This is a genomic window from Streptococcus sp. 2154 (assembly GCF_013277255.1).
In the GTDB taxonomy this organism is placed as follows: domain Bacteria; phylum Bacillota; class Bacilli; order Lactobacillales; family Streptococcaceae; genus Streptococcus; species Streptococcus pseudopneumoniae.
Window position 1 is genome coordinate 2,940 of the sequence record NZ_VMMK01000021.1, and the last position, 56,913, is coordinate 59,852.

General features: G+C 40.4%; 63 protein-coding genes, 4 pseudogenes and 2 riboswitches. Of the genes and pseudogenes, 58 read left to right on the top strand and 9 right to left on the bottom strand.

The window, feature by feature from the left end; translation table 11 throughout:
• Positions 1-151: 151 nt before the first annotated feature.
• The 9 genes from thiM to thiE (HT693_RS03165) all read left to right on the top strand — a co-directional run bounded on the left by thiM (position 152) and on the right by thiE (HT693_RS03165) (position 7,183).
• The gene (thiM, locus tag HT693_RS03125; protein WP_172924809.1) at positions 152-934 is read left to right on the top strand and encodes a hydroxyethylthiazole kinase; all 783 of its coding nucleotides are present in this window, start codon (positions 152-154) and stop codon (positions 932-934) included.
• Between the two features lies 1 nt (position 935).
• Positions 936-1,565, top strand: a complete 630-nt coding sequence (thiE, locus tag HT693_RS03130; RefSeq protein WP_055386815.1) for a thiamine phosphate synthase — start codon at positions 936-938, stop codon at positions 1,563-1,565.
• A gap of 115 nt (positions 1,566-1,680) precedes the next feature.
• Positions 1,681-1,769: riboswitch (TPP riboswitch) on the top strand.
• Positions 1,770-1,926: 157 nt separating this feature from the next.
• A complete protein-coding gene (locus HT693_RS03135; RefSeq protein ID WP_000915290.1) occupies positions 1,927-2,487 on the top strand; it encodes an ECF transporter S component in 561 nt (186 codons plus the stop codon).
• Complete coding sequence (locus HT693_RS03140) at positions 2,488-3,873, top strand: ABC transporter ATP-binding protein (protein WP_172924811.1); 1,386 nt, start codon at positions 2,488-2,490, stop codon at positions 3,871-3,873.
• Between the two features lies 1 nt (position 3,874).
• The gene (locus tag HT693_RS03145; protein ID WP_054386264.1) at positions 3,875-4,525 is read left to right on the top strand and encodes an energy-coupling factor transporter transmembrane component T; all 651 of its coding nucleotides are present in this window, start codon (positions 3,875-3,877) and stop codon (positions 4,523-4,525) included.
• A 10-nt stretch (positions 4,526-4,535) separates the two neighbouring features.
• Positions 4,536-5,225, top strand: a complete 690-nt coding sequence (gene tenA / locus HT693_RS03150; protein WP_054386265.1) for a thiaminase II — start codon at positions 4,536-4,538, stop codon at positions 5,223-5,225.
• A gap of 5 nt (positions 5,226-5,230) precedes the next feature.
• On the top strand, positions 5,231-5,755 hold the full coding sequence (thiW, locus tag HT693_RS03155; protein WP_054386266.1) for an energy coupling factor transporter S component ThiW: 525 nt from the start codon (positions 5,231-5,233) through the stop codon (positions 5,753-5,755).
• Entirely contained in the window at positions 5,755-6,558 is an 804-nt protein-coding gene (locus tag HT693_RS03160; RefSeq protein WP_138705137.1) for a hydroxyethylthiazole kinase, read from the top strand. Before thiW ends, HT693_RS03160 begins: the two co-directional genes overlap by 1 nt.
• Positions 6,551-7,183 carry a thiamine phosphate synthase gene (gene thiE / locus HT693_RS03165; RefSeq protein ID WP_054388068.1) on the top strand — a complete coding sequence of 211 codons (633 nt, stop codon included), beginning with the start codon at positions 6,551-6,553 and terminating at the stop codon, positions 7,181-7,183. Before HT693_RS03160 ends, thiE (HT693_RS03165) begins: the two co-directional genes overlap by 8 nt.
• A 205-nt stretch (positions 7,184-7,388) precedes the next feature.
• On the opposite strand, the gene thiD is transcribed toward thiE (HT693_RS03165), so the two are convergent.
• Positions 7,389-8,180, bottom strand: a complete 792-nt coding sequence (thiD, locus tag HT693_RS03170; RefSeq protein WP_050262174.1) for a bifunctional hydroxymethylpyrimidine kinase/phosphomethylpyrimidine kinase — start codon at positions 8,178-8,180, stop codon at positions 7,389-7,391.
• Positions 8,181-8,263: 83 nt separating this feature from the next.
• Positions 8,264-8,361: riboswitch (TPP riboswitch) on the bottom strand.
• Positions 8,362-8,544: 183 nt separating this feature from the next.
• Here thiD and HT693_RS03175 point away from each other — a divergent pair.
• The 4 genes from HT693_RS03175 (at position 8,545) to spxB (ending at position 13,556) form a co-directional block, all read left to right on the top strand.
• Entirely contained in the window at positions 8,545-8,940 is a 396-nt protein-coding gene (locus tag HT693_RS03175) for a CopY/TcrY family copper transport repressor (RefSeq protein WP_050223498.1), read from the top strand.
• A gap of 10 nt (positions 8,941-8,950) precedes the next feature.
• Positions 8,951-9,322, top strand: a complete 372-nt coding sequence (locus HT693_RS03180; protein WP_000935054.1) for a cupredoxin domain-containing protein — start codon at positions 8,951-8,953, stop codon at positions 9,320-9,322.
• A gap of 9 nt (positions 9,323-9,331) precedes the next feature.
• Positions 9,332-11,575, top strand: a complete 2,244-nt coding sequence (locus tag HT693_RS03185; protein WP_138705136.1) for a heavy metal translocating P-type ATPase — start codon at positions 9,332-9,334, stop codon at positions 11,573-11,575.
• Between the two features lie 205 nt (positions 11,576-11,780).
• Positions 11,781-13,556: a pyruvate oxidase gene (spxB, locus tag HT693_RS03190; RefSeq protein ID WP_023941447.1), complete on the top strand. Its 1,776-nt coding sequence runs from the start codon at positions 11,781-11,783 to the stop codon at positions 13,554-13,556.
• A gap of 121 nt (positions 13,557-13,677) precedes the next feature.
• Here spxB and HT693_RS03195 read toward each other — a convergent pair.
• Positions 13,678-14,463, bottom strand: a pseudogene (locus HT693_RS03195) (IS630 family transposase).
• 40 nt (positions 14,464-14,503) lie between these two features.
• Between HT693_RS03195 and HT693_RS03200 the strand changes: the two are divergent.
• Both HT693_RS03200 and manA read left to right on the top strand, forming a co-directional pair.
• A pseudogene (locus HT693_RS03200) lies at positions 14,504-14,824 on the top strand (family 1 glycosylhydrolase); the annotation flags it as partial.
• A gap of 120 nt (positions 14,825-14,944) precedes the next feature.
• A complete protein-coding gene (gene manA / locus HT693_RS03205; RefSeq protein WP_172924814.1) occupies positions 14,945-15,889 on the top strand; it encodes a mannose-6-phosphate isomerase, class I in 945 nt (314 codons plus the stop codon).
• 40 nt (positions 15,890-15,929) lie between these two features.
• Here manA and HT693_RS03210 read toward each other — a convergent pair whose 3' ends face one another.
• Complete coding sequence (locus HT693_RS03210; protein WP_345890520.1) at positions 15,930-17,258, bottom strand: sodium-dependent transporter; 1,329 nt, start codon at positions 17,256-17,258, stop codon at positions 15,930-15,932.
• A gap of 339 nt (positions 17,259-17,597) precedes the next feature.
• Here HT693_RS03210 and HT693_RS03220 point away from each other — a divergent pair.
• A pseudogene (locus HT693_RS03220) lies at positions 17,598-18,337 on the top strand (MerR family transcriptional regulator).
• Between the two features lie 42 nt (positions 18,338-18,379).
• Here HT693_RS03220 and HT693_RS03225 read toward each other — a convergent pair.
• Positions 18,380-19,555, bottom strand: a complete 1,176-nt coding sequence (locus HT693_RS03225) for an NAD(P)/FAD-dependent oxidoreductase (RefSeq protein WP_172924818.1) — start codon at positions 19,553-19,555, stop codon at positions 18,380-18,382.
• Between the two features lie 58 nt (positions 19,556-19,613).
• Positions 19,614-20,459 carry a DegV family protein gene (locus tag HT693_RS03230; RefSeq protein WP_172924820.1) on the bottom strand — a complete coding sequence of 282 codons (846 nt, stop codon included), beginning with the start codon at positions 20,457-20,459 and terminating at the stop codon, positions 19,614-19,616.
• Between the two features lie 124 nt (positions 20,460-20,583).
• Between HT693_RS03230 and HT693_RS03235 the strand changes: the two genes are divergently transcribed.
• From HT693_RS03235 to sodA, 22 genes are all read left to right on the top strand, one after another.
• A complete protein-coding gene (locus HT693_RS03235) occupies positions 20,584-21,141 on the top strand; it encodes a TetR/AcrR family transcriptional regulator (RefSeq protein ID WP_000004139.1) in 558 nt (185 codons plus the stop codon).
• Between the two features lie 18 nt (positions 21,142-21,159).
• Complete coding sequence (locus HT693_RS03240; protein ID WP_000136976.1) at positions 21,160-21,627, top strand: cytidine/deoxycytidylate deaminase family protein; 468 nt, start codon at positions 21,160-21,162, stop codon at positions 21,625-21,627.
• A gap of 88 nt (positions 21,628-21,715) precedes the next feature.
• A complete protein-coding gene (gene upp / locus HT693_RS03245) occupies positions 21,716-22,345 on the top strand; it encodes a uracil phosphoribosyltransferase (protein ID WP_000515974.1) in 630 nt (209 codons plus the stop codon).
• Between the two features lie 173 nt (positions 22,346-22,518).
• The gene (gene clpP, locus HT693_RS03250) at positions 22,519-23,109 is read left to right on the top strand and encodes an ATP-dependent Clp protease proteolytic subunit ClpP (protein ID WP_000613477.1); all 591 of its coding nucleotides are present in this window, start codon (positions 22,519-22,521) and stop codon (positions 23,107-23,109) included.
• 78 nt (positions 23,110-23,187) lie between these two features.
• Positions 23,188-23,475, top strand: coding sequence for a YlbG family protein (locus HT693_RS03255; RefSeq protein ID WP_000462127.1), 288 nt, complete (start codon positions 23,188-23,190; stop codon positions 23,473-23,475).
• Between the two features lie 66 nt (positions 23,476-23,541).
• A complete protein-coding gene (locus HT693_RS03260; protein ID WP_172924822.1) occupies positions 23,542-24,702 on the top strand; it encodes an ABC transporter substrate-binding protein in 1,161 nt (386 codons plus the stop codon).
• Positions 24,703-24,817: 115 nt separating this feature from the next.
• Positions 24,818-25,687, top strand: coding sequence for a branched-chain amino acid ABC transporter permease (locus HT693_RS03265; RefSeq protein WP_000941421.1), 870 nt, complete (start codon positions 24,818-24,820; stop codon positions 25,685-25,687).
• A 3-nt stretch (positions 25,688-25,690) separates the two neighbouring features.
• A complete protein-coding gene (locus HT693_RS03270) occupies positions 25,691-26,647 on the top strand; it encodes a branched-chain amino acid ABC transporter permease (RefSeq protein ID WP_000662286.1) in 957 nt (318 codons plus the stop codon).
• Positions 26,647-27,411 (top strand): ABC transporter ATP-binding protein, encoded by a 765-nt coding sequence (locus HT693_RS03275; RefSeq protein ID WP_172924824.1) that lies wholly within the window; start codon positions 26,647-26,649, stop codon positions 27,409-27,411. The genes HT693_RS03270 and HT693_RS03275 overlap by 1 nt, the downstream gene beginning before the upstream one ends.
• Positions 27,411-28,121, top strand: coding sequence for an ABC transporter ATP-binding protein (locus HT693_RS03280; protein WP_000062200.1), 711 nt, complete (start codon positions 27,411-27,413; stop codon positions 28,119-28,121). The genes HT693_RS03275 and HT693_RS03280 overlap by 1 nt, the downstream gene beginning before the upstream one ends.
• A 411-nt stretch (positions 28,122-28,532) precedes the next feature.
• Positions 28,533-29,189 (top strand): CBS domain-containing protein, encoded by a 657-nt coding sequence (locus HT693_RS03285; protein ID WP_000268659.1) that lies wholly within the window; start codon positions 28,533-28,535, stop codon positions 29,187-29,189.
• A 107-nt stretch (positions 29,190-29,296) separates the two neighbouring features.
• A protein-coding gene (gene prfB, locus HT693_RS03290; protein WP_100127798.1) for a peptide chain release factor 2 occupies positions 29,297-30,392 on the top strand; the annotation gives its coding sequence in 2 pieces (ribosomal slippage) (positions 29,297-29,368 and positions 29,370-30,392; 1,095 coding nt in all).
• 17 nt (positions 30,393-30,409) lie between these two features.
• Positions 30,410-31,102 carry a cell division ATP-binding protein FtsE gene (ftsE, locus tag HT693_RS03295; RefSeq protein WP_000022265.1) on the top strand — a complete coding sequence of 231 codons (693 nt, stop codon included), beginning with the start codon at positions 30,410-30,412 and terminating at the stop codon, positions 31,100-31,102.
• Entirely contained in the window at positions 31,095-32,021 is a 927-nt protein-coding gene (ftsX, locus tag HT693_RS03300; RefSeq protein WP_000625541.1) for a permease-like cell division protein FtsX, read from the top strand. Before ftsE ends, ftsX begins: the two co-directional genes overlap by 8 nt.
• A gap of 405 nt (positions 32,022-32,426) precedes the next feature.
• Positions 32,427-34,607: a PTS transporter subunit IIBC gene (locus tag HT693_RS03305; RefSeq protein WP_172924826.1), complete on the top strand. Its 2,181-nt coding sequence runs from the start codon at positions 32,427-32,429 to the stop codon at positions 34,605-34,607.
• Between the two features lie 51 nt (positions 34,608-34,658).
• On the top strand, positions 34,659-35,474 hold the full coding sequence (locus tag HT693_RS03310; protein ID WP_000670821.1) for an endonuclease/exonuclease/phosphatase family protein: 816 nt from the start codon (positions 34,659-34,661) through the stop codon (positions 35,472-35,474).
• Positions 35,475-35,719: 245 nt separating this feature from the next.
• Positions 35,720-37,063 (top strand): DEAD/DEAH box helicase, encoded by a 1,344-nt coding sequence (locus HT693_RS03315; protein ID WP_138705130.1) that lies wholly within the window; start codon positions 35,720-35,722, stop codon positions 37,061-37,063.
• A gap of 361 nt (positions 37,064-37,424) precedes the next feature.
• Entirely contained in the window at positions 37,425-38,615 is a 1,191-nt protein-coding gene (metK, locus tag HT693_RS03320) for a methionine adenosyltransferase (RefSeq protein WP_138700168.1), read from the top strand.
• A gap of 452 nt (positions 38,616-39,067) precedes the next feature.
• Positions 39,068-40,003 (top strand): dihydroorotate oxidase, encoded by a 936-nt coding sequence (locus tag HT693_RS03325; RefSeq protein ID WP_138700169.1) that lies wholly within the window; start codon positions 39,068-39,070, stop codon positions 40,001-40,003.
• A 33-nt stretch (positions 40,004-40,036) separates the two neighbouring features.
• The gene (gene holA / locus HT693_RS03330; RefSeq protein WP_172924828.1) at positions 40,037-41,074 is read left to right on the top strand and encodes a DNA polymerase III subunit delta; all 1,038 of its coding nucleotides are present in this window, start codon (positions 40,037-40,039) and stop codon (positions 41,072-41,074) included.
• Between the two features lie 7 nt (positions 41,075-41,081).
• Positions 41,082-41,366: a hypothetical protein gene (locus HT693_RS11855; RefSeq protein WP_240152688.1), complete on the top strand. Its 285-nt coding sequence runs from the start codon at positions 41,082-41,084 to the stop codon at positions 41,364-41,366.
• A 124-nt stretch (positions 41,367-41,490) separates the two neighbouring features.
• Positions 41,491-42,096 (top strand): superoxide dismutase SodA, encoded by a 606-nt coding sequence (gene sodA, locus HT693_RS03340; protein WP_125453430.1) that lies wholly within the window; start codon positions 41,491-41,493, stop codon positions 42,094-42,096.
• A gap of 184 nt (positions 42,097-42,280) precedes the next feature.
• Here sodA and HT693_RS03345 read toward each other — a convergent pair whose 3' ends face one another.
• From HT693_RS03345 to HT693_RS03360, 4 genes are all read right to left on the bottom strand, one after another.
• Positions 42,281-43,447 (bottom strand): site-specific integrase, encoded by a 1,167-nt coding sequence (locus HT693_RS03345; RefSeq protein ID WP_138705128.1) that lies wholly within the window; start codon positions 43,445-43,447, stop codon positions 42,281-42,283.
• A 785-nt stretch (positions 43,448-44,232) separates the two neighbouring features.
• Complete coding sequence (locus HT693_RS03350; RefSeq protein ID WP_050261811.1) at positions 44,233-44,901, bottom strand: Fic family protein; 669 nt, start codon at positions 44,899-44,901, stop codon at positions 44,233-44,235.
• 539 nt (positions 44,902-45,440) lie between these two features.
• Positions 45,441-46,109, bottom strand: a complete 669-nt coding sequence (locus HT693_RS03355; RefSeq protein ID WP_050241227.1) for a zinc ribbon domain-containing protein — start codon at positions 46,107-46,109, stop codon at positions 45,441-45,443.
• An 18-nt stretch (positions 46,110-46,127) separates the two neighbouring features.
• Positions 46,128-46,868, bottom strand: a complete 741-nt coding sequence (locus HT693_RS03360) for a S24 family peptidase (protein WP_240152708.1) — start codon at positions 46,866-46,868, stop codon at positions 46,128-46,130.
• Positions 46,869-47,046: 178 nt separating this feature from the next.
• Between HT693_RS03360 and HT693_RS03365 the strand changes: the two genes are divergently transcribed.
• The 20 genes and pseudogenes from HT693_RS03365 to HT693_RS12235 all read left to right on the top strand — a co-directional run bounded on the left by HT693_RS03365 (position 47,047) and on the right by HT693_RS12235 (position 56,806).
• Entirely contained in the window at positions 47,047-47,238 is a 192-nt protein-coding gene (locus HT693_RS03365) for a helix-turn-helix transcriptional regulator (RefSeq protein WP_001241280.1), read from the top strand.
• A gap of 159 nt (positions 47,239-47,397) precedes the next feature.
• Positions 47,398-47,784: pseudogene (locus tag HT693_RS03370) on the top strand (BRO family protein); the annotation flags it as partial.
• Positions 47,775-48,401 carry a Rha family transcriptional regulator gene (locus HT693_RS03375; protein ID WP_138705127.1) on the top strand — a complete coding sequence of 209 codons (627 nt, stop codon included), beginning with the start codon at positions 47,775-47,777 and terminating at the stop codon, positions 48,399-48,401. The pseudogene HT693_RS03370 and the gene HT693_RS03375, both read left to right, overlap by 10 nt.
• 270 nt (positions 48,402-48,671) lie before the next feature.
• Positions 48,672-48,845, top strand: coding sequence for a hypothetical protein (locus tag HT693_RS03380; protein WP_000130088.1), 174 nt, complete (start codon positions 48,672-48,674; stop codon positions 48,843-48,845).
• 154 nt (positions 48,846-48,999) lie between these two features.
• Entirely contained in the window at positions 49,000-49,428 is a 429-nt protein-coding gene (locus HT693_RS03385; RefSeq protein ID WP_050207491.1) for a hypothetical protein, read from the top strand.
• Positions 49,429-49,431: 3 nt separating this feature from the next.
• Positions 49,432-49,578 (top strand): hypothetical protein, encoded by a 147-nt coding sequence (locus HT693_RS03390; protein ID WP_000438875.1) that lies wholly within the window; start codon positions 49,432-49,434, stop codon positions 49,576-49,578.
• A complete protein-coding gene (locus tag HT693_RS03395) occupies positions 49,565-49,714 on the top strand; it encodes a hypothetical protein (RefSeq protein WP_172924839.1) in 150 nt (49 codons plus the stop codon). Before HT693_RS03390 ends, HT693_RS03395 begins: the two co-directional genes overlap by 14 nt.
• Positions 49,715-50,098: 384 nt before the next feature.
• Positions 50,099-50,599, top strand: coding sequence for a hypothetical protein (locus tag HT693_RS03400; protein ID WP_138705126.1), 501 nt, complete (start codon positions 50,099-50,101; stop codon positions 50,597-50,599).
• A gap of 11 nt (positions 50,600-50,610) precedes the next feature.
• Entirely contained in the window at positions 50,611-50,811 is a 201-nt protein-coding gene (locus HT693_RS03405; protein WP_138705125.1) for a hypothetical protein, read from the top strand.
• Between the two features lies 1 nt (position 50,812).
• The gene (locus HT693_RS03410; RefSeq protein WP_172924841.1) at positions 50,813-51,028 is read left to right on the top strand and encodes a hypothetical protein; all 216 of its coding nucleotides are present in this window, start codon (positions 50,813-50,815) and stop codon (positions 51,026-51,028) included.
• Positions 51,025-51,321, top strand: a complete 297-nt coding sequence (locus tag HT693_RS03415; RefSeq protein WP_138705124.1) for a hypothetical protein — start codon at positions 51,025-51,027, stop codon at positions 51,319-51,321. The genes HT693_RS03410 and HT693_RS03415 overlap by 4 nt, the downstream gene beginning before the upstream one ends.
• On the top strand, positions 51,299-51,640 hold the full coding sequence (locus tag HT693_RS03420) for a hypothetical protein (protein WP_000058847.1): 342 nt from the start codon (positions 51,299-51,301) through the stop codon (positions 51,638-51,640). Before HT693_RS03415 ends, HT693_RS03420 begins: the two co-directional genes overlap by 23 nt.
• A complete protein-coding gene (locus HT693_RS03425) occupies positions 51,633-51,905 on the top strand; it encodes a hypothetical protein (RefSeq protein ID WP_138705123.1) in 273 nt (90 codons plus the stop codon). Before HT693_RS03420 ends, HT693_RS03425 begins: the two co-directional genes overlap by 8 nt.
• A complete protein-coding gene (locus HT693_RS03430) occupies positions 51,902-52,762 on the top strand; it encodes a primase alpha helix C-terminal domain-containing protein (RefSeq protein ID WP_138705122.1) in 861 nt (286 codons plus the stop codon). Before HT693_RS03425 ends, HT693_RS03430 begins: the two co-directional genes overlap by 4 nt.
• Positions 52,763-52,805: 43 nt before the next feature.
• The gene (locus HT693_RS03435) at positions 52,806-54,284 is read left to right on the top strand and encodes a DNA primase family protein (RefSeq protein ID WP_138705121.1); all 1,479 of its coding nucleotides are present in this window, start codon (positions 52,806-52,808) and stop codon (positions 54,282-54,284) included.
• A 364-nt stretch (positions 54,285-54,648) separates the two neighbouring features.
• Positions 54,649-55,173 carry a hypothetical protein gene (locus HT693_RS03440; RefSeq protein ID WP_050220066.1) on the top strand — a complete coding sequence of 175 codons (525 nt, stop codon included), beginning with the start codon at positions 54,649-54,651 and terminating at the stop codon, positions 55,171-55,173.
• Between the two features lie 68 nt (positions 55,174-55,241).
• Positions 55,242-55,745 (top strand): hypothetical protein, encoded by a 504-nt coding sequence (locus HT693_RS03445; RefSeq protein ID WP_138705120.1) that lies wholly within the window; start codon positions 55,242-55,244, stop codon positions 55,743-55,745.
• A 54-nt stretch (positions 55,746-55,799) separates the two neighbouring features.
• Positions 55,800-56,114 carry a hypothetical protein gene (locus tag HT693_RS03450; RefSeq protein ID WP_049523637.1) on the top strand — a complete coding sequence of 105 codons (315 nt, stop codon included), beginning with the start codon at positions 55,800-55,802 and terminating at the stop codon, positions 56,112-56,114.
• A 111-nt stretch (positions 56,115-56,225) separates the two neighbouring features.
• A complete protein-coding gene (locus HT693_RS03455; protein ID WP_138700093.1) occupies positions 56,226-56,618 on the top strand; it encodes a transcriptional regulator in 393 nt (130 codons plus the stop codon).
• Positions 56,619-56,671: 53 nt separating this feature from the next.
• Entirely contained in the window at positions 56,672-56,806 is a 135-nt protein-coding gene (locus HT693_RS12235) for a hypothetical protein (RefSeq protein WP_275690479.1), read from the top strand.
• The last annotated feature ends 107 nt before the right edge of the window (positions 56,807-56,913 follow it).

Genomic DNA, 56,913 nt, shown 5'->3' on the forward strand with positions numbered 1-56,913 from the left:
GTGCTTTGAGCAACCTGCGGTTAGCTTCCTAGTTTGTTCTTTGATTTTTATTGAGTATAAATCATTCAATGTAACTGAAAAATTTCTTAACGAAAGATAGAGATAAACCGAAATCAGTAGATCGTATAAAGTGAAAAGGAAGGAATTCAATATGACAAGTTTAAAATTATTAAAAGAAAAAGCACCATTGGTCATTTGCATCACCAATGATGTGGTAAAAAATTTCACAGCAAATGGATTAGTAGCACTAGGTGCATCACCAGCTATGAGCGAGTACCCAGCAGACTTAGAAGATCTATTAAAATATGCTGGAGGATTATTGATTAACATTGGGACTTTAACGGATGATAATTGGAAATTATACCAAGCTGCTCTGAAAATTGCAGAGAAATATAATGTCCCAGCAGTTTTAGATCCTGTAGCCTGTGGAGCAGGAGAATATAGAAAAAAAGTAGCAGATGATTTAATCAACAATTACAAACTAGCTGCGATTAGGGGGAATGCTGGAGAGATTGCTTCTTTAGTAGGTATAAATGTGGCATCTAAAGGAGTAGATAGTGCTGGTGTGGATAATATTGATGAGATTGCTCTAGCAGCCAACGCTAAGTTTCATATTCCAATAGTAGTGACTGGAGAAGTTGATGCGATTGCTGTTAATGGAGAAGTGGTAACGATTCATAATGGTAGTGCCATGATGCCAAAAGTCATTGGGACAGGATGTTTATTAGGGGCAGTGGCAGCAAGCTTTATCGGACTAGAAAAAGGTCAAGAATTGAAATCATTAGAAACAGCAATGTTGGTTTACAATATCGCTGGAGAAATGGCAGAAAAACGTCCAAATGGACATCTTCCTGGAACATTTAAAGTTGAATTTATGAATGCCTTATACGAGATTTCAGATGAAGATGTAAAGGAATTCAAAAGAGTGAAGTAAAATGTTTCATAAAGAATTACTAAAACTATATTTTATTTGTGGAACGGCTACTTGCCAAGGAAAAGATCTATATAGAGTCGTTGAGGAAGCCTTAAAAGGTGGTATAACCTTATTTCAATTTCGTGAAAAAGGTGAGGGAGCCTTAGAAGGTAAAGAAAAAGTCGAAGTAGCAATTAAACTACAGGATCTTTGTAAAAAATACAATGTTCCGTTTATTGTTAATGATGATATTGATTTGGCGATGGAAATTGACGCTGATGGCGTACATGTAGGACAAGATGACCTTGGAGTTGATGAAATTAGAAAATTGATGCCAGATAAAATAATTGGTCTTTCTATAAAAAACGAGAAAGAATTTCAACAGTCAAAAGTTGAATATGTAGATTATGTTGGTGTTGGTCCTGTATTTGATACCCAGTCAAAGGATGATGCTGGAGGTGCTATAGGTTATGAAGGTCTTAAATTGATGAGAAAACTATTGCCACAAATGCCCTTAGTTGCAATTGGTGGGATACAGACGCAACATATTAAAGACATTATGAAGACTAATATGGATGGTGTTTCAATCATTTCAGCAATATCGTATGCAAAAAATATAGAAAAAACTGTTCGGGAAATGAGTGAACAATAGGTATCTATCTAACCCAAGAAAGATCTGCTGTCTTTGTGAGTGCAAGGCTGTATTTCCAGTTCAATTTCTTGAATTGTAATAAATCATTTGTTATAATAGTTATATAATTAAATAATAAAGACATTTGGGGTGCTTTAGGCTGAGATGATACCCATTGAACCTGATACAGTTAAGACTGGCGAAGGGAAATGTGAAATGTTTTTTTCGTATGTCGAAAAGAACGGTCTAATCTTGTAAGCTAAACTCTAATTCCTATCTGTAATTAGAGTTTTTTCTTTTACGAAACTGGATGAAGGTGATATAAACCTTTTGGTAGCTCACCTTGAGTGCCCCACTTTTCTTTAAAAAAAAGGAGTTTTTTATGTTGAAAAAATGGCAGTTAAAAGATGTTATCTTGCTTGCTTTCTTGTCTATCTTTTTTGGTGGCGTTTTTGTGGGTTCAGGATATGTGTATAATATTCTCAGCCTACTCTTAACACCTCTTGGTTTACAGGCTTTTGCCAATGAAATCCTCTTTGGACTCTGGTGTATGGCTGCGCCCATTGCGGCCATCTTTGTTCCGAGAGTCGGAAGTGCAACGATTGGAGAAGTGCTAGCTGCGCTTGCTGAAGTTCTTTATGGTAGCCAATTCGGTCTAGGTGCCCTTTTGTCTGGCTTGGTTCAAGGTTTGGGAAGTGAACTTGGTTTTATCGTAACCAAGAATCGCTATGAAAGTTGGCTCTCTCTAACTGCCAATAGTATTGGGATTACGCTTGTTAGCTTTGTCTATGAATACATTAAGTTAGGTTACTATGCCTTCTCCCTTCCTTTTGTCCTTTCCTTGCTAGTGGTACGTTTTATTTCTGTTTATTTCTTCTGTACCATTTTGGTTCGTGCCATTGTCAAACTCTATCATCAGTTTGCAACTGGAGGAAAGGCATAGATGGGTCTGGAATTACGGGAGATTCAGTCCCCAATTTTTTCGGAACCGATTGATTTTACTTTTCATGATCAAGCCTTTACCTTGTTAGTTGGGAGCAGTGGTTCTGGAAAATCGAGTCTCTTTCAAATGATTGCCCAAGTCAGTTCTCTTCCCTATAGAGGTCAAGTACTGATAGATGGGAGCGAGGTCAGTCAGCTTTCTATCATCGAACGTGTCCAGACGGTTGGTATTCTCTTTCAAAATCCCAATCATCAATTTACCATGGAGAACTTGTTTGAGGAGCTGGTTTTTACCTTGGAAAATATCGGTCATCCTGTTCAAGAGATTGATTCTAAAATAGCAGGGGTGGTCCAGCAATGTCGCTGCAAGGCAATCTTGCACCGTCCCATTCATCACTTATCAGGTGGGGAAAAGCAAAAGGCTGCCTTGGCTGTTCTCTTTGCCATGAATCCTAGGGTCTATCTCTTGGATGAGCCCTTTGCTTCCATTGATCGCAAGAGTAGGATAGAAATCTTGGAGATTCTAAAAGAGTTGGTCTCTAATGGGAAGACAGTCATCCTGTGCGACCATGATTTAACGGACTATGAAGCCTATATCGACCATATGGTGGGGCTAAGAGATGGCCAACTAAGGGAAGTGTTTCAAATCCCCACCTCTGAGATGACACAGGTTGCTTCAAAGAAAGTTGGTTCTAGCTCAGAACTATTCCATATGGATCGAATGACTTGTGAGCTGGATAAGCGCTCCCTCTTTTCGATTGCGGATTTTACATTTTACCAAGGAATTTCCTGTATTTTGGGTGATAATGGTGTTGGGAAATCAACCCTCTTTCGCTCCATTCTTCAATTTCAAAAGTATAAGGGACGCATTACCTGGAAGGGGACAGTCCTGAAAAAGAAAAAGAGTTTGTACCGTGACCTGACGGGTGTTGTTCAGGAAGCTGAGAAACAGTTTATCAGAGCCAGTCTGCGAGAGGAACTTCAATTAGATGGACCTGATTCTGAAAGAAATCAGCGTATTCTTCAAGCCTTACGATATTTTGATCTGGAGCAGTCACTCGATAAGAGTCCCTATCAATTAAGTGGTGGCCAGCAAAAGATTCTTCAGCTCTTGACCGTCTTGACTAGTAAGGCTTCCGTGATTTTGCTAGATGAACCTTTTGCAGGTTTGGATGATAGAGCCTGCCATTATTTCTGTCAGTGGATTGTGGAGGAGAGGAATCAAGGAAGAAGTTTTTTGATCATTAGCCATCGTTTAGATCCTTTGATCTCTGTGGTTGATTATTGGATTGAGATGACTAGTCAGGGTCTCAGTCATGTGAAAGAAGTGACCATTGCCAAACCACTCACATCTCAGAGTAGCAATACTCAAGGGGAGGTGAGATAGTGTGGTCAAAGTAGCAACCCAGACACCAATTATCAGTCTCTTCTTGCTGATCTTATCCTTGGAAACATCTTTCATTCCTTCGATTGCTCTGAATCTTTCGGTAGTCGCATTTTGTATTCTCTTTATGCTCTATTACCGTCGATTTAAAATGTTAGCTTGGATGATCATACTTGCCATTTTACCATCTTTTGCCAACTACTGGGCAGTTCAGTTACACGGAGATGCTTCACAGGCAGTCATGCTTGGAACGAGGGCCTTTGTGACCGTTTGTATTGGCCTTGTCTTTATTTCTTCTATTTCCCTAAAAGAGCTTCTCTTGTACTTGGCTCAAAAGGGGCTATCACGGTCATGGGCCTATGCCTTGATTGTGGTATTCAATTCCTTTCCCCTTATCCAGAAAGAAATCAAATCCCTCAAAGAAGCTTGCCTATTACGCGGTCAAGAACTACATTTTTGGTCGCCCTTGATTTACAGTAAGGTTTTGATGACGGTCTTTAGGTGGCGCCATCTTTACCTGAGAGCTCTATCGGCGCATGGATATGACGAACATGCACAGGTGGAGAATAGCTATCGGACTTTTTATATTCCTCAAAGGACAATATTTATCTACCTGTTTTTCTTTTTATTACTTCAAACCAGTCTATTTTTATAAAGGAGTTATTATGGAATTTACAGATATTGCGATGAAATTATCCAAGGAAGCTTGGCAGGCTTCCTTTCATCATCCCTTTATTTTACAATTACAAGAGGGAAATTTAGACCTTGCCATTTTCCGCTATTACCTGATTCAGGATGCCTACTATCTGAAGGCATTCTCAGAAATCTATCACCTTTTGGCTGATAAGACTTCAAACCAAGAGATGAAAAGACTCTTGAAACAAAATGCTCAGGGTTTAGTGGAGGGTGAGTTATTTATCCGCCAACAATTTTTCAAGGAATTGGAAATCAGCGATCAGGAAATGGAGCAACATCCAATCGCTCCCACCTGCTATCATTACATTTCTCACATTTATCGGCAATTTGCAGAGCCAAACTTGGGCATTGCCTTTGCAAGTTTGCTGCCTTGTCCTTGGTTATACCATGATATAGGCAAATCACTTAATCTTAAACCATCACCAAATCCTCTCTACCAACAATGGATTGAAACTTATATTACGGATGAGTTAGAGCAGCAGATCAGAGAGGAGGGAGCGCTGGTCAATCAACTCTATCGAGAAAGTGACGAGACAGACAGGAAAAAAATGCTAGATGCCTTCCACATCAGTGTTCATATGGAAGCCAAGTTTTGGGAAATGGCCTACCAACACCAGACATGGAAGAGCGATTTACAGTCTTTAGAAAAAGGAGAATAATAAACATGAGAAAGCACCAATTACAAGTTCACAAATTAACCATTTTATCTATGATGATTGCCCTTGATGTAGTCCTTACACCTATCTTTCGGATTGAGGGAATGGCACCGATGTCCAGTGTAGTCAATATTCTAGCAGGAATCATGATGGGACCTGTTTATGCCTTGGCTATGGCTACAGTGACAGCTTTTATCCGTATGACAACTCAAGGGATTCCACCTTTAGCTCTTACAGGAGCAACTTTTGGAGCCCTCCTGGCAGGTCTCTTTTATAAGTATGGTCGAAAATTTTACTTTTCTGCCTTGGGAGAAATTGTGGGAACAGGTATTATTGGTTCTATTGTTTCCTATCCTGTTATGGTACTCTTTACAGGATCGGCTGCTAAGCTTAGCTGGTTTATCTACACTCCTCGATTTTTCGGAGCAACCTTGATTGGTACAGCGATTTCCTTTATTGCTTTTCGATTTTTAATCAAGCAGGAATTCTTTAAAAAAGTGCAGGGATATTTCTTTGGTGAAAGGATAGAATGATGCAGGAATTGATAAATCCTTTTCCTCTGGGAACGAGTTCTCTTATTCACTGTATGACCAATGAGATTTCTTGTGAGATGCTGGCAAATGGGATTTTGGCTCTGGGATGCAAACCTGTCATGGCAGATGATCCCCGTGAGGTTCTTGATTTTACTAAGCAAAGTCAGGCTCTCTTCATCAATTTGGGGCATTTGTCAGCTGAGAAGGAAAAAGCAATCCGTTTGGCAGCTTCTTATGCAGCTCAAGTTTCTCTCCCAATGGTAGTAGATGCGGTTGGCGTAACAGCTTCATCCATTCGTAAGAGCTTAATTAAAGACCTTTTAGATTATAGACCTACGGTCCTTAAAGGAAATATGTCGGAAATCCGAAGTCTTGTTGGCTTAAAACATCACGGCGTTGGGGTCGATGCGAGTGCTAAAGATCAAGAAACGGAGGATTTGCTTCAAGTCTTGAAAGACTGGTGTCAGACCTATCCTGGTATGTCATTCTTAGTCACAGGTCCCAAGGACCTCATCGTTTCGAAGAATCAGGTCGCTGTACTGGGAAATGGCTGTGCAGAATTAGACTGGATAACAGGGACAGGAGACTTGGTTGGAGCCTTGACAGCCGTTTTTCTCAGCCAAGGAAAAACTGGTTTTGAAGCTTCTTGCCTAGCAGTCTCTTATCTCAATATCGCTGCTGAGAGAATAGTTGTTCAAGGAATGGGATTGGAAGAATTTCGTTACCGAGTACTCAATCAGCTTTCGCTTCTAAGGAGAGATAAAAACTGGTTAGATGCCATCAAAGGAGAGGTTTATGAATAGAGAAGCACTTAGACTATATCTGGTAACCAATCGCTATCAAGATTCCGTGGAAAGCTTTCTTGCAAAAGTTGAGACTGCCTGCCGTTCAGGGGTTACCATAGTCCAATTGCGAGAAAAAAATCTCACAACCAATCAATATTATCAGCTGGCAAAACAAGTCAAGGAAATAACAGATGCTTATCAGGTACCCTTGATAATCGATGATCGGTTGGATGTTTGTCTTGCGGTTGATGCAGCAGGTCTGCATATCGGAGATGATGAATTACCCGTTTCGGTTGCCCGACAAGTCTTGGGACCTGATAAAATCCTAGGTGTCACCGCTAAAACGGTTAAAAGAGCTCTGGAAGCAGAAACATCAGGTGCAGATTACTTGGGGACAGGAGCCATTTTCCCAACTACCACCAAGGAAAATGCACCTATCACCCTGATTTCAACCTTGAAAACAATTTGTCAAACGGTCGCCATTCCAGTAGTTGCTATTGGCGGCTTGACATCAGAGAATATTGATCAGCTTATGGGCACGGGTATAGCTGGTGTAGCTGTAGTGCGTGATTTGATGCAAGCAGAAGATATTGAGGCAAAAACGCAAGCCTTTTTAACAAAGTTGCATGACATTATTTCCTAACTAATACTCAATGAAAATCAAAGAGCAAACTAGAAAGCTAGCCGCAGCTTGCCCCAAGCCCTGCCTTGAGGTTTTAGATAAGACTGACGAAGTCAGCTCAAAACAGTGTTTTGAGGTTGCAGATGGAAGCTGACGTAGTTTGAAGAGATTTTCGAAGAGTATAAAAACTCTCTAATTCCCTTAAAGTGGGAACTAGAGAGTTTTTTTAATCTTTAAAGCTTGTATGGTTGACTGGGCCAGAACCATGACCGAGTTGAGGGGCGTCTTGGATGGCTTTTGTGATAAAGGCCTTGGCCTTATCAACTGCCTGGTAAAGGCTCTTGCCCTTGGCTAGTTCAGCCGTAATCACTGCAGCAAAGGTACATCCAGTACCATGGGTGTGACAGGTTTGAATTCGTGGGCTTTCCCAGACAAATTGATCATCCTTGGTAAAGAGGAAATCCTTGGCACCGCCTTCGAGATGCCCGCCTTTAATAACAACGGACTGAGGACCAAATTCTTTTAAAATCAGGCGACCAGCACGCTGCATGTCTTCGGGGTCATGGATTGAAAAACCAACAATCTCTTCTGTCTCAGGAAGATTTGGCGTAATAATAGTTGCTAGAGGTAGTAAGTTTGTTTTGAGATAGTCTCTAGCAACTGAGTCGATCAAGGCATCTCCGCTAGTCGCTACCATAACTGGATCTAAAACATAGGGACAATCCAGCTTTTTAAGATAGGGCTGGATGATTTCCATGATTTCGGTAGTTGCCAACATCCCAGTTTTTACAGCCTGAGGTGGAATATCAGAAAAGACACTGTCCAATTGGGCTTTCAACATTTGAGGAGAAACGTGCTCGATCAATTGAACACCTCTGGTATTTTGAGCGACAAGACTGGTTACAACAGCCATTCCATAGACATCTCTAGCTTGGAACGACTTTAAGTCAGCCATAATGCCAGCACCACCACTAGGGTCAGTACCTGCAATGGTCAAAGCAACGGGTAAATAAGTCATCTAAAACCTCCCAACCAACTGAAGTTTGTATTCTTAAGAACAAGCTAATCTGTTTCAGGAAGGCAATAGAAGACTGCTAGTCCCCATTATCATTTCCACTTCCATCAGCTAGCATTACCTAGATTGAGTCAAAGGGTCTAACAGTCGTTAATCTCAGCTTTACGCACCCCTAGTGGTTGTTTTCTTTTTTCTTTAGTATAGCATATTTTTATTGTTTATATAGTAATATTTGACTGCAAATCGTTTTTCAAATGATTAAAATCCTATTTTTCGAAGAAAATATTATTTCTATAATTGACAAATGTAGATTTTAAGAGTATACTGATGAGTGTAATTGACAAATGTAGATTTTGGAGGTATGGTAATGCAGATTTCAGATGCAGAATGGCAGGTCATGAAGATTATTTGGATGCAGGGGGAGCAGACCAGTACGGATTTGATTAGGGTTTTGGCAGAGCGGTTTGACTGGTCCAAGTCCACGGTTCAGACACTTTTGGCTCGTCTAGTTGAGAAAGAGTGTTTGACTCGGAAAAAAGAAGGCAAGTCCTTTGTTTATTCAGCGCTTTTAACTCTAGACCAAAGTCGGGATTTACTTGTCCAAGATATCAAAGACAAGGTTTGTTCCCGTAGGATTAAGAACTTGTTGGCTGATTTGATTACTGAATGTGATTTTACTCAGGCTGACTTGGAAGACTTGGAAGCTGTGATTTCTGAGAAGAAATCAAACGCTATGACAGAAGTAAAATGTAATTGTATGTAAAGGAGACGTCATGTTAAATAGTATTGTAACCATTATTTGTATTGCCCTTATCGCGTTTATCTTGTTTTGGTTTTTCAAAAAGCCTGAAAAATCTGGACAAAAGGCCCAGCAAAAAAAGGGCTACCAAGAGATTCGAGTGGAAGTCATGGGAGGCTATACGCCTGAGTTGATTATTCTCAAGAAATCAGTGCCAGCCCGCATTGTCTTTGATCGTAAGGATCCTTCACCTTGTTTGGATCAGATTGTCTTTCCAGACTTTGGTGTACATGCGGACCTGCCTATGGGGGAAGAGTATATAGTGGAAATCACGCCTGAGCAGGCTGGAGAGTATGGTTTCTCTTGTGGCATGAATATGATGCACGGTAAGATGATTGTAGAATAGGAGAATGATATGACTGAAATTGTAAAAGCAAGTCTTGAAAATGGTGTTCAAAAAATCCGTATCACAGCAGACAAAGGCTACCATCCAGCCCACATTCAACTGCAAAAAGGAGTTCCTGCTGAGATCACCTTTCACCGTGTGACACCTTCAAACTGTTATAAGGAAATTCTGTTTGAAGAAGAAGGCCTCTTGGAACCAATCGGCGTGGATGAAGAGAAGACAATTCGTTTTACCCCTCAAGAATTAGGTCAACATGAATTTTCTTGTGGTATGAAGATGCAAAAGGGAAGTTATACAGTTGTTGAGAAGACTCGAAAATCTTTATCACTTATCCAGCGTTTTTGGATTACTAGTATCTTTACTGTGCCTCTTGTGATCCTCATGATTGGGATGTCGACAGGAGGAATTAGTCACCAAGTCATGCGTTGGGGCACCTTTTTAGCCACAACACCGATTATGCTAGTAGCAGGTGGTCCTTATATCCAAAGTGCTTGGGCTAGTTTTAAAAAGCACAATGCCAACATGGATACCTTGGTTGCGTTAGGAACCCTAGTGGCCTATGGTTATAGCCTAGTTGCCCTCTTCGCTGGTCTCCCTGTTTACTTTGAAAGTGCTGCATTTATCTTCTTCTTCGTTCTTTTGGGAGCCGTTTTTGAGGAGAAAATGCGGAAAAATACTTCCCAAGCTGTAGAGAAATTACTAGATTTGCAAGCTAAAACTGCAGAAGTCTTGCGTGAGGGTAACTATGTTCAAGTCCCCTTGGACCAAGTCAAGGTAGGCGATCTGATTCGGGTGCGACCTGGTGAGAAGATTGCTGTTGATGGTGTCGTAGTAGAAGGTGTCTCTAGTATTGACGAATCCATGGTGACAGGTGAGAGTCTGCCTGTGGACAAGACAGTTAGAGATACTGTCATTGGCTCAACCATCAATCATAGTGGAACGCTTGTCTTTAGAGCAGAAAAAGTTGGCTCAGAGACTGTTTTGGCTCAGATTGTGAATTTTGTGAAGAAAGCTCAGACAAGTCGTGCGCCGATTCAGGACTTGACGGATAACATTTCAGGGATTTTTGTCCCAGCAGTTGTCATTTTAGGGATTGTGACCTTTTGGGTTTGGTTTGTCTTGCTCAGGGATAGTGTGGTCGTGCTTGGAGCGAGTTTTGTCTCTTCTCTTCTCTATGGGGTGGCGGTTTTGATTATCGCCTGCCCTTGTTCCCTAGGACTTGCAACACCGACAGCTCTTATGGTGGGAACAGGACGCAGTGCCAAGATGGGAGTTCTCCTCAAAAATGGAACGGTTCTACAGGAAATCCAGAAAGTTCAAACTCTTGTCTTTGATAAAACAGGGACCTTGACGGAAGGGAAACCTGTGGTCACAGATATCATTGGCGACGAGACAGAAGTGCTTGGATTGGCAGCTTCCTTGGAAGAAGCTTCTCAACACCCACTGGCTGAAGCCATTGTGAAACGAGCGAGTGAAGCTGGACTTGAGTTTCACACTGTGGAAAATTTCCAAGCCTTGCACGGAAAAGGTGTCTCAGGGCAAATAGCTGGAAAACAAGTTCTGCTTGGAAATGCTAAAATGCTGGATGGCATGGATATTTCAAGTAATTATCAAGATAAACTCGAAGAACTGGAAAAAGAAGCTAAGACAGTTGTGTTTTTGGCTGTTGACAATGAAATCAAAGGCTTGCTTGCTTTGCAAGATATTTCCAAGGAAAATGCCAAGCTAGCCATCAGTCAGCTAAAAAAACGTGGCCTTAAAACAGTCATGTTGACAGGAGACAATGCAGGTGTGGCGCGTGCTATTGCAGATCAAATCGGAATCGAAGAGGTCATTGCAGGTGTCTTGCCAGAAGAAAAAGCCCATGAAATCCATAAACTACAAGCGGCTGGCAAAGTAGCCTTTGTTGGGGATGGTATCAATGACGCTCCTGCCCTTAGTGTAGCAGATGTGGGGATTGCTATGGGAGCTGGAACAGATATCGCCATCGAGTCGGCAGATTTAGTGTTGACAACCAATAACCTCCTAGGAGTGGTTCGTGCCTTTGACATGAGTAAGAAAACTTTTAATAGAATTCTGCTCAATCTTTTCTGGGCCTTTATCTACAATGTCGTTGGAATTCCGATAGCAGCAGGAGTCTTTTCAGGTGTTGGACTGGCCCTCAACCCAGAACTGGCAGGTCTAGCCATGGCCTTTAGTTCAGTATCTGTTCTGACCAGTTCCCTTCTGCTAAATTTTAGTAAAATAGACTAAAAGTAATGACTAGTTTCCTTTGTTATAAAACAGGAATGATAGCATTTTCAAAACTGTGTTAGAATAGAAAGTAGAGAGTTTTGAGCAGATTTTTAGAAAAGTCAACATAAATATGATATAGTGGAATAGTAAAAATTTGGAGAACGTTTCCAATTCTATGTAATCGTATTCTCCAAGTCTAAAAAATTGAAGGAGAGTTATCACTATGACTCAAGGAAAAATTACTGCATCTGCAGCAATGCTTAACGTATTGAAAACATGGGGCGTAGATACAATCTACGGTATCCCATCAGGAACACTCAGCTCATTGATGGACGCTTTGGCTGAAGACAAAGATATCCGCTTCTTGCAAGTTCGCCATGAAGAGACAGGTTCTCTTGCAGCGGTTATGCAAGCTAAATTCGGTGGCTCAATCGGGGTTGCAGTTGGTTCAGGTGGTCCAGGTGCGACTCACTTGATTAACGGTGTTTACGATGCAGCTATGGATAACACTCCATTCCTAGCGATCCTTGGATCACGTCCAGTTAATGAATTGAACATGGATGCTTTCCAAGAATTGAACCAAAACCCAATGTACAACGGTATCGCTGTATACAACAAACGCGTAGCTTACGCTGAGCAATTACCAAAAGTAATCGACGAAGCTTGCCGTGCTGCAGTCTCTAAAAAAGGTCCAGCTGTTGTTGAAATCCCAGTAAACTTTGGTTTCCAAGAAATCGACGAAAACTCATACTATGGATCAGGTTCATACGAGCGTTCATTTATCGCTCCTGCTTTGAACGAAGTTGAAATCGACAAAGCTGTTGAAATCTTGAACAATGCTGAACGTCCAGTTATCTATGCTGGTTACGGTGGTGTTAAAGCTGGTGAAGTGATCACTGAATTGTCACGTAAAATCAAAGCACCAATTATCACAACTGGTAAAAACTTTGAAGCTTTCGAATGGAACTATGAAGGTTTGACAGGTTCTGCTTACCGTGTTGGTTGGAAGCCAGCCAACGAAGTGGTCTTTGAAGCAGACACAGTTCTTTTCCTTGGTTCAAACTTCCCATTTGCTGAAGTTTACGAAGCATTCAAGAACACTGAAAAATTCATTCAAGTTGATATTGACCCTTACAAACTTGGTAAACGTCACGCCCTTGACGCTTCAATCCTTGGTGATGCAGGTCAAGCAGCCAAAGCAATCCTTGACAAAGTGAATCCAGTTGAATCTACTCCATGGTGGCGTGCAAACGTGAAGAACAACCAAAACTGGCGTGATTACATGAACAAACTCGAAGGTAAAACTGAGGGTGAATTGCAATTGTATCAAGTTTACAATGCAATCAACAAACATGCTGATCAAGACGCTATCTACTCAATCGACGTAGGTGACACTACTCAAACATCTACTCGTCACCTTCACATGACACCTAAGAACATGTGGCGTACATCTCCACTCTTTGCGACAATGGGTATTGCCCTTCCTGGTGGTATCGCTGCTAAGAAAGACAATCCAGATCGCCAAGTATGGAACATCATGGGTGACGGTGCATTCAACATGTGCTACCCAGACGTTATCACAAACGTTCAATACGACCTTCCAGTTATCAACGTTGTCTTCTCAAATGGTAAATATGCCTTCATCAAGGACAAATACGAAGACACAAACAAACACTTGTTTGGTTGTGACTTCTCTAATGCTGACTATGCGAAAATCGCTGAAGCGCAAGGTGCTGTAGGATTTACAGTTGACCGTATCGAAGACATCGATGCAGTTGTTGCAGAAGCTGTTAAACTCAACAAAGAAGGTAAAACTATTGTGATCGATGCTCGCATCACTCCACACCGTCCACTTCCAGTAGAAGTACTTGAATTGGATCCAAAACTTCACTCAGAAGAAGCTATCAAAGCCTTCAAGGAAAAATACGAAGCAGAAGAACTCGTACCATTCCGTCTCTTCTTGGAAGAAGAAGGGTTGCAATCACGCGCAATTAAATAATTCCTCTCGCCGAAAATCAAATATGAAACTTGTAGACTTTATTCTTTGATTTTCATAGAGCGGAACTTTAAAAGATCGGAGCAATCCGGTCTTTTTATTATAAAGAAATTGCATATAATACTCATATGCTTTCAAAAAGCATTCTAGTCCATCTCCGATTAACGATGGACTTTATCACCTCCTTCTCCAGTCCTTGTATAACATCTTGAAGTTGATTCATGATATCTTCCAATATGGGCATCAACAGCTCCATAACAATAGCGAAATTCTCGTATATAGTGACTATGGACATGTGGACCTACTCCCCATTGGAGCCCAACAAGATCCCAGTTTACTGATTCTACCGAAACCAGCCTCATCTTGGTACATCAAGCGAACCTTACGAAAATGCCTACTGGTTTTAAAGCGCTTTCTTTTCTTCTTGAATTGAGATTTTATTTTTAGACTCGACAATGGTTTGAGCGTCTGCTTTCTTGGGATGTTCTGGATGTGGCCTAATATTTCGCCAACCATGGCGCTTCAAGAGTTGATAGAAGGCATCACGTGTGTAGGAAGTACCTAACTCCTTTGTATAAGCCTGAAATAAGGCATCAATTGTAACAAATTCTCCTGCCTCTGCAGCCTTCAAATGACGGGCAAGAAAGGCTTTCTCTTCCTCAACTGTCATATATGCGTGGTTACGACCACCACGTATTTCTTGAAGGAGAGAATCGAGTCCGAACTCCTCATATTTTTTTACAGTTGGCCAAATCGTTGTTTGATTACAGTCTAAAAGCTCTATAATCTCTTTATAAGATTTACCCATCAGACGAAATAGAACGATTTGAAGGCGTTTATGATATTTAGCTGTACTAGAGTCTTTTAAAAGTGTTTTGATAGCTTGGATTTCTTCTTTAGTTGATTTCATATTACTACTATATAATGCTTTTTGATTTTAGTTTAGTATTATCGTAGAAAATGGACTCGGTGCTATGGATAAACCGGATGAGAATGGTTATGTAGCAGATGACTATCGGATTACTTACTTAGAGGCCCACATCAAGGCCATGCGAGATGCCATTTACCAAGACGGGGTTGACTTGCTTGGTTATACGACTTGGAGATGTATCGATCCGGTTTCAGCTGGCACAGGGGAAATGAATAAGCGCTATGGCTTTATCTATGTAGATCGAGATAATGTAGGAAATGGGACTCTCAAACGTAGCAAGAAGAAGTCCTTCTATTGGTACAAGGATGTCATTGATAGCAATGGAGCAAGCATCGAGTAGAGCACATTTGTTTACTATTTTTATAAAATCTTCTCCCTGCTTTATAAGATTTAAAAAAGAGTTCAAATGGAACTCTTTTTTTGTTATAATGAAGGAAGAAAGATCAGACAGGAGAATAAAATGTCAGAACCATTATTTTTACAATCAGTGATGCAAGAAAAAATCTGGGGTGGAACCAAGCTACGTGATGAGTTTGGCTACGACATCCCAAGTGAAAAAATCGGAGAATACTGGGTCATCTCAGCCCATCCAAATGGTGTCTCTAAAGTTGCCAATGGTCGTTACGAGGGAACAGACCTAGCTATTTTGTATGCGGAACACCGTGAATTGTTTGGCAATCGTCCTGAGCCTGTATTTCCGCTTTTGACCAAGATCCTCGATGCCAACGACTGGCTCAGTGTCCAAGTTCACCCAGACGATGCTTATGGACTCGAGCATGAAGGCGAACTCGGAAAAACAGAATGCTGGTACATTATCGCAGCGGATGAAGGTTCAGAGATTATCTACGGTCACAATGCCAAGTCAAAAGAAGAACTCCGCCAGCAAATCGAGGATAAGAACTGGGATACCTTGCTTACCAAAGTCCCTGTCAAGGCTGGAGATTTCTTCTATGTACCAAGTGGCACCATGCATGCTATTGGTGCTGGCATCTTGATTCTTGAAACCCAGCAGTCTAGCGATACCACCTATCGCGTCTATGACTTTGACCGCAAGGATGATAAAGGCAACTTGCGTGAACTTCATCTTGAAAAATCCATCGATGTCTTGAGCATTGGTGAGCCAGCAAATAGCCGTCCTGTGACTGTCAAAGCTGATGATTTACGCTCAACTTTACTTGTCTCTAATGATTTCTTCGCAGTGTACAAGTGGGAAATTACTGGAAAAGTTGACTTTGAAAAGACAGCTGACTACAGCTTATTGAGTGTCTTAGCTGGTCAAGGTCAGCTAACTGTTGATGGGAAAAATTATCCAATTCAAAAAGGCAGCTACTTTATCCTACCAAGTGATGTTGAATCTTGGACTCTGGAAGGGCAAGGTTTAGAAGTGATTGTTAGCCATCCATAAAAAAGAAAGGGCCTGAGTTTACTACTCAAGTCCTTTTTAATTACATAAATTGGGCGATGAAGACCACGATGATGATGATTGGAATGACGAAACGAAGAAGGAAGAGCCAGACTTGGAACAGTCCCTGTTTCCATGCGGTTTCATCAAGATGGAGTTCCTCCATTGCAAGAGCCTTTTTAAAGATATAGCCTGTAAAAAGTGAAAGGCAGAGAGCTCCAAATGGCATGAGGAGATTGGAAACCAAGAAGTCCATAGCGTCAAAGAAGGTCTTCCCAAAGATGTGAGCATCCGCCATGACACCGTAAGATAGGGCTGAAGGAATGCCAAAGATAAAGGTCAAAATTCCTAAAATCACACTCCATTTGGCACGTTTGCTGTTATCCTGGTTGGTGACATTGCCCACATTGATCTCCAGCATCACGACAGAAGAAGTGACAGTCGCAAAGAGGAAGAGGACGTAGAAAATGGTTCCAAAAGGCATCTTGTCAAAGAGTTGAGGCAAGACGATAAAGAGCAAGCTCGGTCCCCCTTCAGACTGGATATTGAAGGGGGATCGAGCTTGGAAAATGGCGAGACCTGCCATGATGGATATCGAGATATTCATGGCTACGATGGAGATTCCTGACTGGACTAGATTGGTTTTCTTGTCCAAGTAAGAAGCATAGGTCAACATGACTGTAACCCCTAGTGAGAGGGCAAAGAAAGATTGTCCCAGAGCATAGAGGAGACCAGCGCTAGTCAGTTTTGAAAAGTCTGGTTTGAGGAAGTAAAGAACCCCTTCCATGGCATTTGGCAAACTGAGAGAGCGACCGATGATAAAAACAAAGATGATAAAGAGCAGAGGCATCATGACTTTCGAAGCTCTTTCAATCCCTTTTTGAACCCCACGTGATACAATGAAGATATTCAATAGGATAAAGGCTGCTTGAGCTCCCAGGGCAATGGCTGGATTTGAAATGATTGAAGTAAATAACTGAGCATAATCACCCGTTCCACCAATTTGGAACAATTTTCCAAACTCAATGCCTAGATAGACTAAAATCCAGCCACCAATAACACTGTAGAAAGATAAGAGGATAAAGAGGGCAAAGGCACCAATCCAACCGATAAAGTTGTACTTACTATTCTTGCCTAGTTTTCCAAAGGTTTTGATTGCTGAGACACCAGCGCTTCGGCCGAGAGCAAATTCAGCTAGCAAAAGGGGGAAACCGATTAGAATAGTGGAAATGAGAAAGACCAGTAAAAAGCCTCCTCCACCGTTAGCAGCAGTCATATAGGGGAATTTCCAAACGGCACCAAGTCCGATGGCTGAACCAGCAGATGCTAGGATAAAGCCCGGTTTAGACCCCCATTGCGATTTTTCAGACATAGTTAAACTCCTAAAATTAGTGTTACAAAAGAAAAAGCTACTGCCCTTGGCAAATAGCCTCATCAGTACTCAAAATGAGCGTTTCTTTTGATTGATAGACTTGACTATCCTATCATGTTTTCTAAGGTCTGTCAAGAAAACCATTTTCATGTTATGATAAAGTAAAAAATTTCGCAAAAACGCTTGACTCTGACCTAAGGGGAGGGGTTATACTATCAGTGTAATACTCTTCGAAAATCTCTTCAAACCACGTCTGCGTCGCCTTACCGTACTCAAGTACAGCCTACGGCTAGCTTCCTAGTTTGCTCTTTGATTTTCATTGAGTATAAGGAGGAAATCATGTACCATATAAAAGAAGCTGCACAGCTTTCGGGTGTCTCTGTCAAGACCCTGCACCACTACGATAAGATAGGACTTTTGGTTCCTTTAAAGTCGGAAAACGGCTATCGAACCTACAGTCAGGAGGATTTGGAACGTCTCCAGGTCATTCTTTACTACAAATATCTAGGCTTTTCTTTAGAAAAATAGCAGAGCTATTAAAGGAAGAAAGGACAGATTTATTGCCTCATTTGACCAGGCAGTTGGACTATTTGACTCGAGAAAGGGAACATCTGGATACCTTGATTTCAACCTTGCAAAAAACCATTCAAGAACAAAAAGGAGAAAGAGAAATGAGCATTCAAGAGAAATTTGCTGGATTTAACTACCAAGACCATCAAAAATACCACCAAGAGGCGGTAGAGAAATATGGACAAGAAGTCATGGACCAAGCGCTGGAGCGCCAGAAAGGTCACGAAGACGAGGCTACGGCTGCCTTCAACCAAGTTTTTCAAGCCTTAGCACAAAATCTTCAAGCTGGTCTGCCTGTAACAGCAACTGAAAACCAAGAGCAAACAGCCAAGCTCTTGCAAGCCATTCGTACTTATGGATTTGATTGTACTATTGAAGTATTCGGTCATATCGGTAAAGGCTACGTCTATAACCCAGAGTTTAAGGAAAATATTGACAAATTTGGTACTGGAACAGCCCAGTACACATCAGATGTCATTGCCCACTATGTCCAAACTCAAGCAAAATAAAATCGGAGGAGTAATCTTCCGATTTTTTCTATTAAAAGTTCTTTAATCATAATGCAGACTTCCCGCCACCCAGCCAGTACAGAGGGCAGAAGTGATGTTAAAGCCACCTGTGTGGGCGTTGATATCCATGACTTCGCCTGCAAAGTGGAGGCCAGGAACCAGCTTACTTTCAAGGGTTTTAGGGTTGATTTCCTTGAGACTGACACCACCTTTGGTGACAAAGGACTTGGCAAGAGACATTTTTCCAGTTACAGGAATTTTAAGTCCTTTAATGGACTGGACAAGTTGTTCTCGTTCCTTTTCAGTCAGTTGTTTGACTTTTTCAGGATATCCTTGTACAAAAAATTCGGCCAAGCGTTCTGGTAACAAGGTTTTTAAGGCATTTTTTAGAGCTTTTTCTCGATTTTCTTCTAGGAATTTAGCCAAGTCCTTCTCAGAAAGCTGAGGCAAAACATCCAGTGAGAGAATCTCCCCACCCTTGACAAAGCTAGACATACGTAGGGCAGCAGGGCCTGACAAACCAAAGTGGGTAAAAAGCAAATCGTGAGTGATGACACGCTTGCCATAACTTAGAGTCACATCATCCAGCGAAATCCCCTGCAAGGCCTTATGTGGAAAATCTGTTAATAAAGGACTTTCAGCAGCTTCAAGCTCGGTGATGGTGTGTTTAAAATGGCGAGCAATCTCGTGACCAAAACCAGTCGAACCAGTCGAAGGATAGGATTTTCCACCAGTTGTGACAATGAGTTTCTCACAAGTGAAGACTTGGTTAGCTGACTTCAGGACAAATTGCTCATCTACTTTTTTAACCGAAACAATTTCGGTTTGAGTAGCAACTTGACCACCTAGTTCAGTGATTTTCTTTTCCAAAGCTTCGATAATAGTCCGAGACTTGTCACTAGCTGGAAAGACGCGTCCGTGGTCTTCGACCTTAAGTTTAACACCATTTTCTGTAAAAAAGTTGATGATGTCATGATTATCGAACTGGGAGAAAACACTGTAAAGAAAGCGTCCGTTTCCAGGAATTCCAGCTAGTAGGTCGTCCAAGCTACCATTGTTGGTCACATTGCAACGTCCCCCACCAGTCCCAGCTAACTTTTTTCCAAGTTTCCGATTTTTTTCGATGAGGAGGGTTTTCTGTCCATAAAAGCTACTGGAAATCGTAGCCATCATACCAGCAGGTCCTCCACCGATGACAATAGTATCAAAATGTTTCATAGCTCTATTGTACCACAAAAAAACAAGAGATGATGGTTACCTCTTGTCAAGAATGCAATTAATCAATTTCATAGCCCATCAGCAGACCGCCATCTTCTGCATAGAAACTGCAGAGACCAGATGTTGGGAGAATTTTAATATCCGCCTGTGGGAAGGTTTCACGGATTCGGTCTGAAAGCTGTTGGCAACATTTCTCGTTATTGCGTTGGGCCATAACAATACGGCCACCAGCATATCCTGCTTTCACTAACTCTTCATAGGCTGCTTGAACTGACTTCTTTGCTCCTCTTGCTTTTTGTAGCAATTCGAGGGTTCCAGTTTCACTAGCTTCCCCAACCATACGGATATTTAGAAGGCCAACGACCGTACCGATAAGCTTGCTCAAACGGCCGTTCTTCACCAAGTTATCGACTTTGGCTAGGACAAAGAGCAACTTAGTTTTTTCTTGATAGGCGGTGATAGCTTCAACCACTTCTTCAAAAGATAAGCCCTGGTCAATCAAGTCATTTAATTTTTCTACGAGCAAGTCAACTTCTCCACCAGCAGACAAACTATCAATTACATGAATCTTAGTGTCAGGATGTTCTTCCAGATAAATATTCTTGGCCAGTTGCGCACTATTGTGACTACCAGAAAGAGTACCAGTGATGGTTACTAGGAAAATGTTTTTGGCACCTTCAAATGCTCGCAAATAATCATCTGGGCTTGGACAAGCCGATTTTGAAGCTTCTGCGGTTGCATACATGGTTTCCATCATTTGGTCAATGTCAAGACTGGCATCATCAACGAAGACCTGATCAGCTACTTGAATGGTTAAGGGGACGCTTACAAAGGTCGTGTCAATAGCTGGTGTCTCCAGTTGACGATAATCACAACCAGAGTCAGCAATAATTTTCCAAGTCATAGAAATTCTCCATCTTTGTCAGTTATACATTGACAAAGGTTCTGTCTTTTTTTACAATTATATCATGAAAACCCTTGAAACAAAAGCATCATCCGTCTGTTGTGACAAGTAGAAAGAAAATGTTATGTCTGAACGTAGAATCTCTGAAAAGTCTCTTGAAAATCTCAGAAAATCAAACCAAGAATCCAATTTATTAACCAGAGAAGCCATTGAAACAGCCCTCTTGCAACTCTTGGAAAAAAAGGAACTGACCAAGATTAGTATTTCTGAATTGGTCAAACGTGCAGGTGTTTCGCGTGCGGCCTTTTATCGCAATTATGACTCCAAAGAGGAAATTTTAGAGAGCGTCTTTAAACGAACTGTCCACAATATTATGGAACAGCTGCATCATTACGATTTAAAGACAGACCTTTATTTGGTTTGGGTTCACCTTTTCCGGGAGGCCAGAAAGGAAGCTAGAGTAATTCAATTGGCCTTGGATTACCATCTGGAAAAAATCTTTGTCCAAGCCATGCAGGAATTTCTAGAAAAATACCATGGGAAATCAAAAGGTGTCAGCTCTTATCTTCATTCCTTCTGGAGCTCAGCCATCGTCTCTGTCCTTCTAAAATGGATCAAGGATGGCATGAAGGTACCAGCTGAAAAGATTGCAGATTTAGGTTTACCATTTTTTAAAAAATAGAGAAAAAGGAGAAAAGAGATGACTGAAAAAAGACTGGCCTGGGATGAGTATTTTGCAGCCCAAGCCCTACTAATTGCCAATCGTTCCACTTGTAAACGTGCTAAAGTGGGCGCGATTCTGGTAAAAGATAATAAGGTTATTTCCACTGGTTACAATGGTTCGGTGTCAGGGACTGAGCATTGTATTGATCACGAATGTTTGGTCATTGAAGGCCACTGTGTTCGCACCCTTCACGCTGAGGTCAATGCTATCCTTCAAGGTGCTGAGCGTGGTGTTCCCAAAGGCTTTACAGCCTATGTAACCCATTTTCCTTGTCTCAACTGTACAAAACAATTGCTTCAGGTCGGCTGCAAGCGTGTGGTTTATATCAACCAGTACCGAATGGACGACTACGCCCAATACCTTTATCAAGAAAAAGGGACAGAATTGACCCATTTACCACTTGAGACAGTACAGACAGCTCTTAAAGAGGCTGATCTAATGTAAAAATTATCAAAAATAAATGGTTTAGAAAGATTTTTAAACCGTTTTTTGGTATAATAAGAAGAATAAATTGAAAGAAGGAATTCCAAAAATGGGAAAAATTGAAGTTATTAATCACCCACTGATTCAACACAAATTGTCAATCTTGCGTCGTACAGATACTTCTACAAAAGCTTTTCGTGAGCTAGTAGATGAGATTGCAATGTTGATGGGGTATGAAGTACTTCGTGATCTTCCACTAGAAGATGTGGAAATCGAAACACCAATTACAAAAACAGTTCAAAAACAATTGGCAGGTAAGAAATTGGCCATCGTCCCAATCTTGCGTGCAGGTATCGGGATGGTTGATGGTCTCTTGAGCTTGGTTCCAGCTGCTAAAGTTGGCCACATCGGTATGTACCGTGATGAAGAAACACTTCAACCAGTTGAATACTTGGTGAAATTGCCTGAGGACATTGACCAACGTCAAATTTTTGTAGTAGACCCAATGTTGGCAACAGGTGGCTCAGCAATCTTGGCTGTTGATTCTCTTAAAAAACGTGGCGCATCAAATATCAAATTTGTCTGCCTTGTATCTGCTCCAGAGGGTGTAAAAGCCCTTCAAGAAGCTCATCCAGATGTAGAAATCTTTACAGCAGCCTTGGATGAACGTTTGAACGAACACGGTTATATCGTTCCAGGTCTTGGAGATGCTGGAGACCGCTTGTTCGGTACAAAATAAGATCGAAAAGAAGAATGACTTGGAAAAGTATTTCCAGTCACGAAAGGAGGTTGGGTTTTTGTTTCTGTCTAATGAAAGCAGAGCAAAAATTTGACCTTTTTTGACCAAGATATTATAATAGTCTTATCTTCAGTCATTTGACCAACAAAATTAAAACTCAAAAGGAGAAATGAATGATTCCTGTAGTTATTGAACAAACAAGCCGTGGAGAACGTTCTTACGATATTTACTCACGTCTTCTCAAAGACCGCATCATTATGCTGACAGGTCCGGTTGAAGACAATATGGCTAACTCTGTTATTGCCCAACTGCTTTTCTTGGATGCCCAAGATAGTACAAAAGATATTTACCTTTATGTCAATACACCAGGTGGTTCTGTTTCAGCTGGTTTGGCAATCGTAGATACCATGAACTTTATCAAGGCAGATGTCCAAACCATTGTTATGGGAATGGCTGCATCTATGGGAACAGTCATCGCATCAAGTGGAGCAAAAGGCAAACGTTTCATGCTTCCAAATGCTGAATACATGATTCACCAACCAATGGGCGGTACAGGTGGTGGTACCCAACAAACTGATATGGCTATCGCTGCAGAACACTTGCTCAAAACTCGTAATACCTTGGAAAAAATCTTGGCTGAAAATTCAGGTCAGTCAATGGAAAAAGTCCATGCAGATGCAGAACGTGATAACTGGATGAGCGCCCAGGAAACACTTGAATATGGCTTTATTGATGAAATTATGGCCAACAATTCATTGAACTAATGATGATAGAAGGCAAACTCGACTGGGTTTGCTTTTTTTGGTATAATAGGGAGAGATTTCTTAGAAAGAGGATTTATCATGTTTGAAAAAGTCAATCGCTCTGGCTTGATTATCTATCTTTACTATAATCGTGATGCCAAAAAACTGCAGGATTATGGAGATATTACCTATCATTCCAAGAAACATCGTTACTTACAACTCTATGTTCCAACTCAAGAAGTGGAGCAATTGGTCGGGCGCTTGAGCAAGGAAAAGTTTATAAAAAAAGTCAGAGTTTGTCATATCCAAGAGTTAGAAACACCCTTTGTGGGCAATCTTTATCGAGAGGAAAACGTTATCATCGAAAAAGTTCAAGAAAAGTGTTGACAATTTTCTGATAATTCGGTATATTCTTAACATGCTATTTATTTAAGAAATAAGGAGACAAAAAAGATGAAGAAAAAATTTGCCCTATCGTTTGTGGCTCTTGCAAGTGTAGCACTTCTTGCAGCCTGTGGAGAAGTGAAGTCTGGAGCGTCAAACGCTGCTGGTAACTCAGTAGATGAAAAGACAATCAAAATCGGATTTAACTTTGAAGAAACTGGTGCCGTAGCAGCCTACGGAACATCTGAACAAAAAGGTGCCCAACTTGCTGTTGATGAAATCAATGCAGCAGGTGGTATCGATGGAAAACAAATCGAAGTAGTCGATAAAGATAACAAGTCTGAAACAGCTGAGGCGGCTTCAGTAACAACTAACCTTGTAACCCAATCTAAAGTATCAGCAATCGTAGGACCTGCGACATCTGGTGCAACTGCAGCTGCGGTAGCGAACGCTACAAAAGCAGGTGTTCCATTGATCTCACCAAGTGCGACTCAAGATGGATTGACTAAAGGTCAAGATTACCTCTTTATCGGAACTTTCCAAGATAGCTTCCAAGGAAAAATTATCTCAAACTATGTTTCTGATAAATTGCAAGCTAAGAAAGTTGTTCTTTACACTGACAATGCCAGCGACTATGCTAAAGGGATTGCTAAATCTTTCCGCGAATCATACAAGGGCGAGATCGTTGCAGATGAAACTTTTGTAGCAGGTGACACAGACTTCCAAGCAGCCCTTACAAAAATGAAAGGAAAAGACTTTGATGCTATCATCGTCCCTGGTTACTACACTGAAGCTGGTAAAATTGTAAACCAAGCGCGTGGTATGGGAATTGACAAACCAATCGTTGGTGGTGATGGATTCAACGGTGAAGAGTTTGTACAACAAGCAACTGCTGAAAAAGCATCAAACATCTACTTTATCTCAGGCTTCTCAACTACTGTAGAAGTTTCAGCTAAAGCAAAAGCCTTCCTTGACGCATACCGTGCTAAGTACAATGAAGAGCCTTCAACATTTGCAGCCTTGGCTTATGACTCAGTTCACCTTGTAGCAAATGCAGCAAAAGGTGCTAAAAACTCTGGTGAAATCAAGGATAACCTTGCTAAAACAAAAGATTTTGAAGGTGTAACTGGTCAAACAAGCTTCGATGCAGACCACAACACAGTCAAAACTGCTTACATGATGACCATGAACAATGGTAAGGTTGAAGCAGCAGAAGTTGTAAAACCATAATAGAAAATGTTGAAATAGGGAATGAGACTCGGACTCACTCCCTGTTTCGATGTTTAAGAACCTATCAAAAAGTGAGGGGCAACCCTCAAAATTATAAATAGAAAGAGTGAATCTTATGCTCCAACAACTAGTAAATGGTTTGATTCTAGGTAGTGTTTATGCGCTGTTAGCCCTAGGATATACCATGGTTTACGGAATTATCAAGCTCATCAACTTCGCCCACGGTGATATTTATATGATGGGAGCCTTTATCGGTTATTTCTTGATTAATTCTTTCCAAATGAATTTCTTTGTAGCGCTTATTGTAGCTATGCTGGCGACAGCTATTCTTGGTGTCGTGATTGAGTTCCTTGCTTACCGACCTTTGCGTCACTCTACTCGTATTGCTGTTTTGATTACAGCTATTGGGGTTTCTTTCTTATTGGAGTATGGCATGGTCTATCTGGTTGGTGCCAATACCCGTGCCTTCCCTCAAGCGATTCAAACAGTTCGCTATGATTTGGGTCCAATTAGTCTAACAAACGTGCAGTTAATGATTTTGGCCATTTCCTTGATTTTGATGATTTTGTTACAGGTTATTGTCCAAAAGACCAAGATGGGGAAAGCCATGCGTGCTGTATCTGTAGATAGCGATGCAGCGCAATTGATGGGGATCAATGTAAACCGTACTATCAGCTTTACCTTTGCTTTAGGTTCAGCTCTTGCAGGTGCGGCTGGTGTTCTGATTGCCCTCTATTATAACTCTCTTGAACCTTTGATGGGGGTTACTCCAGGTCTTAAGTCTTTCGTTGCCGCAGTACTTGGTGGTATCGGGATTATTCCTGGTGCAGCGCTTGGTGGATTTGTAATTGGTCTATTAGAAACCTTTGCGACAGCCTTTGGGATGTCAGACTTCCGTGATGCCATTGTTTATGGAATCTTGTTGTTGATCTTGATTGTCCGCCCAGCTGGTATCCTTGGTAAAAATGTGAAAGAGAAGGTGTAAACGATGAAGGAAAATTTAAAAGTTAATATTCTATGGTTACTCCTTTTGTTAGCTGGCTATGGCTTGATTAGTGTACTGGTTTCAGTCGGAGTACTCAACCTATTCTATGTTCAGATTTTACAACAGATTGGAATTAATATTATTCTGGCTGTTGGTCTCAACTTAATCGTTGGTTTTTCAGGACAATTTTCACTTGGTCATGCTGGTTTCATGGCGATTGGTGCCTATGCAGCAGCTATTATTGGTTCTAAATCACCAACCTATGGTGCCTTCTTTGGAGCTATGCTGATAGGGGCTTTACTTTCAGGAGCAGTTGCCTTACTTGTCGGGATTCCAACCTTGCGCTTGAAGGGGGACTATCTTGCGGTAGCGACTCTAGGTGTTTCTGAAATTATCCGTATCTTTATCATCAATGGCGGAAGCCTTACAAATGGTGCGGCAGGTATCTTGGGAATTCCAAACTTTACAACTTGGCAAATGGTTTACTTCTTTGTTGTGATTACAACCATTGCAACCTTGAACTTCTTGCGTAGTCCAATTGGTCGTTCAACCCTCTCTGTTCGTGAAGATGAAATCGCTGCAGAGTCAGTTGGGGTTAATACAACTAAAATTAAAATCATTGCCTTTGTCTTTGGTGCCATTACTGCAAGTATTGCAGGGTCACTTCAGGCAGGATTTATCGGTTCAGTTGTACCGAAAGATTACACTTTTATCAACTCAATCAACGTTTTGATCATTGTTGTATTTGGTGGACTTGGTTCCATTACAGGTGCCATTGTTTCAGCTATTGTTCTTGGAATTTTGAATATGCTTCTCCAAGATGTTGCCAGCGTGCGTATGATTATTTATGCTTTAGCCTTGGTATTGGTAATGATTTTCAGACCAGGTGGACTACTTGGGACATGGGAATTGAGTCTATCACGTTTCTTTAAAAAATCTAAGAAGGAGGAACAAAACTAATGGCATTACTTGAAGTAAAACAGTTAACCAAACATTTTGGCGGTCTAACAGCTGTTGGAGATGTGACTCTTGAATTGAACGAAGGGGAATTGGTTGGACTAATTGGTCCTAACGGAGCTGGTAAAACAACCCTTTTCAACCTTTTGACCGGTGTTTATGAACCAAGTGAGGGCACAGTAACCTTAGATGGTCACCTTTTAAATGGGAAGGCACCTTATAAGATTGCTTCTTTGGGACTTGGACGTACTTTCCAAAATATCCGTCTCTTTAAAGATTTAACCGTTTTGGACAATGTTTTGATTGCCTTTGGCAATCATCACAAACAACATGTTTTTGCTAGTTTCTTACGCTTACCAGCTTTTTACAAGAGTGAAAAAGAATTAAAGGCTAAAGCCTTGGAATTGCTTAAAATCTTTGATTTAGATGGTGATGCAGAAACTCTTGCTAAAAACCTCGCCTACGGACAACAACGTTGTTTGGAAATTGTTCGTGCCCTTGCTACGGAACCTAAAATTCTCTTTTTAGATGAACCAGCCGCAGGTATGAACCCGCAGGAAACAGCTGAATTAACTGAGTTAATTCGTCGTATCAAAGATGAATTTAAGATTACGATCATGCTGATTGAACACGATATGAATCTGGTCATGGAAGTAACAGAACGTATCTACGTACTTGAATATGGTCGTTTGATTGCTCAAGGAACTCCAGATGAAATTAAGACCAATAAACGCGTTATCGAAGCTTATCTAGGAGGTGAAGCCTAATGTCTATGTTAAAAGTTGATAATCTTTCTGTGCATTATGGTATGATTCAAGCAGTCCGTGATGTAAGCTTTGAAGTGAATGAAGGAGAAGTTGTTTCCCTTATCGGTGCCAATGGTGCTGGTAAGACAACCATTCTCCGTACCTTGTCTGGTTTAGTTCGACCAAGTTCAGGAAAGATTGAATTTTTAGGTCAAGAAATCCAAAAAATGCCAGCTCAGAAAATCGTGGCAGGTGGTCTTTCACAAGTTCCAGAAGGACGCCACGTCTTTCCTGGCTTGACTGTTATGGAAAATCTTGAAATGGGAGCTTTCTTAAAGAAAAATCGTGAAGAAAATCAAGCTAACTTGAAGAAGGTTTTCTCACGCTTTCCTCGTCTTGAAGAACGGAAGAACCAAGATGCAGCTACTCTTTCAGGAGGGGAACAACAAATGCTTGCCATGGGACGCGCTCTTATGTCAACACCAAAACTTCTTCTTTTAGATGAACCATCAATGGGACTTGCCCCAATCTTCATCCAAGAGATTTTTGATATCATTCAAGATATTCAGAAGCAAGGAACAACCGTCCTCTTGATTGAACAAAATGCCAATAAAGCACTCGCAATCTCTGACCGAGGTTATGTACTGGAAACAGGAAAAATCGTCCTATCAGGAACAGGAAAAGAACTCGCCTCATCAGAAGAAGTCAGAAAAGCATATCTGGGTGGCTAAACTAGTCTGGGAGACTAGTTTAGGTTGTAGATAAAGATTGCGAAGCAATCATCCGAATCCGGGGGATTGTTTTAGTCGGCAGATAAAGATTACGAAGTAATCATCATTATAGTCCTGGGGACCTTTTTAGTCGCTGAATAGAGATTGCGAAGCAATCATCCGAATCCGAGGGATTGTTTTAGTCGGCATATTTAGATTGCAAACAAATCTACATCTACACTGAAAGATAAATTTCTAATAATTGAAAAAATCGAATGAAACGTATCTTACCTTCATTCACAGAGCTCGATTTCAGAGCTCTTTTTGCTAGGTTATTCATACTTTTCTGAATTTTGAAAAAGAAATGTAAGCGTTTGATAGATTTGCAAAAAGATTGTATAATAGGGATAAGAATAGAAAAGGAGAAGTCTCATGGCAGTTAAAGATTTTATGACCCGCAAGGTAGTTTATATTAGTCCAGATACAACAGTATCTCATGCAGCAGATTTGATGAGAGAGCAAGGGTTGCACCGCTTGCCTGTTATCGAAAATGATCAATTGGTTGGTTTGGTAACTGAGGGAACCATTGCCCAAGCTAGTCCATCCAAGGCAACAAGTCTTTCTATCTATGAGATGAATTATCTTCTAAATAAGACAAAAGTAAAAGATGTCATGATTCGCGATGTTGTCACTGTCTCTGGCTATGCGAGTCTAGAAGATGCAACTTATCTGATGTTGAAAAACAAGATTGGTATTCTTCCTGTCGTAGATAACCATCAAGTCTATGGGGTTATTACGGACCGTGACGTTTTCCAAGCCTTTCTTGAAATTGCTGGTTATGGTGAAGAAGGAATTCGTGTGCGCTTTGTTACAGAAGATGAAGTCGGTGTCCTCGGAAAGATTGTTTCTTTGATTGCAGAAGAAAATTTGAATATCTCTCATACAGTCAATATTCCGCGTAAGGATGGTAAGGTGATTATCGAAGTTCAAATCGATGGATCAATTGATTTACCAGCCTTGAAAGAAAAATTTGAAGCAAATGGTATTCAAGTGGAAGAAATCACTCGCACTTCAGCAAAAGTCTTGTAAAAAGGGAAGCCGAAAGGCTTCTTTTTTCATAAAAAAGGGATTATAGCAAAAGATGGAAAGAAATGATAAAATATGCTATAATGAAATGATGTAAAAAAGGAGTATTTATGGACATTTCAGTAATCCGTCAAAAAATTGACGCAAATCGTGAAAAATTAGCTTCTTTCAGGGGGTCTCTTTGACCTCGAAGGGCTAGAGGAAGAGATTGCCATCTTGGAAAACAAGATGACAGAACCTGATTTTTGGAATGATAATATTGCGGCCCAAAAAACGTCGCAAGAATTAAATGAATTAAAAAACACCTATAACACCTTCCACAAAATGGAAGAGTTGCAGGATGAAGTCGAAATTTTATTGGACTTTTTAGCTGAAGACGAGTCAGTTCAAGAAGAACTGGTAGAGCAGTTAGCCGAACTTGATAAGATGATGACCAGCTATGAGATGACTCTACTCTTGTCAGAACCTTATGACCACAACAATGCCATCTTGGAAATCCATCCAGGTTCTGGTGGTACTGAGGCTCAGGACTGGGGTGATATGTTGCTTCGTATGTATACTCGTTATGGTAATGCTAAAGGCTTTAAAGTGGAAGTATTGGATTACCAAGCAGGGGATGAAGCTGGTATCAAGTCAGTAACCTTATCATTTGAAGGGCCTAATGCCTATGGTCTTCTCAAGTCAGAAATGGGGGTACACCGTTTGGTGCGAATTTCACCATTTGACTCTGCCAAACGTCGCCATACATCTTTCACATCCGTAGAAGTGATGCCTGAGTTGGACGATACCATTGAAGTGGAAATCCGGGAAGATGACATCAAGATGGATACCTTCCGTTCAGGTGGTGCCGGTGGACAAAATGTCAATAAGGTTTCAACAGGTGTACGTTTAACCCACATTCCAACTGGAATTGTTGTTCAATCAACAGTGGATCGTACCCAGTATGGAAATAGAGATCGTGCCATGAAGATGTTGCAGGCTAAGCTCTATCAAATGGAGCAAGAAAAGAAAGCTGCGGAGGTAGATTCCCTCAAGGGTGAGAAAAAAGAAATCACATGGGGAAGCCAAATCCGTTCTTATGTCTTCACTCCTTATACTATGGTAAAAGATCACCGAACTAGCTTTGAGGTTGCTCAGGTAGATAAGGTTATGGACGGAGACCTAGATGGTTTTATCGATGCCTATCTCAAGTGGCGAATCAGCTAAGATAGAAAGGAACTCACATGTCAATCATTGAAATGAGAGATGTCGTTAAAAAATACGACAACGGAACGACTGCCCTACGCGGTGTTTCGGTCAGCGTTCAACCGGGGGAATTTGCTTACATCGTAGGACCTTCAGGAGCAGGGAAGTCAACCTTTATTCGTTCTCTGTATCGTGAAGTAAAAATCGATAAAGGAAGCCTATCAGTTGCTGGTTTTAATCTGGTTAAGATCAAAAAGAAAGATGTCCCGCTTCTACGTCGTAGTGTTGGGGTTGTCTTCCAGGATTATAAATTGTTACCAAAGAAAACTGTCTATGAAAATATTGCTTACGCTATGGAAGTAATCGGGGAAAATCGCCGTAATATCAAAAAACGTGTGATGGAAGTTTTAGACTTGGTTGGGTTGAAGCACAAGGTTCGTTCTTTCCCAAATGAGCTCTCAGGTGGGGAGCAACAGCGGATTGCGATTGCACGTGCCATTGTAAATAATCCCAAAGTATTGATAGCCGATGAACCAACAGGAAACTTGGATCCGGATAATTCATGGGAAATTATGAATCTCTTGGAACGGATTAACCTACAAGGGACAACTATTTTGATGGCGACTCATAATAGCCAGATTGTAAATACCTTGCGCCACCGTGTCATTGCCATTGAAAATGGCCGTGTCGTTCGTGACGAATCAAAAGGAGAGTATGGATACGATGATTAGTAGATTTTTTCGCCATTTATTTGAAGCCTTAAAAAGTTTGAAACGAAATGGTTGGATGACAGTAGCTGCTGTCAGTTCAGTCATGATTACTTTGACCTTGGTGGCAATATTTGCATCTGTTATTTTTAATACAGCGAAACTAGCTACAGATATTGAAAATAATGTCCGTGTAGTAGTTTATATCCGAAAGGATGTGGAAGATAACAGTCAGACAATTGAAAAAGAAGGTCAAACTGTTACAAATAATGACTACCACAAGGTATATGATTCTTTGAAGAACATGTCTACGGTTAAGAGTGTTACCTTTTCAAGTAAAGAAGAACAATATGAAAAGTTAACCGAGACAATGGGAGATAACTGGAAAATCTTTGAAGGAGATGCCAATCCTCTCTATGATGCCTATATTGTAGAGGCAAATACTCCAAATGATGTAAAAACTATAGCCGAAGATGCTAAAAAAATTGAAGGTGTCTCTGAGGTTCAAGATGGCGGTGCCAATACAGAAAGACTCTTCAAGTTAGCTTCATTTATCCGTGTTTGGGGACTAGGGATTGCTGCCTTGTTAATTTTTGTCGCAGTTTTCTTGATTTCAAATACCATTCGTATTACTATTATTTCCCGCAGTCGCGAAATTCAAATCATGCGCTTGGTCGGAGCTAAAAACAGTTATATTCGTGGACCGTTCTTGTTAGAAGGAGCCTTTATCGGTTTATTGGGAGCTATCGCACCATCTGTTTTGGTCTTTATTGTTTATCAAATGGTTTACCAATCTGTTAACAAATCGTTGGTAGGACAAAATCTATCTATGATTAGTCCAGATTTATTTAGTCCGTTGATGATTGCCCTACTATTTGTGATTGGAATTTTTATTGGTTCACTGGGATCAGGAATATCCATGCGTCGATTCTTGAAAATTTAGGTAAAATAATTACTTTTATGAGGAGGTTGTAAAATCTCCTTTTTTGCTACAAGAGTTTTTGAAAAGGGACTTCTAATACTCAATGAAAATCAAAGATCAAACTAGGTAGCTCGCCACAGGATACTCAAAATACTGTTTTGAGGNNACGAAGTCAGTTACATATATACGGTAAGGCGGCGCTGACGTGGTTTGAAGAGATTTTCGAAGAGTATAAAGAAGTCGCTCGGAGAAGACTTCTTGATGGCTAACTTGAACTTGAAATTTGGCACCTAGAAAATTTTTGAAAAAAGAGGATTTTTTTGAATAAAAGCCTTTACAAAAAAAATTAAAGTGGTATAATTAAATCATAAAAGGTGCAAACGTTTTCGTAAAACGTTTGCCTGAATAAAAATAAAGGAGATTTGAATGATGAAAGATACATTCAAAAATGTCTTGTCTTTCGAATTTTGGCAAAAATTCGGTAAGGCTTTGATGGTGGTTATCGCGGTTATGCCGGCTGCTGGTTTGATGATTTCAATCGGTAAGTCTATCGTGATGATTAACCCTAACTTTGCTCCACTCGTTATTACTGGTGGTGTCCTAGAGCAAATCGGTTGGGGGGTTATCGTTAACCTTCATATCTTGTTTGCCCTCGCTATTGGAGGAAGCTGGGCTAAGGAACGTGCTGGTGGTGCGTTTGCGGCAGGTCTTGCCTTTATCCTAATCAACCGTATCACTGGTACAATCTTTGGTGTATCAGGAGACATGTTGAAGAATCCAGAAGCTATGGTAACAACTCTCTTTGGTGGATCAATCAAAGTTGCTGATTACTTCATTAGTGTTATGGAAGCTCCAGCACTTAACATGGGTGTATTCGTAGGGATTATTTCTGGTTTTATTGGAGCAACTGCTTACAATAAATACTATAACTTCCGTAAGCTTCCTGATGCACTTTCATTCTTTAACGGAAAACGTTTTGTACCATTTGTAGTTATTCTTCGTTCAGTAATTGCTGCAATTCTACTTTCAGCTTTCTGGCCACTTGTGCAAACTGGTATCAATAGCTTTGGTATTTGGATTGCCAACTCACAAGAAACTGCACCAATCCTTGCACCATTCTTGTATGGTACTTTGGAACGTTTGCTCTTGCCATTTGGTCTTCACCATATGTTGACTATCCCAATGAACTACACAGCTCTTGGTGGTACTTATGACATTTTAACTGGTGCAGCTAAAGGTACTCAAGTATTCGGTCAAGACCCACTATGGCTTGCATGGGTAACAGACCTTGTAAACCTCAAAGGTACAGATGCAAGTCACTACCAACAATTGTTAGATACTGTTCACCCAGCTCGTTTTAAAGTTGGACAAATGATCGGTTCATTCGGTATCTTGATGGGTGTGATCGTGGCTATCTACCGTAATGTCGATGCTGACAAGAAACACAAATATAAAGGTATGATGATTGCGACAGCTCTTGCAACATTCTTGACAGGGGTTACTGAACCAATCGAATACATGTTCATGTTCGTTGCAACACCTATGTATCTTGTTTACTCACTTGTTCAAGGTGCTGCCTTCGCTATGGCTGACGTTGTAAACCTACGTATGCACTCATTCGGTTCAATCGAGTTCTTGACTCGTACACCTATTGCAATCAGTGCTGGTATCGGTATGGATATCATTAACTTCGTTTGGGTAACTGTTCTCTTTGCCGTAATCATGTATTTTATCGCAAACTTCATGATTCAAAAATTCAACTACGCAACTTCAGGGCGTAACGGAAACTACGAAACTGCTGAAGGTTCAGAAGAATCTAGTAGCGAAGTGAAAGTTGCAGCAGGCTCTCAAGCTGTAAACATCATCAACCTTCTTGGTGGACGTGCAAATATCGTTGATGTTGACGCATGTATGACTCGTCTTCGTGTAACTGTTAAAGATGCAGATAAAGTAGGAAATGTAGAGCAATGGAAAGCAGAAGGAGCTATGGGTCTTGTCATGAAAGGACAAGGGGTTCAAGCTATCTACGGACCAAAAGCTGACGTATTGAAATCTGATATCCAAGATATCCTTGATTCAGGTGAAATCATTCCTGAAACTCTTCCAAGCCAAATGACTGAAGCACAACAAAACACTGTTCACTTCAAAGGTCTTACTGAGGAAGTTTACTCAGTAGCAGACGGTCAAGTTGTTGCTTTGGAACAAGTAAAAGATCCAGTATTTGCTCAAAAAATGATGGGTGATGGATTTGCAGTAGAACCTGCAAATGGAAACATTGTATCTCCAGTTTCAGGTACTGTATCAAGCATCTTCCCAACAAAACATGCTCTTGGTATTGTGACTGAATCAGGTCTTGAAGTATTGGTTCACATTGGTTTGGACACAGTAAGTCTTGAAGGTAAACCATTTACAGTTCATGTTGCTGAAGGACAAAAAGTTGCAGCAGGAGATCTCCTTGTCACAGCTGACTTGGATGCTATCCGTGCAGCAGGACGTGAAACTTCAACAGTAGTTGTCTTCACAAATGGTGATGCAATTAAATCAGTTAAATTAGAAAAAACAGGTTCTCTTGCAGCTAAAACAGCAGTTGCTAAAGTAGAATTGTAATATACTTGAGGTTGGAAGCTGTATTCCAACCTCTTATTTTGGGAGAAAAGAATGAAATTTTTAACACTCAATACTCATAGTTGGATGGAAAAAGAAGCTGAGGAAAAATTCCAGATTTTGCTTGAGGATATTCTTGAAAAAGACTATGATTTGATTTGTTTCCAAGAAATCAATCAGGAGATCACTTCGCCAGAGGTGGAGGTTAATGACCTTTATCAAGCTTTGCCAGCAGCTGAGCCTATTCACCAAGATCACTATGTTAGACTCTTGGTTGAAAAGTTGTCTGAGCAAGGGAAAAATTACTACTGGACTTGGGCCTATAACCATATCGGTTATGATCGCTACCATGAAGGTGTAGCTATCTTGTCTAAAAAACCTATTGAAGCCAGAGAAATTTTGGTTTCAGATGTGGATGATCCAACAGACTATCATACTCGTCGTGTTGCCTTGGCTGAAACTGTAGTTGATGGTAAGGAGCTTGCAGTTGCAAGTGTCCACCTTTCTTGGTGGGATAAAGGTTTCCAAGAAGAATGGGCACGATTTGAGAATGTCTTGAAAGAATTGAACAAGCCACTTTTACTAGCTGGAGATTTCAACAACCCAGCTGGACAGGAAGGCTACCAAGCTATTTTGGCTAGTCCATTAGGCTTACAAGACGCTTTTGAAGTTGCTCAAGAGAAAAGCGGTAGCTATACCGTTCCACCAGAAATTGATGGCTGGAAAGGGAACACTGAACCCCTTCGAATCGATTATGTCTTTACTACCAAAGAGTTAGCGGTGGAAAATTTACATGTCGTATTTGATGGTAACAAGAGTCCACAAGTCAGTGATCACTATGGCTTGAGTGCTATTTTAAACTGGAAATAATAACTGATACTCTTCGAAAATCTCTTCAAACCACGTCAACGTCGCCTTGCCGTACTCAAGTACAGCCTGCGGCTAGTTTCCTAGTTTGATCTTTGATTTTCATTGAGTATGAAAAGAGGTTGGAACCATGAAATTCTAGCCTTTTTATTATTAGAGAAGCTACTGGAAATAGCCTAAATAAGTGAGACTACTGTAATGGAATAAAATATGGTATAATTGATAAGATAGATAGAATAGAGGATATTATGTCATTTACGAAATTTCAATTTAAAAACTATATTAGAGAGGCCTTGGAGGAGTTAAAATTTACAGCTCCAACAGAGGTGCAAGACAAATTGATTCCTATTGTTTTGGCAGGTAGAGATTTGGTTGGAGAATCAAAAACAGGTTCAGGTAAGACTCACACTTTCTTGTTACCGATTTTCCAGCAATTAGATGAAGCTAGCGATAGTGTACAGGCAGTGATTACTGCACCGAGTCGTGAGTTGGCTACTCAAATTTACCAAGCAGCCCGTCAGATTGCTGCCCACTCAGACGTGGAAGTTCGTGTGGTTAATTATGTGGGTGGTACGGATAAGGCTCGTCAGATTGAGAAATTGGCAAGCAATCAGCCTCATATTGTTATTGGAACACCAGGCCGTATTTACGACTTGGTTAAATCCGGTGATTTGGCTATTCACAAGGCCAAGACCTTTGTTGTTGATGAAGCAGACATGACCTTGGATATGGGATTCTTGGAAACTGTTGATAAGATTGCTGGCAGTCTTTCAAAAGACTTGCAATTCATGGTCTTCTCAGCGACTATTCCGCAAAAACTGCAACCATTCTTGAAAAAATACTTATCAAATCCAGTTATGGAGAAAATCAAGACCAAAACGATCATTTCTGATACCATTGATAATTGGTTGATTTCTACTAAGGGACGTGATAAGAATGCTCAAATTTACCAGTTGACTCAGTTGATGCAACCGTATTTGGCAATGATTTTTGTTAACACTAAAACGCGTGCTGATGAATTGCATTCTTACCTGACTGCTCAAGGCTTGAAGGTGGCAAAAATTCATGGGGATATTGCCCCTCGTGAGCGCAAGCGTATCATGAATCAGGTGAAAAATCTGGATTTTGAGTACATTGTCGCAACAGACTTGGCAGCGCGTGGGATTGACATTGAAGGTGTCAGCCATGTCATCAATGATGCCATTCCGCAAGATTTGTCCTTCTTTGTTCATCGAGTTGGTCGTACTGGAAGAAATGGCCTACCAGGCACAGCCATTACCCTTTATCAGCCAAGTGATGACTCGGATATCCGTGAGTTGGAGAAATTGGGAATCAAGTTTACTCCTAAGATGGTCAAAGATGGAGAATTCCAAGATACCTATGACCGTGATCGTCGTGCCAACCGTGAGAAAAAACAAGATAAACTTGATATCGAAATGATTGGTTTGGTTAAAAAGAAAAAGAAAAAAGTCAAACCGGGTTATAAGAAGAAAATTCAATGGGCGGTTGATGAAAAGCGCCGTAAAACCAAGCGTGCTGAAAATCGCGCTCGCGATCGTGCAGAGCGTAAAGCAAAACGCCAAACATTTTAATAGTAATTGTTGGAGTACTGAGCTCCAACTTTTTGCTTTATGAGAACGAACTATCTAAACCGAAACACTACATTAAAGACTGCAAATTGTGTTTAAAAATGGTATAATGATAAAGTTATATAGTCCCGATAAGATGGTAGGTATTTATTACGAAGAGTTTGTGACTCGCAAAGACTGACGGCTCCAAGGTCGCTCGTCTTTCTACGGTTGCCGCCATACTGAGGTCACCCTATGCGCCTTACTAGCTTCATAAATAAAAAAGTATCGTTTTTATTTCTTTCGCGTCGTAACTCTTAGATAATGGAAATACCTATCAGTACTTTGTAACTCTATAACACTATTTTTAAGGGGGGACATTTTTATGTCAGAACGTAAATTATTCACGTCTGAATCTGTATCTGAGGGACATCCAGATAAGATTGCAGACCAAATTTCAGATGCGATTTTGGATGCTATTTTAGCAGAGGATCCAGAAGCTCACGTTGCTGCTGAGACAGCTGTCTATACTGGTTCCGTCCATGTTTTTGGTGAAATTTCTACAAATGCTTATGTGGATATTAACCGTGTGGTTCGTGATACCATTGCAGAGATTGGCTACACCAATACAGAGTATGGTTTTTCTGCTGAGACTGTAGGAGTACACCCATCTTTGGTGGAACAATCTCCTGACATCGCCCAAGGTGTTAACGAAGCCTTGGAGGTTCGTGGAAATGCAGATCAAGATCCACTTGACTTAATTGGTGCTGGAGACCAAGGTCTCATGTTTGGATTTGCTGTGGATGAAACAGAAGAGCTCATGCCATTGCCAATTTCACTCAGCCACAAGTTAGTTCGTCGTTTAGCAGATCTTCGTAAATCTGGGGAAATCAGCTATCTTCGCCCAGATGCTAAATCACAAGTTACAGTTGAGTATGATGAAAATGACCGTCCAGTACGTGTGGACACAGTCGTTATTTCTACTCAGCACGACCCAGAAGTCAGCAACGAACAAATTCACAATGATGTGATTAACAAGGTTATCAAAGAAGTTATTCCAGCCTCTTACTTGGATGCGCAAACAAAATTCTTCATCAATCCTACTGGTCGTTTTGTAATCGGTGGGCCTCAAGGGGACTCAGGTTTGACTGGTCGTAAGATCATCGTAGATACTTATGGTGGCTACTCTCGTCATGGTGGTGGTGCCTTCTCTGGTAAGGATGCGACTAAGGTGGACCGTTCTGCCTCATATGCAGCTCGTTATATTGCCAAGAATATCGTTGCAGCAGGCCTTGCTAAGAAGGCAGAAGTGCAGTTAGCCTATGCTATCGGTGTTGCCCAGCCTGTTTCTGTCCGTATCGATACCTTTGGTACAGGAGCAGTAGCTGAAAGTAAGCTTGAAAAAGCAGCTCGTCAAATCTTTGATCTTCGCCCTGCAGGAATTATACAAATGCTGGATCTTAAACGTCCAATCTACCGTCAAACAGCAGCTTATGGACACATGGGACGTACAGATATTGATCTTCCATGGGAACGTTTGGACAAGGTAGATGCTTTAAAAGAAGTAGTAAAATAAATGAATTGAAGAAAGAGGGACCTCCCTCTCTTTTTTATAGTTTTTAACTATACTGGGATACTGTTCTGAAAATCCATTTTGCGAAAGTAGAGATTTACATGTATTTCTTTAAAAATGCCAAAGGTTGAGATTTCTCCTCGTAATAGATAATCATGGAGATATTTCAATCCAAAGTTTTATTCGTTATCACTTGACTATTGCAAGGTTTTCTAGAGCAACAGAGTCATGGAATGGACTCATGGTTGAGATTTCTCCTTGTTGCTTGGACTTCATTCAAAAGTCTGTGACCCAAGTCTTATTCAAACTTCCAATATACTAGCTGTTTCCATAGCATGACTTCTGCACTAGACTTTCTTTTCCGAATAAATAGATAGAACCATAGAATCTAGTAAACCTAGAATTAAAACTGTGGTATAATATTAGCAATAAAAGGAATCTGGAGGATTAGAATCATGGTATCAACGAAAACGCAAATTGCTGGTTTTGAGTTTGATAATTGCTTGATGAATGCAGCAGGTGTGGCTTGTATGACGATAGAAGAGCTGGAAGGGGTTAAAAACTCAGCGGCAGGAACCTTTGTCACTAAGACAGCGACCTTGGACTTTCGTCAGGGAAATCCTGAGCCACGTTACCAAGATGTTCCACTTGGTTCTATCAACTCTATGGGCTTGCCAAATAAGGGCTTAGACTACTATCTGGACTACCTTTTGAATCTGCAGGAAAAAGAGCCGAACCGGACTTTCTTCTTATCTCTAGTTGGCATGTCTCCAGAGGAAACCCATACTATTTTGAAAAAAGTCCAAGAGAGTGATTTTCGTGGTCTGACTGAGCTAAACCTCTCCTGTCCAAATGTTCCAGGAAAACCTCAGATTGCCTATGATTTTGAGACAACAGACCGGATTTTGGCAGAGGTGTTTGCCTACTTCACCAAACCTCTTGGAATTAAATTGCCCCCATATTTTGATATTGTTCACTTTGACCAAGCGGCAGCTATTTTCAACAAGTATCCGCTCAAGTTTGTCAACTGCGTCAACTCTATCGGAAACGGCCTTTATATAGAAGATGAGTCTGTCGTTATCCGTCCTAAAAATGGTTTTGGGGGGATTGGTGGAGAGTATATTAAACCAACTGCTTTAGCTAATGTTCACGCCTTTTATCAACGCTTAAATCCCCAGATCCAAATCATTGGAACAGGTGGCGTGTTGACTGGTCGTGATGCCTTTGAACATATTCTCTGTGGAGCGAGTATGGTGCAGGTGGGAACCACCCTTCACAAAGAAGGCGTCGGTGCCTTTGACCGCATTACCAATGAACTAAAAGCAATCATGGCGGAAAAAGGATACGAGAGCTTAGAAGATTTCCGTGGGAAATTGCGCTATATTGACTAAATTAAATCGAAAAATCAGAAGAAAGGAGAGAAGATGCTAGCCATTGAAGAGAGTCAGAAGTTGACTTTATCAAATTTACCTAGCCTGAGCCTTTTTACAGGGACAGATCAGGGTCAGTTTGAAGTGATGAAGAGTCAAGTATTGAAACAGATTGGCTATGATTCTGCTGACCTCAACTTTGCCTACTTTGATATGAAAGAAGTGGTCTACAAGGATGTGGAACTGGAGTTAGTCAGCCTTCCTTTCTTTGCGGATGAGAAAATCGTGATATTAGACCATTTTGTAGATATCACAACAGCCAAGAAACGCTTTTTAACAGATGATGAACTCAAGTCGTTTGAGGAATACCTTGATAACCCTTCACTAACAAGCAAGTTGATAATCTTTGCAGAAGGAAAGCTGGATAGCAAAAGACGGCTGGTAAAATTACTTAAGCGTGATGCCAAGGTCTTTGATGCAGTAGAAGCCAAAGAACAAGAATTACGCCAGTATTTCCAAAAGTGGAGCCAGAAAGAAGGTCTGCAGTTTACCAATAATTCTTTTGAAAATCTTCTCGTCAAGTCGGGTTTTCAATTTAGCGAAATCCAGAAAAATCTCCTCTTTTTACAGTCCTATAAGGAAGACTCTGTTATCGAGGAAGAGGATATTGTTAACGCAATTCCCAAGACCTTGCAGGACAATATTTTTGATTTAACTCAGTTTATTCTGACTAAAAAGATGGACCAGGCGCGTGATTTGGTTAGAGACTTGACCTTGCAAGGAGAAGATGAAATCAAGTTGATTGCAGTCATGCTAGGACAATTTCGGACTTTTACTCAGGTGAAGATTTTGGCGGAGTCTGGGCAAACAGAATCTCAGATTGCAAGTAGTCTAGGTGGCTATCTAGGACGCAATCCCAATCCCTATCAGATTAAGTTTGCGCTGAGAGATGCGCGAGGACTTTCCTTGAGCTTTTTGAAGCAAGCTATTTCTTATTTGATTGAGACAGACTATCAGATTAAGACAGGTCTTTATGAAAAAGGTTTCCTTTTTGAAAAGGTACTCTTACAGATTGCTAGTCAGGTAAATTGATATTTTTTTGAAACTACAACCCGCGTCAGGATTATCTTGTCGTGGGTTTCTTGCTGATTTGCTTGTTTTATACTCAATGAAAATCAAAGAGCAAACTAGGAAACTAGCCGCAGGTTGCTCAAAGCACTGCTTTGAGGTTGTAGATAGAACTGACGAAGTCAGCTCAAAACACTGTTTTGAGGTTGCAGATAGAACTGACGAAGTCAGCTCAAAACACCGTTTTGAGGTTGCAGATAGAACTGACGAAGTCAGTAACATATACCTACGGCAAGGCGACGTTGACGCGGTTTGAAGAGATTTTCGAAGAGTATTATTAGAAAGTATTTCAGTGATTTCTTCATCTATAAGCAAAAAACTTGAAAAAAGTGAATGTTTGCGTTATCATTTTCATATAGAAAGAAAAAGAGGTATTACAGATGGCTATTATCTTACCAGATCTTCCATATGCATACGACGCTTTGGAACCATACATCGATGTGGAAACAATGCACTTGCACCATGACAAACACCATCAAACTTATGTCAACAATGCTAATGCAGCTCTTGAAAAACACCCTGAAATCGGTGAAGACCTTGAAGCCTTGCTTGCTGATGTAGAATCTATCCCAGCTGATATCCGTCAAGCACTTATCAACAATGGTGGCGGACACTTGAACCACGCTCTTTTCTGGGAATTGATGACTCCCGAGAAAACAGCTCCTTCAGCAGAACTGGCAGCAGCAATCGATGCAACATTTGGTTCATTTGAAGAATTCCAAGCAGCCTTCACTGCAGCAGCAACAACTCGTTTTGGTTCAGGTTGGGCATGGTTGGTTGTCAACAAAGAAGGGAAACTTGAAGTGACTTCAACAGCAAACCAAGACACACCAATCTCAGAAGGTAAAAAACCAATCTTGGGCTTGGACGTTTGGGAACATGCTTACTACGTGAAATACCGCAACGTGCGTCCTGACTACATCAAAGCTTTCTTTTCAGTAATCAACTGGAATAAAGTAGATGAATTGTACGCAGCTGCTAAATAATGATAGTTGGAGGGAAGAATTGTTCTTCTCTTTTTTAGGTTATAAGATTCTGGTCTGACAAAATCGTTAGACTTTTTTCATTTTTATGAGAAACGTGCTAAATTTCAAATAGGGCGTGCAAAGCCTTTGATATAGCTACTTTTCACAATTGAGCTAATGGATTTTTAAACTTTTTGTGGACTTTTTAGGAACTTTTTAATTTTTCAATGGCTTTTTCATAAAATGAAGTAGCGTTTTTCTTGTTGTCTTTGGACAAGTGGCTATAAGTATCCATGGTTATTGATATTTGAGAATGCCCTAGCCTTGTTTGTATTTCTTTGTAAGGCAGTCCAGCATTGAGCAAGATACTAGCGTGAGTATAGCGGAAGGCGTGGAATGTTAAACGAGGGCAGTCAGAAAGTTTTAAATGTTTCTCAAGTCTATGCCTAAGTGTCCTAGCGTCTCTATATTCGTCAAAGGAATTAGAAAATACTTTTTCATAAGTCAAGCCTATTTCTCTACCAACTTGCGCTTGTCTATTTTTGTAAAGCCGCAGCATGAGTACTGTCTTATTATCCAAGTCAATCATTCTAACGCTTGATTTTGTTTTAGGGGTAGTGACTTCTTTTTCACAGTTTAGAGTCTTATTTACGTCTAGTGTACCGTTTTGTAAGTCAATATCAGACCATTTGAGGGCTAAACATTCACGAATGCGCAAACCAGTCGCTAAAAGCGTCTTATACAGCACCGTATCGTAGAAATTTTTGTAAGTGTTAGGCAACTGATCCAGATAATTTAAGAATTTTTTTAAGTTATCATCATCCAGATATTTTAGTTTTTGCCCTTCTTTTGCCTTACGACGTGGGACGATAATATCACGGGCAGGATTAAAGGAGATAACTTGTAAGGATACGGCGTATTTAAGTATGCGTTTATTTAGCGAGTTAAGTTGCGGATATTCTTGGTAGCCTTTGCCTAGTTGATTGTACTCTTTTGCCCATTGATTAACTTGCTTTTGAATAACTGGGGGTGTTAGCTTATCTAGTTTGTAGTCTCCAAAGGCTGGAAGTAGATAGTTTTTTAGTCTACTCTTGATTATTGTAAGTGTTGCCTTTTTGACCGTATGGCAGTATGTTTCCAGCCAATTCTCCGCCAGTTCGGCATAGGTATTGATTTGAACCGCTTTAAATACTGTAGAGCCGTTTTTTTCAAAGTCTATTTGAGCCTGTAGCGCTTTGTTTCTAAGTTCTCTCTTGGTTCGCCCTGATATAGTCGTCTTGACTTTCTTACCCGTTACGGTATCGATGCCAAGGTAGACGCTAGAGCGATAGACTATTGAGCCGTCTTTTTTAGTATATTCTGTTATTTTCATGGTTTTACTCCTTTTTCCATCAGCAGGCAAGCAAATTAGAAAAGGTTTTGAAGTTTTACCATGCGAGGAGCTACGAGAATGCCCCTATTTTCGATTTTAATTAGTCAGACGGTAAATAATACCAGAGTAGTAAACAAGGCGGATATGGGCTTATATGGGCTTGTTTGTGATGGGTGTTTTTGGTATAATGTTTTCGCCCCTCAATTTAATTCATGAAGGGAGGTGTTATATATGCTAGAGTTGTTTTCCCTTTTTCTAGCTCCGTTACTTGTTAACGTACTATCGGAGCTTTTCAAGTTATGGATAAAGAGACGTAGCAAGTAGCTTTTAACCCTTTAAGAGGGTAGCAAAAAACCCCATCGCTGTAACGGTGGGGCTTTTTAGTTACATATGCTAGAAGCACTGCTTTTCCCTTTATACTTTCATTCTAGCATACAAGCCCCAATATTTCAAGAGTTTTATTTTTTTTTGATATTGTTTAGAGCGCTTTAAGCGTTCCTAAAATGCCGAAGTGTTGAAAATCGTCTAAATTATACCGCATTATACTTCATTAGAGAGTTATAGACTGATGAGCGTGAGAAATGCCGTCAGTCACTTTTTAAATGCAAGAGTGGTATAATAATAGCGTAGACTAAGAGGTTTGAAAGAGTCCCAACTCAACAGTAACCAGACCTTTCTGCTTCCAATCTCTCAAGATGCTACTAACCGCCTGAATCTTTCCTGTTATTTCAGTTCAGGCGATATTAGACAAGTCAGCAGCAGCTAGCTTGTCTTTTTTTGTTGTTTTAAAACTGTTTTTTTCGTATTCTTTCGTAGTCCAGTGACTTTTTGAAGAGATCAGCTAGTCCAGTTACGTCTTGATTTGCGAGGAGTTCCATATAATGCGCCCTTGAGTCTTTTGGGATGATGATAGGAGCGTTTAGATACTTCATAGCCAAGTACATAAGTATCAGGCGACCGGTACGACCGTTACCATCGCTAAATGGGTGAATCCGTTCAATCTGGATATGGGTGTCTGCTAAAATCTTTAATACTTCTTTTTCATTCTGAGCATGCTCCAAACGATAAGCAGTATTATCCGCCCATTGTGTCATCAGGTAGGGTGTTTCTGCTGGGCTAGCTGTTTGAAATTCTGCCCCGATAATAGCATTTTGAACTTGTTTAAATCGTCCTCTATCGTGTTGCAGTCTATCCACTAATAAGGCGTGAAAATCTTGAACCAGCCCCACAGTAAGAGCTTGATGGTTTGCCAATGAGTCCAAGAGATAAGAAAAGGCCTGTTTATGGTTTTCAATCTCATAAAACTCACGAATACTTTTGCCGTTGCGTGGCAAGGTGCTTTCTAAGATAATGCTGACGGTTTCGGGTAGAGAGATAGTATTCCCTTCGATACCGCTAGAATGGTAGGCCATGCGTACTAGTATATCGTCCAGATAGTTTTGTGAGTAGGTCATAATTCTCCTTTCTATAAAATTAAACTAAAATTTTTCCATTGGAATTAAGTTTGTTTTGTTTGTTTTTTAGGTCTTGGCAACCACGCTTTTTTCGGAGTCTTCACATAAATGTTGGAAAAAGTCGGATTTTCAAGAATACTGGAAAAAAACAATTTTCTTCATTTTCTGAGTCCCTAAAAAGCGATGGGGTAAACAATTCCAATCCCGTTTCTATTAGTTCTTAATGGTTGGAAAACTAACATTTCTAACACCCTAAAAAGGAGAAGGGTCTAGACAAGGTCAGAGGACTTGCTGAAGCCCGAGAAAGCACGCGCTTCAGGATTGTTGAACATTGTGGCGCGTGGTAGGCTATAGGTCGCATTTTCGGCACTTTCGGCAGCCCTAAAAGAAAAATAGTAGCGATGCGCTTCATGTTTGTTGCAATTTTGCCCAATTTTACGCTTTAGTCTGTAAATCGGCTTTCTATTCTTCAATTTTCCCCGTTTTTGCACAATAGACCATGAAAAAGAGGGGCATTCGATGAGGTTGGGGAGTTTTGTTTATGAATTATGGGTAATAACATCTAGAGCTCCAATAATCTTTTGAGCATTTTCAATAGCTTCTTTGTATTCTTTAGATGTGTTTTTAACAGGTTTTTTAATTAAATCTATAAAAACAACTGGTTTAGTAAAATCGTTAGATGTTATTCGGATTGTCATATTCAAAATCTTGGTAGTTGCTTTTCTTTTAGCGACGATTCCGCCAGCTACGGCTCCTATTACACCAAATACCGCTCCAGCTACTAAAGCTTGTCCAACACCGCCGGAAACAACAGACTGATCGTTTATAACTAATTCGTAAGATACTAAATCATCGAAGGAGTACCAGTCGGTATCATTTTTATCTTTTTTAATTAAAGATGGAATCAAAGATAAACCGCCTGTCCCAAGTGCTAAGGTAGTTTTTCCAACAACTTTAGCAGTTCCGCCAATCAGACCTGATGAACCTTTTGCTTTTCTTGCTCCGTGTATTCTATATGTGCGCTGATTTCTATCTATTTCAAGAGGTCCGACTTTATCAGTACGTTTACTTCTTACAGTAGAAGGTCTAGACGATGGAGTTGCTACTTTTTGGGGAGTTGTTTTAAGCGAGGCATTGATTGAGTATCCGCAATTCGGACAAAACTTGCAACCGACAACAGAATTTCCGCATTCAGGACAAAATTTCATAATTTTTTTACTCCTTTTTTACTTTTCTCTATAAATGCCCACGACTTCGCCGATGGTGCGTATATCGTTGCTTTCGTCTAGTTGAATATCAGCACAATCAGGGTTAAGGCTTTCTAAATACCCTTGACGCAGTTTCTTGACGTAGTTAGCGCCGTCTACTTGGAAGATACCGATAGTGTTATAGTCAACTTGAGGTGTATTCTTGATAAATAGGTAGTCGCCATTCTTTATCTTTGGCTCCATGGAGTTGCCGACGACATAAGCGATAGCGTCGTAGTCGTCTGGTATTTCATCAGTATAAAAGCATTTTTCTATGTTTAGGTTATCGTCTTGGGTTATCCCGTTTCCGGCGGTTACAACTCCGATAACAGGGAGCGTCTTGCTTTCTCTGTAGTCGTCCAGACTGATAATGTTTTCTGATACTATGTTTTCGTTTTTCTGCTCCAGCAGCTGCTTTTTAAGATAAGTCAAGGCTTTGGCTTGTCTTGGTGGAGTGAGTTGGTCATAGATGGATTGGATGGGGGAAGTGGTAGGTGTTTCTGCGTTTTTATTTTCTACTAAGTCAGACTTTGAAACGTTGAAAAAATTAGCCAGCATTTCGATTTTATCTATACGTGGGTAAGTTTTAGCATTTACCCAATCGTTGACGGTTGTATACTTAAAATCTAATGCAATAGCTAATTGACGAGGGTTTAAACCTTTTGCACTTAAAAGTCTTTTGATATTGTCCGCCATTATTTGCTTATTTCCTAATGACATGGTGCAACCGCCTTTCTATAATTCATAATTTAATTATACGGTTAAAACGTAGAAAAAGCAAGGGAAACAAAAAAAAGAAAATAAAATCAAAAAAAGTGTTGACAAGTTATCGGTTTTACCGTATACTGTCATTGTATCCGATTTAAACGGATATCCAAAAGAAAGGAGTGAGGGCTATTTGCGTCTTACATTGAAAGCGTTGCGGGCTAATAGCAACATGAAACAATCAGAGGTAGCACAAAAATTAGGAATTTCTACAACTACTTGGAGTAAGTGGGAAAATGGAAAAAGTTTTCCTGATGTTGCCCAAGTAAAAGAGATTGAAAAACTTTTCGGTGTTGCTTATGACGACATTATTTTTTTAAGCTAATATCCGATTTAAACGGATATAGAAAGGAGTAACCCAATCGCAATACTATATTACATCTACAAGATACTCCACTGGTGCTTTACCACTGGGGATTGACGAAAGGCAGGCAAGCAATGAAGAGGAACTATACAAGGGTCATCGATGAAATGCAAACCACTCACGGATTTACTAAAACGGGTAAATGATGATGAAAAGCTGACCTATGTAATATCTAGGGCAGGTCAAAAAAGAGAAATGAATATGTTGACAGAGTTCGGAGTCTATGAAGTTTTATCGCAGTCACGCAAACCACTAGCAAAAGAGTTTAAAAAAGTTGTTAAGCACATTCTGAAAGAAATCCGACTAAATGGCTACTACATGGCTGGGGAATTGGTGGAAGAACCACAGACCACTATAAAAGCCCCTGGCACGTTGGCAGAGGCAGAGCGGTATTATATCTATACACTAGCCAAAGCCATTGCAGAGGCTCAGAATATGGACGAGAAGAGCCGTCTGACAAGCAAGCTAACCAGATTCATGCAGGAGGTAGAACCACAATGGAACTAGTCTATATGGACGGCAAGAAAGAGCCGTACACATTAAGCAGCATTGTTACAGAATGTGCAGAAATCAAGCACAGACATTTAAAGATTTTGCTGAATAAGCACAGAGAGGACTTTGAGAGCTTCGGAAAGGTGCAATTTAAAATTTCACCTTCAGAGAGTGGGCAAAATGTACGAGATTATATTTTGAACGAGCAACAAGCTACTTTGTTAATCACTTACTTACGAAATACAGAACCAGTTCGTAAATTCAAAATGAACCTGGTCAAAGCTTTCTTTGAAATGCGTGAGGAGCTTTCTAAGTTTCGTATGCAGAGGGCGCTAGAAAAGCCAAAAAGAAAAACCTTGCATGACAGTATTGAGAACTGGGAACAAGCACCCAAGCACGCGCATAGCACTATGAACAACCTGCTACTAAAAGCAGTAACCGACAGGAACGCTAAGCAGTTAAGGGAAGAACGTGGAGGCTATAATGGCATCGATAGCTTGACCAGTGACGAGCTGGAGCAATATCAAGCCTTTGAAGACATGGTAATAGCCATGATTGGCTTGAATATGAGTTATCAGGAAATCAAGGCTATGGCATTCAGAAATAAAAAAACACGCCAAAGAAGCGCGTGATTGCAACAAAAAAGGCTTAGCAATAACCACACCGCAAAGCCTTTCACACTAAGACTAAAACGAATTTAACAAAAAGCAGACAAGCTATTATTAAAGAGGTTTTAGTAAGATTTATACCTAGATTATAGCATAATACAGCGGTTTCCGCTAGTACATTGAAAATAAAATAAGGTACGCTGGGAAGATTTTAAATTTTTTTCGGTTTAGGGGTTGACATTTAAGACGACAAGAATTATAATAATTTATGTCGTCAAGAAAGGAGGCAATCCGATGACTGACAAAATAAAGAAAGTAGGACGTCCGAAGGGAGAAAACTCTAATACCGTAAAATTAACAGTCAGAGTTAGCGAACAGCTAAATAGTAAGCTGGAAGAGTACGGTAAAAAGAATGGTTTGACAAAACCTGAAACCTTGAGAAAAGCCTTTGAAAATCTTACTAAATAAAAAATACCTTGCAACTTGTCAAACGCCAATCCGAGAAGTTGCAAAGTATCCGCCCCCACAAATGAGGTACGTAAATATCTTATCATGCGTACTCTTATTTGTCAAACATAGAAATAGAGTGCGCTTTTTGCGTACCCAAAAAATGAGGTATACAATGAGAAAGAAACATCAAGTAGTAAAATTTAAAGATATAGCTGAAAAATTGCCAGAATTAGAGGGTAAGTGTCTAGAAGAAATTACTAAAGTATTAGGTTACCGTAACCTAGAGAGTTGCAGAACCAACCTCTGCAAGCTGAAACAAAACAATCGCCTAGATTTTACACTAGAAAAAGGAGTTTATAGCAAGTTCGCACTCTTGGACGGTACGGTAAAAGAGGAATTGGAAGATAAGGAATTGTCAGAACGTGGGCGCTATTTGAAGAGCGTAGACCGCTACAAGGCAATGCTGAATGCTTTTTCTATCGCCTTTGATAGTACGGTCAAGGCGGAAACCAGACAAAAAGCAGAACACGACGGCTTGAAAGCCTTGGACAGAATCCCAGATAAACATTACGCCCTACTTTATGACATGATGGAGGGGTAACAGATGGAACAATACACAAAAAGAGCAAGCGCCTTGATTATAACTTTTAATCGTGGGGTTATATCTCAAGATGAGTTTATTGAAGAATTTACAAAACTAAGAGAAAAGGTAGTAAAAGCAGTAAGTGAGGCAAAGAATGACAAATTATGATAGAGCCAAGCGATTTTACAGCCGTGTAACTTACGTCCTGAGCGACTTTCTGCATGGGCGGATAGATGAACAAGAATTTAGAAAACAATGGCAACGGCTAGCAGATAAAGCCGTAAACGAAACGAAGAAAAACTAAGAAAACCGAAGTGCAGGCAAGCAATTAGAAAAGCATAGAGCGCCAACTCTTTAAACTGGTACTTTCTCACGCTTTCAATTTGGCGAGTCTGAGCGTGAGGCTAGTGGCAAGAAAAACTGTATAAGAAACAACTCAAAAAAGCCCCACGCTCTCGGTCGGCAAACTTCTGAGCGTGAGGCATGTGACAGGAAAAAAGCATTAAAAAGCCATCAAGGCGATTACACAAACATAGAAACAGAGGTAAAAGTATGGAAGAAACAACATACGATATTATCGCTAAAAGCTTGGATAGAATTAGTATGGAATTACACCAAGCTGACGAAAATAACGATTTTCTAGAATATGGGTTTTATCAGGACAATTAAAAGGCCAATGGAGGAAAACATGATATCAGATAAATTAGAAGCTATTTCAACAAATTTAGAAGAAATACAAAAAAGCCTTGTAGGGGATGAAACTGCATTAGCTAAAAGAGAAATCAGTAGAGTGTTGAACGACTTGGATGATGTTTACAGTGAACTAACTAGCACAGAATACCATGAACAACAGCAAACGATAAAGGAACAAACAGAAAGGATGAAACAGAGGGTGATTGCTGAGGTAATAGGTGAACTAGAAGAACGAGAAGAGTCTTATTACAGAAATTTTTGGGGTGACACTCAGTTTATAAAGCTACTTTCCAACTTTGATGGATTTCTTTTCTTAAACACTTACCTAGCTGAAATAACTAAAGAAAATACCTACCCAATGGAACAAAGGCAATTATTGAATTATGTATGGGAAGTTATAGCGGTTGATATCGCAAAGAAAAAACGAGGAAAAAAGAACGTTTTGGATTCATGGACAGATTCATCCTTATATACTCGTGGAATGATGATTGATTAGGAGGCAATGCAATGATACTAGACCTAGGCAAAACGACACAAGCAGAATTTGATGAAGTAATGGCTGACATCAAGGCAAGAAATCCAAACATTTTTCAACTGATTTCTGATTTTTTAGATAGAAAGGTAACACTCGAAGAGATGGATGAGTTTTTGAAGATGGAGCGAGCTGAACAAGTGGAATATATTAAGAATTATCAAGCGAGGGCATAACATGAACGAACCAGATATAAGTAACACACAGGCTGCTGTCTTAATCGTGATTTTGATTGGTTTACTGCTTTATTTAAACCACCGAGACCGCAAAAAAAGCGCCCAAATAGAGCGAGAAAACCAACAGACGATAGAAACACCTAGCGAGGATTTAAACCCTGATTATGGGCGATATATCCAGCTTGCAGGGGTCAACGTATGGGGAGGGATGGAATGAGTTACACAGTGAAGATATACCTTGATAGTGAAAAAGTACCAGATGAACCTTATTTTACTAAAGATATTTTTCTAGCTACGTGTATGGACAATGCAACAAAGTTAGCTGTAACTATGGGCTTGTTGACAAAACAAGCGTTGGATTTAGAAACTAAGACAGCTATCTTGAAAACCCTTGATACAATCATAGAGACTCAAAAAGCTATTTTGCAAGGGGTAGCGAGCGGACAAATAACCTTTGTAAATAAAAGTAAAGGAGAGGAGGAACTGGATGAGCCTATCAGAGAACGATAAACGAGTATTAAGATTAATCAAGGTAGGGGCTGAGAACTCCATAACAGGGTCAGAAATTAGCCTGACAACCAAGCTAACAGAAAGAACTGTACGTGACATTATCAAGCGTCTAGTAGTTAAGCACAACATCCCTATTGTAGGGGTTAGATGCGGCGTTTTTAGTGGGTACTTTATTCCAGCGAATAAAGGCGAGTTACTAGATGGCGCTAAGGCTTTTTACAACCAAGTACAGGAGGAGAGCAAGCGCCTAGCGGTGTTGATGAATAGCGACCTAGAAAGCTACAAAGAAACCTTGAAGGAGGTGGGCGGATATGTTTAGCCTAAGCCGAGAAAGCGAGCAAGACCTAGCGCATGGCATTCTGGAGGTAGTGGAAAGATACCTGGAAGCGCGTGAGAAAGTACCGCCAAGATTGACCAAGTTAATAAATAGAGTTGAACTCAAAGAGGAATTGAAAATTAGTGACAACACGCTGAATAAGTGGGAAAGTCAGGGTTTAAGACGCTATCAACCGCAGGACGATGGTTCAAGAATGATTTACTATTTAGTAACTGACATCTGGAAGTTTCTGGGGGTGGATGAATGACAATTTACGAGGCTAGAGGTTTCCAGAGTAATCTTGTCTATCCATTTGATAAGATTGAGCCGTTCCAGTACATTGAACGCTTTAAGCCTTTGGTAGTCCCTAAAAGTGCTGATCCGGAGGAATACAAAAGAACCCAGGCGCCATATTGTTTAAGTGGTAAGGTTATGCCGGAGAAAAACGGGAGTTACAAACGAAACAACTCCAGTCTAATCTATCGGGATTTGATTTTCCTTGATTATGACGATATACAGGGGACGACTGAGGACTTCATAGAAGCCGTTTCTAGCGCTTTGTTTGGCTACTCTTATATCTTATACCCGACTATCAAACATAGCATAGAAAAGCCCCGTTTTCGCCTTGTGGTGAAATCTAACAACGTGATGAACGAGGCAACCTATAAGCAGGTAGTAAAAGAGATTGCTGACAAGATTGGGCTACCCTTTGACATGGCCAGTTTAACCTGGTCACAACTCCAAGGGCTACCAGTAACAACAGGCGACCCAGCAACTTATCAAAAGATTGTAGAGCATGGACTTGATTATCCAGCCCCCAAGGTTGAACCAAGAGCGAAGCAAGGAACTACTGAGCGTTATAAACCTAGAGTAAGTGGCCAGAGGTCAATGACTATGAGGATTATTGACACGCTTTTCAACGGATTTGGAGACGAAGGAGGGCGCAACGTAGCGCTGACACGCTTTGTGGGATTACTCTTCAATAAGTGGGTTGATTGTGACCTAGAGACCGCCTATGAACTGACAAAGATAGCAAATAGCGTGACAGTTGAACCATTGCCTATTGAAGAGCTAGACCGCAGTTTCAGTAGTATAGCACGGGCTGAATATAGAAAGAGAGGTTAGAACCATAGAACTAGAAGAATTAGAAAACCTAAAAAGTGAAATCATGGAGATCAGAGAGCAAGAACACCCTCCTAGAACGATGAAGGAGCTTGAAAATCGTATCTTTAAAGCTGGTGAAGAATGGCGGGCAGAACATACCGAAACTAAGGTAAATGAGACCACAGGGGACGTTACTGAAAAGGTTGCCATACCTCAGACATTCACTGTAGCTAAAATACTGAGCGAGATTGTCACGTTTACTTTTATCAGCAAGAGCAATATAGCTGATTATAGTCTACTCTATATCTACGATTTAGACGAGGGTATCTATACAGCTAGTAATGATCTATTTAATCTATTGTGTAAGACTTTTGATGTGAGAATTAAACCCAGAGAGTGGCCGCAGATTAAGTTAATGGTTAGAACACTAACAAAGATACGAAAACCTTTAGAAAGTTCCAACCTCATTCCCGTACAGAACGGAATTATCAACTTAGAAACTAAGGAGCTATTCCCCTTTAGTCCTAAGTATGTAATTACAAGCAAGATAAGCACGGCATACCACGCGCCTAAACGAGTCCCAACAGATAGAGAGGGAAAAACTTTTGATGATTGGCTAAACTCAATCGCTTGTAATGATAGTGAGCTAGTGACACTGTTTTGGCAAATTATCCTTGAAGCTATCAACTCTAACCATACCCGAAATAAGTTTGCTATCTTCTACGGGGACGGTAACAATGGTAAAGGGACATTTCAGCGCTTTCTTATCAATCTGATAGGGGAAAGCAATATATCAGCCTTAAAACCTGCCCAGTTTGCTGAAAAGCATAACTTAGAAACCCTGGTAGGTAAAGTTTGTAATATCGGAGATGAAGCCCCAAATGAATACTTGAAAAATCCGTCTGATTTAATGAGTATCACTAGTGGCGATACAGTACTGGTCAACCCCAAAGGACGCCCAGCCTTTGAGGCTACTTTCAAGTTATTCAATATCTTTTCAGGGAATTATATCCCCAATGGTGGCAACAAGACAAAAGGCTGGTATCGTAGAATTATGATTGTCCCTTTTAATGCTGACTTTAACGGGGAGAAGGAAAAGCCTTGGATTAAAAATGAATTTTTGGCCAATGATGAAGTATTAGAGTACGCACTTTACAAAGCTATCAATCAAGAGCCTTTTACACACTTTATCGAACCCAAAGCAGTCAAAGGTCTTCTAGAAGAATACCAGGAAGAAAATGACTACTTGCTTTCATGGGTTAAACATGAATACATGGAAAGAGGTTGGCATGAGCTGGACGTGGTACCCGTTTTTATACTGACCAGAACACTGAAGCATTATGCTGAGGACATGGGGATAGCCAAGCCTAATGTTTATGGGGCAGGAAAAGATACTATCAGACACCTACAACAGTTAACACCTAATAAGTATCAGCTTAAAAAGGCTCGTGTTAGGATTGAAGATTATGACAAACTGGACCCGTATGGTTTTGAGAGACAAAAACTGGGTCGAGTAAATCATGCTGTAACTAAAACAGAGTAATGTTGACCTTCTCATAATGCTCTAAACCATTGATATGACTGGGTTTTTACGGAATTTGTTGACCTTCTTGTTGACCTTGTTTTAAAGAAGGTCAACATCCTAAACCCTTGATAGCACTAGTTTTATAGCCTTTATGTTGACCTTGTTACCTTCTTTTTAAAAACAAGAATGTAAATGAAATAAATATATTTTATATATAAGGGCAAGGACTTCAAAAGAAGGTCAACATGGTAACAAAGTTGTCTAAACCCTTGGGACTGTAAGGCTAAACTACGTTACCTAGAAGGTCAACAAAAGTAACAAGAAGGTCAACAAATTAACAAATATTACATAATTTACCTTAAAATAAAGAAAGGACAACAACATGACATTAAAAACATTTTCAGATAAAGCAAAAACATTTAATTTCACTTACGAATTTAAAGACCAAGACACCGCCCAAGTGGCAGGGAGTGCATTGATGGGCTACATGATTGGAACTTATGAAGTACCGTCTATTTCAATCACTTACAAGAATAAAGGGACGCTAGCAGCTGAGTACGTGGAGGATAAGAAACTAAACTATATCTTTAAACGTATTTGTGACAGTTTCAAAGGCTGTTACAAGCAACCAGAGGGAGATGAAGCATTTGAAGAACGTTATAAACGGGAGCGCGTGCTTCAACTCAAAGAGTCAGAGGACTTTGAGAACTTGTTGAATAAGGTCACAGACTACGAGCTGGAACTATTAGACTATGCTGAACGCTTGCTTTCTGATAAGCCTATCCTTATGAACTCTATGACTGCTTTTGGTACGTTGGAAATGCTGGGTAATGAAAGTATTAACCTACTCCAAAAATTGGATGTAGAGGGCGAATATAAAGGCCTTGCTGATTATTCTGGTCAATAAACACAGGGGAGCAATCCCCTTTTGACATTTAGGCAATAGTTTTGGGTTTTTCCATATAGGGGGAAATAATGAAGCGGTTAGCAATAGAAACAATCACTAAACCAATGAAGCTGAGAGGAATAACTAAGGGTATAGCTGAGTTGGACGGTCAACGTTTAGAGATTGATTTGGATAATTTAATGATTGATTTTGGTGGAGAGTCATTTGAATTAGACAGAATAGCAGGAACTAAGGGAGGTTATCGCTATTTCTTTCTTTGCCCTGATTGTGGTAGACGGTGCAGGTTGCTTTATAAACGGTATTTGTATTTTAGTTGCGGTACCTGTCTAGATATCCACAAGAGCACTCTTAACCGTAGTAAAACGGATTGCCAATACTACTGGGAGCTTGCGCTTAGGGAAGCTAGAAAGGTAGAACCAGGGTGGAGTCCTAGACGTGGTGGATATATGTTTGATGGTTTTCCTGAAAGACCAAGGTATATGAAACGTGACAGGTATCATAAGCACTATAAGAAGTTTTTGAAGTATATTAAAAAAGGGGATAGATTTTGGCTGAATGGTTCTAGATTGTGAGACAATATGAAGTAGTGTGCAATTTACAAAACGAACACCGTATAAGGGGGAAATATGGAACGTGATAGCCGAGGGAGATTTTTACCAGGTAACCAAGTAGCAAAAGGCAACAGGGGCAACAGAAAGCCAAAATATGGCAATAGCAACGCTTTGAAGCATGGACTATGCAGAGGATACACTGGACTGTTACCAAGCCGAAAAGGTGGGGTGTCTATATATAAAAATGGTGCATACCTTGGAACACTACCAGACAAGTATTTCCACCATTCTGAAGATGGGGCGCTTTGGGTAGATTATAACGCTTGTCAGTATTTGATTTCGGTTTGTGGCTTACCTGAGAGTATGTTTAGCGAATCAGAAGAATGGTAAGGGGGCATATACTTGAACTCCGAGCGAACGCCGAGAAAACGAAAAAAAGCCAAGGCGCTCCGCCTCAGCTATAATCTCAATAATATTATTATATCACAAAGGAGCGAACTAATGGAGCTGGATAAGTTTAAAACGATGATGAACGTCAGAGAGCGGATGACTTACTTTCTACGTTTCCAGAGGATGGCAGGGAGTGAAAACCAAGTTAGGATAGACGAAGAGGCTTGGAAACTTATCTTACCTGATCGGTGGAATTTGAGTGGTGAACATGAAAAGGCAATCCGTGAGGGGTTGGAGATATTCGCCCACGACATCAACAGTATAGAGAACAAACGAGCCAGAAAATACTTTATTATCCATTATTGCTACATGAGAAAGAAAACTATAAGCGAATGCGTAGAGATGGCAGGTACTAGCTCCACTAGCTACCACCGATACAAACAGATAGCCGTCTTAAACTTTGCGAGAATCCACCAGAACGGAGAGCTAGAAGTGTATAAGTAGGCGTTTGTGGTGTTTTGTTGAGAAATGTTGAGATTTAAGTGAGGGGGGATGACATGATTGAATATTTTTTGATTGATTTGGAGAATATCCAATTAGAGGGTATGGAGATAGATTTAAACATGGATTTTGAAATAGATGTTGACCTTGATGGTTTAGATTTAACCTTACTACAAGAATTAGAAGCGTAAATGTTGGCAAATGTAGGCGTAGGCTTCATATTCGCCCCTATTTCACTTGGTTTCGTACTGGACAACTAAAACACCATGGATAAACTAGAAGCTCTCAGAAACGAATC

Bases quoted from the DNA above. Each gene is read 5' to 3' on its own strand.
- thiE (WP_054388068.1), top strand. From the start codon at position 6,551: ATGAATAGAGAAGCACTTAGACTATATCTGGTAACCAATCGCTATCAA.
- HT693_RS03440 (WP_050220066.1), top strand. From the start codon at position 54,649: ATGACATTAAAAACATTTTCAGATAAAGCAAAAACATTTAATTTCACT.
- tenA (WP_054386265.1), top strand. From the start codon at position 4,536: ATGGAATTTACAGATATTGCGATGAAATTATCCAAGGAAGCTTGGCAG.
- HT693_RS03360 (WP_240152708.1), bottom strand. From the start codon at position 46,868: ATGTCATTAGGAAATAAGCAAATAATGGCGGACAATATCAAAAGACTT.
- thiE (WP_055386815.1), top strand. From the start codon at position 936: ATGTTTCATAAAGAATTACTAAAACTATATTTTATTTGTGGAACGGCT.
- HT693_RS03140 (WP_172924811.1), top strand. From the start codon at position 2,488: ATGGGTCTGGAATTACGGGAGATTCAGTCCCCAATTTTTTCGGAACCG.
- HT693_RS03375 (WP_138705127.1), top strand. From the start codon at position 47,775: ATGGAACTAGTCTATATGGACGGCAAGAAAGAGCCGTACACATTAAGC.
- clpP (WP_000613477.1), top strand. From the start codon at position 22,519: ATGATTCCTGTAGTTATTGAACAAACAAGCCGTGGAGAACGTTCTTAC.
- HT693_RS03310 (WP_000670821.1), top strand. From the start codon at position 34,659: ATGAAATTTTTAACACTCAATACTCATAGTTGGATGGAAAAAGAAGCT.
- HT693_RS03315 (WP_138705130.1), top strand. From the start codon at position 35,720: ATGTCATTTACGAAATTTCAATTTAAAAACTATATTAGAGAGGCCTTG.
- HT693_RS03355 (WP_050241227.1), bottom strand. From the start codon at position 46,109: ATGAAATTTTGTCCTGAATGCGGAAATTCTGTTGTCGGTTGCAAGTTT.
- HT693_RS03420 (WP_000058847.1), top strand. From the start codon at position 51,299: ATGAGCCTATCAGAGAACGATAAACGAGTATTAAGATTAATCAAGGTA.
- HT693_RS03425 (WP_138705123.1), top strand. From the start codon at position 51,633: ATGTTTAGCCTAAGCCGAGAAAGCGAGCAAGACCTAGCGCATGGCATT.
- HT693_RS03415 (WP_138705124.1), top strand. From the start codon at position 51,025: ATGAGTTACACAGTGAAGATATACCTTGATAGTGAAAAAGTACCAGAT.
- HT693_RS03270 (WP_000662286.1), top strand. From the start codon at position 25,691: ATGAAGGAAAATTTAAAAGTTAATATTCTATGGTTACTCCTTTTGTTA.
- HT693_RS03240 (WP_000136976.1), top strand. From the start codon at position 21,160: ATGACTGAAAAAAGACTGGCCTGGGATGAGTATTTTGCAGCCCAAGCC.
- HT693_RS03225 (WP_172924818.1), bottom strand. From the start codon at position 19,555: ATGAAACATTTTGATACTATTGTCATCGGTGGAGGACCTGCTGGTATG.
- HT693_RS03385 (WP_050207491.1), top strand. From the start codon at position 49,000: ATGAGAAAGAAACATCAAGTAGTAAAATTTAAAGATATAGCTGAAAAA.
- HT693_RS03405 (WP_138705125.1), top strand. From the start codon at position 50,611: ATGATACTAGACCTAGGCAAAACGACACAAGCAGAATTTGATGAAGTA.
- HT693_RS03350 (WP_050261811.1), bottom strand. From the start codon at position 44,901: ATGACCTACTCACAAAACTATCTGGACGATATACTAGTACGCATGGCC.
- HT693_RS03235 (WP_000004139.1), top strand. From the start codon at position 20,584: ATGTCTGAACGTAGAATCTCTGAAAAGTCTCTTGAAAATCTCAGAAAA.
- upp (WP_000515974.1), top strand. From the start codon at position 21,716: ATGGGAAAAATTGAAGTTATTAATCACCCACTGATTCAACACAAATTG.
- ftsX (WP_000625541.1), top strand. From the start codon at position 31,095: ATGATTAGTAGATTTTTTCGCCATTTATTTGAAGCCTTAAAAAGTTTG.
- HT693_RS03265 (WP_000941421.1), top strand. From the start codon at position 24,818: ATGCTCCAACAACTAGTAAATGGTTTGATTCTAGGTAGTGTTTATGCG.
- HT693_RS12235 (WP_275690479.1), top strand. From the start codon at position 56,672: ATGATTGAATATTTTTTGATTGATTTGGAGAATATCCAATTAGAGGGT.
- HT693_RS03445 (WP_138705120.1), top strand. From the start codon at position 55,242: ATGAAGCGGTTAGCAATAGAAACAATCACTAAACCAATGAAGCTGAGA.
- ftsE (WP_000022265.1), top strand. From the start codon at position 30,410: ATGTCAATCATTGAAATGAGAGATGTCGTTAAAAAATACGACAACGGA.
- HT693_RS03175 (WP_050223498.1), top strand. From the start codon at position 8,545: ATGCAGATTTCAGATGCAGAATGGCAGGTCATGAAGATTATTTGGATG.
- thiW (WP_054386266.1), top strand. From the start codon at position 5,231: ATGAGAAAGCACCAATTACAAGTTCACAAATTAACCATTTTATCTATG.
- HT693_RS03160 (WP_138705137.1), top strand. From the start codon at position 5,755: ATGCAGGAATTGATAAATCCTTTTCCTCTGGGAACGAGTTCTCTTATT.
- HT693_RS03380 (WP_000130088.1), top strand. From the start codon at position 48,672: ATGACTGACAAAATAAAGAAAGTAGGACGTCCGAAGGGAGAAAACTCT.
- spxB (WP_023941447.1), top strand. From the start codon at position 11,781: ATGACTCAAGGAAAAATTACTGCATCTGCAGCAATGCTTAACGTATTG.
- HT693_RS03400 (WP_138705126.1), top strand. From the start codon at position 50,099: ATGATATCAGATAAATTAGAAGCTATTTCAACAAATTTAGAAGAAATA.
- HT693_RS03430 (WP_138705122.1), top strand. From the start codon at position 51,902: ATGACAATTTACGAGGCTAGAGGTTTCCAGAGTAATCTTGTCTATCCA.
- HT693_RS03180 (WP_000935054.1), top strand. From the start codon at position 8,951: ATGTTAAATAGTATTGTAACCATTATTTGTATTGCCCTTATCGCGTTT.
- HT693_RS03285 (WP_000268659.1), top strand. From the start codon at position 28,533: ATGGCAGTTAAAGATTTTATGACCCGCAAGGTAGTTTATATTAGTCCA.
- HT693_RS03410 (WP_172924841.1), top strand. From the start codon at position 50,813: ATGAACGAACCAGATATAAGTAACACACAGGCTGCTGTCTTAATCGTG.
- HT693_RS03255 (WP_000462127.1), top strand. From the start codon at position 23,188: ATGTTTGAAAAAGTCAATCGCTCTGGCTTGATTATCTATCTTTACTAT.
- HT693_RS03280 (WP_000062200.1), top strand. From the start codon at position 27,411: ATGTCTATGTTAAAAGTTGATAATCTTTCTGTGCATTATGGTATGATT.
- HT693_RS03395 (WP_172924839.1), top strand. From the start codon at position 49,565: ATGACAAATTATGATAGAGCCAAGCGATTTTACAGCCGTGTAACTTAC.
- HT693_RS03345 (WP_138705128.1), bottom strand. From the start codon at position 43,447: ATGAAAATAACAGAATATACTAAAAAAGACGGCTCAATAGTCTATCGC.
- HT693_RS03305 (WP_172924826.1), top strand. From the start codon at position 32,427: ATGATGAAAGATACATTCAAAAATGTCTTGTCTTTCGAATTTTGGCAA.
- HT693_RS03435 (WP_138705121.1), top strand. From the start codon at position 52,806: ATGGAGATCAGAGAGCAAGAACACCCTCCTAGAACGATGAAGGAGCTT.
- sodA (WP_125453430.1), top strand. From the start codon at position 41,491: ATGGCTATTATCTTACCAGATCTTCCATATGCATACGACGCTTTGGAA.
- HT693_RS03325 (WP_138700169.1), top strand. From the start codon at position 39,068: ATGGTATCAACGAAAACGCAAATTGCTGGTTTTGAGTTTGATAATTGC.
- HT693_RS03450 (WP_049523637.1), top strand. From the start codon at position 55,800: ATGGAACGTGATAGCCGAGGGAGATTTTTACCAGGTAACCAAGTAGCA.
- HT693_RS03135 (WP_000915290.1), top strand. From the start codon at position 1,927: ATGTTGAAAAAATGGCAGTTAAAAGATGTTATCTTGCTTGCTTTCTTG.
- thiD (WP_050262174.1), bottom strand. From the start codon at position 8,180: ATGACTTATTTACCCGTTGCTTTGACCATTGCAGGTACTGACCCTAGT.
- thiM (WP_172924809.1), top strand. From the start codon at position 152: ATGACAAGTTTAAAATTATTAAAAGAAAAAGCACCATTGGTCATTTGC.
- HT693_RS03275 (WP_172924824.1), top strand. From the start codon at position 26,647: ATGGCATTACTTGAAGTAAAACAGTTAACCAAACATTTTGGCGGTCTA.
- holA (WP_172924828.1), top strand. From the start codon at position 40,037: ATGCTAGCCATTGAAGAGAGTCAGAAGTTGACTTTATCAAATTTACCT.
- HT693_RS03390 (WP_000438875.1), top strand. From the start codon at position 49,432: ATGGAACAATACACAAAAAGAGCAAGCGCCTTGATTATAACTTTTAAT.
- HT693_RS03260 (WP_172924822.1), top strand. From the start codon at position 23,542: ATGAAGAAAAAATTTGCCCTATCGTTTGTGGCTCTTGCAAGTGTAGCA.
- manA (WP_172924814.1), top strand. From the start codon at position 14,945: ATGTCAGAACCATTATTTTTACAATCAGTGATGCAAGAAAAAATCTGG.
- HT693_RS03455 (WP_138700093.1), top strand. From the start codon at position 56,226: ATGGAGCTGGATAAGTTTAAAACGATGATGAACGTCAGAGAGCGGATG.
- HT693_RS03230 (WP_172924820.1), bottom strand. From the start codon at position 20,459: ATGACTTGGAAAATTATTGCTGACTCTGGTTGTGATTATCGTCAACTG.
- metK (WP_138700168.1), top strand. From the start codon at position 37,425: ATGTCAGAACGTAAATTATTCACGTCTGAATCTGTATCTGAGGGACAT.
- HT693_RS03185 (WP_138705136.1), top strand. From the start codon at position 9,332: ATGACTGAAATTGTAAAAGCAAGTCTTGAAAATGGTGTTCAAAAAATC.
- HT693_RS03210 (WP_345890520.1), bottom strand. From the start codon at position 17,258: ATGTCTGAAAAATCGCAATGGGGGTCTAAACCGGGCTTTATCCTAGCA.